We start from the raw sequence: 56,537 nt of genomic DNA, 5'->3' as shown, positions 1-56,537 counted from the left end.
CGACGCGGTCCTGGCGCTGTCCGAGGCGAAAGAGGTCTTCGCCGATGGCAACACCATAGAGGCGCGCGAGGCCGCGATCGAGGCGAACCGCCTCTCGCCCGACCTGATCCCCGCCGCCGTCATGGCCGCGCGCGGCTACATCGAGGACGGCAAGCCGAAATACGCCAGCCGCCTCGTCCTGAAAGCATGGGAGGCGCAGCCGCACCCCGAGCTTGCTACCGCCTTTGCCGAGATCGCGCCCGCCGAAAGCGCCGTCGACCGGCTCAAGCGGTTCAAGCAGCTGACCAGGTATCACCCGGACCACCCAGAGACGAAGATGCTGCTGGCCGAGTTGAACATCGCCGCCGAGGATTTCCCCGCCGCGCGCAAGGCGCTGGGCGATCTGGCGACCGAAAGCCCGACGGCGCGGTCGCTGACGATCATGGCCGCCATCGAGCGCGGCGCCGGATCGGATGACGCCGTCGTGCGCGGCTGGCTGGCCAAGGCGCTGACCTCCAGCCGGGGGCCGCAGTGGGTCTGTGACAACTGCAACACCGTCAACGCCGCCTGGGCGCCGACCTGCTGCAACTGCGGCGCGCTCGATACGCTGTCCTGGCGGGTGCCGTCCGAAGGCACGGCGTCGCTGCCCGGCGGGTCAGAGATGCTTCCGCTGATCGTCGGGCAAAGCGGCGGCGCGGGCCTGCCCGCCGCCATAACCCCCGAGGTCATCGCCGCCGAGGCCGACCCCGCCGCGCCCGATCCCGCCGATGATACGGTGGAAGAAGCCGAAATCGTGCAGGTGGCAGACGGCGAGATCGTGATGGACGCCGCGCCGCGAAAAGACTGATTTAGGGGCTGGATGCCCCGTGGCGCCGGTGCTAAAGACGCCGCCACCCGTGCCGCTGTAGCTCAGCTGGTAGAGCACGTCATTCGTAATGATGGGGTCGGGGGTTCGAGTCCCTTCAGCGGCACCACGGGTCTTTCTTCAGCCGACGAATTCGCGGATCGCCTCCACTTCGGGCGTGGCGATCTCGTGGCCGCCGGGGTGCCAGAGCATCTGCGTCTCGCTGCCTTGCGCCTCGAACCAGGCGATCAGGGCCTGTGTCATCGGCGCGGGGCAGATCGGGTCGCGCTGGCCTGCGGTGATGAGCACGCGCGCCGAAGCCAGTCCCGGCTGATCCCCGGGGGTCCAGGGAATGAGCGGGTGCATCAGGATCAGGTCCGAGAAGATCTGCGGATGCTCGAAGGCCACCGAGGCGAGGATGTTCGCGCCGTTGGAATAGCCAAGGCCGATGACGCGCGGGGCACCCACCGCTGCAACCTTGCCCTTCAGGAACGCCGCCATCGCATCGGTCCGCCGTGCGAGGTCGTCCATGTCGTAGACGCCTTCGCCGGTGCGGCGGAAATAGCGGTTCGCCCCCATCTCGGACACGTCCCCGCGCGGCGAGATCACATGCGCGCCGGGGATCAGTTGCTCGGCGAAGGTGTGGAACTGGGTCTCGTCGCCGCCGGTGCCGTGGAAGGTGACGATGAGGGGGCCGCCTTCGGCCCCCTTCGTCTCACGCGTGATGTAGCTCATGGGCGTCAGTCCCTGATTGGTTCGAGGTATTTCTGTTCCAGCACGTCGCGCAGATGCGCATGCTGGCGCGGCAGTTTCAGCGCCTCGCCCAGATGCGCGGTGTCCTCGTCGCGGTCAAAGCCGGGTTCGTTGGTCGCCACCTCGAACAGAACGCCGCCGGGCGTGCGGAAGTAGATCGCCCAGAAATAGTCGCGGTCGATCACGGGTGTCACCTGGTATCCGGTGTCGGACAGCGCCTTGCGCACCTCCAGTTGCTTCGCACGGTTCTCGACGGCAAAGGCGATGTGGTGCACTGATCCAGCTCCCTGATCCGCAGGCTTGGCGCCGGGCAGGGTTTCCACGTCGATCACGTCGGCGCCATTGCCGTCCGGCACGCCGAAGCGGGTGACGTTGCCGTCGCGCGCGCGTTCCTTGTAGCCCATGAACTTCAGCAATTCCGCCGTCGCGCCGTCGTCCTTGAGCCGCATGGAGGCCGAGTGGAACCCCCGGATTGCCTCGTCCGCGCCGACACCGCCGCCGGTCCAGGGCGCGCGGTCGTCCTCGGTCTCGATCAGCGCGAACTCGTCGCCATCGGGGCCGGTGAACTCCAGCCGCGTCTCACCAAAGGCGGATGTGTCCTTGACCGCGATGTCGAAGGTCGCCAGCCGTTCACGCCAGAAGGGCAGGGTGCCCTTGGGCACGGCATAGCCGGTGATCCCGACCTCGCCGGTGCCGTGACGGCCGCGCTTGGCGCCGGGGAAGGGGAAATACGTCATCACCGAGCCGGGCGTACCGACCTCATCGCCGTAGTACAGGTGATAGACGTGCGGTGCGTCGAAGTTGACGGTCTTCTTGACCCGCCGCAGCCCCAGCACCTTGGTGAAGAAGTCGTTGTTGGATTGCGCCGCGCTTGCCAGCGAAGTGACGTGGTGCAAGCCTTGGATGTCCTTGATCATCGCTCTGTCTCCTTGGACCCGTATCGGGCCATCCCGTTGGTCCCTTGCGTCTTGTATGGTGATGTCGTTCTTTCAAACGCGAATGAAACAGGCATGCTGGCACGCATTCTGTGCAAGGCTGCACCAAATGGGCGGGCGATACCTGCCGAAACGCACACGAGGGGGGAGCCATGGACGCCGACTATATCGTCGTGGGCGCGGGATCGGCGGGCTGTGTTCTGGCCAACCGCCTGTCGCAGAAGGGCAGCGTGATCCTTCTAGAAGCGGGGGGGCGCGACAATTACCACTGGGTGCATATCCCCATCGGGTATCTCTACTGCATCGGCAATCCACGCACTGACTGGGGCTTTCGCACGGCCGCCGAACCGGGGCTGAACGGCCGCTCGCTGCTGTATCCGCGCGGACGCATCCTTGGGGGGTGTTCGTCAATCAACGGGATGCTCTACCTGCGCGGGCAGGCGGCGGACTATGACCACTGGCGGCAATTGGGCAACGCGGGCTGGGGCTGGGACGACGTTTTGCCCTATTTCCTGAAGTCCGAGGATTACGTCGAAGGCACCAGCGACTGGCACGGATCGGGCGGCGAATGGCGGGTCGAGAACCAGCGCCTGCGCTGGGATATCCTTGATACCTGGATGGAGGCGGCGGTGCAGGCGGGCATTCCGCGCACCACCGATTTCAACACCGGCGACAACGAGGGTGTCGGCTATTTCCGCGTCAACCAGCGCAACGGCTGGCGGTGGAACACGTCAAAGGCGTTCCTGAGACCGGCGCTGGACCGGGTGCGCGTGGAAACCCATGCGCAGGCAGAGCGGCTGCTGTTCGATGGTGCAAGGGCTGTCGGTGTGCGCGTGCGCCAGAACGGCGCCGTGCGGGATTTTCGCGCCGGGCGCGAGGTGATCCTGTCGGCGGGCGCCATCGGCTCACCGCACTTGCTGCAACTGTCGGGCATCGGTGCGCCCGAACACCTGAGATCGCATGGCATCGACGTCGTCCATGCCCAACCGCAGATCGGCGAGAACCTGCAGGACCACCTGCAACTGCGCTGCGCCTACCGGGTCACCGGCACGCGCACGCTCAACACCATGACGCAGACATTGTTCGGCAAGGCGAAGATCGCGGCGGAATATGCGCTGCGGCGCACCGGCCCGATGTCGATGGCGCCGTCGCAACTAGGCGCCTTTGCGCGGTCCGGGCCGGACGTGGCGACGGCGGATCTGGAATACCACGTCCAGCCGCTGTCGCTTGAGGCGTTCGGAGGCGATCTGGATGCCTTCGACGCGATCACGGCCAGCGTGTGCAACCTGCGCCCCGAAAGCCGGGGCCATGTGCGGCTGACATCGAGCGATCCGCGCGCCCACCCCGAGATCAGCCCCAACTATCTGTCGGCCGAAAAGGACCGCCGCGTCGCCGCAGAGGCGATCCGCCTGACTCGCCGCATCATGGACCAGCCCGCGCTGGCGCCGCACCGCCCGGTCGAGGTCAAGCCCGGTCCCGACATCGAAAGCGACGAGGCGCTGATGCAGGCCGCAGGCGCGATCGGCACGACGATCTTCCATCCCGTCGGCACCGTGCGCATGGGAACGGACGAGACCGCGCCGCTGGACCCCCAGCTGCGCCTGCGGGGGATTGCCGGGCTGCGCGTCGCCGACGCCAGCGTCATGCCGACGATCACCAGCGGCAACACGAACTCTCCCACGATCATGATCGCGGAAAAGGCTGCCGACATGATCCTTGCCTCCCGGTAGCGCGGATTTGAGGGGTTAAGCCCGTGTTCACGCCGCAGTCCTAGAAAAGGTGCGGGGACTTGGGAACGAGGTGGTGGGATGTCCGCGCAATCGAACGCGCCGGTCATCATCAAACGCAAGAAGATCGTAGCAGGCGGCGGGCACCATGGCGGGGCCTGGAAAGTCGCCTATGCGGACTTCGTGACGGCGATGATGGCCTTCTTCATGTTGATGTGGCTGCTGAACGCCACGACCGAGAAGCAGCGCAAGGGCATCGCGGATTATTTCAATCCGACGATCCCGGTGAACCGCATCTCTGGCGGGGGCGAAGGGTCGTTCGGCGGCACGAACATCTTTTCCGAACAGGTGCTTGCGCAGAACGGCACCGGGGCAAGCCTCAACAAGCCGACCGAAGAGAACCAGGCGCGCGGGGCGATGGGCGTCGATGCGTCATCCGACCCAGAGACTGCCGCGGGCGAGACGGACGCAGCCATGATGGAACGGATCGACGCGGTGCTGACGGGTAAGGCAGGCGAAAGCATGGTCAGCCGGGACATGCAGCGCCACATCGTGACCCGCGTCACCGACGAAGGGCTGATCGTCGAGTTGTTCGACGTGCCCGGCGTGCCCCTGTTCACGGACCCCGGGGATGCGCCGGAACCGATGTTGGGTGCGGTCGTTACGGTGATCGCGGCTCTGTTCGCGTCCACCGCGAACCAGATTGCGGTCGAAGGGCACCTGCAGTCTGTGCCCATCGTCCGCGCCGCCCCCGACCGCTGGACGCGTTCTACCCAGAGGGCGGACACGGTGCGCCAACTGCTCGAGGCGGAAGGCACGCGCCCGGCACGCATCGCGCGTGTCACGGGTCATGCCGACCGTGCGCCGGTCGCTGCCAACGCCATGGCCGCGCGGAACAACCGGATCGAGATCATCCTGCTGCGCAGGAACCGCTCCTGACGGGAGAGGGGAGATTTTCACGCCAGGATCACTAGGGCAAGATCGCTAGGATTGTCGTCATTAGGCGCGCGTTAAGCGCGGCGCCGTAGCTCTGGGGAACTCGACCGGATTCTGCAGCAGAAAGGCGCAGCCATGACAATTTCCTCCTCGCTTGCCGCAGGGGTCGCGGGCCTGAATTCCAACGCGACCCGGCTGGCTACGATTTCCGACAACATCGCCAACTCCTCGACCTATGGTTACAAGCGGGCGCAGGCGGATTTTCATTCCCTCGTCATCGCAGGCGGCGGCGGATCGTCCTATTCCGCCGGGGGCGTGCGCGCCTCGACAATGCGGATGATCGACGACCGCGGCCCGCTGATTTCCACATCGAATCCCACCGATCTTGCCATAGGCGGGCGCGGCATGCTGCCGGTGACCACCGCTGTCGCCGTCAAGAACGCCAACGGAAACCTGCCGCTGCAATTGATGACCACCGGATCTTTCCGTCCCGATGACACCGGCATGTTGGTGAACGAAACCGGCCAGGTGCTTCTGGGCTGGCCTGCCAATGTCGACGGTTCGCTGCCGGTCTATCCGCGCGATACAATCGCCGGGCTGGAACCGGTGCGCGTCAGTGTGAACCAGTTTGCAGGCGATCCGACGACGCGGATGACGCTGGGCGTGAACCTGCCCGCGACCGAGACCGAGGCGGGCGCTTCGGGCAGCGCGCAGGGCCTGTCGATCGAATATTTCGGCAACATGGGCACTTCGGAAACGCTCGACATCTCTTTCACGCCGACGATCCCGCTGACGGGCAGCTCGAACCTGTGGACGATGACGGTCCGTGACAGCGCCGCGAATGACGCGGTGGTGGGTGAATTCACGCTGGAATTCGACGATGCACGCGGCTCGGGCGGGACGCTCAAGGATGTGCAGGTGATTTCGGGGGGGCCCTATGACGCGCTGACCGGCCAGATCACGCTGGCCGCCACCGGTGGCCCGATCGACCTGAGCATCGGCACCTACGGCGATCCCAACGGGCTGACCCAGCTGTCCGACAGCTTTGCCCCCGTCGCCATCGAAAAGAACGGCTCGCCCGTCGGCAACCTGACCTCGGTCGAGGTGGACGCGAACGGCTATCTGCACGCGATCTACGATGTCGGGTTCACCCGCACGATCTATCAGATCCCGCTGGTCGACGTGCCCAATCCCAACGGTCTGGTGGCGCTGAACAACCAGGCCTATGAGGTGTCGCCGGAAAGCGGTCCGTTCTTCCTGTGGGATGCGGGCGATGGCCCGACCGGCGAATTGATCGGCTTCTCGCGCGAGGAAAGTTCGACCGATGTCGCGGCGGAACTAACGCAGCTGATCCAGACGCAGCGCGCCTATTCGTCCAACGCCAAAGTGATCCAGACCGTCGCGTTGTCCTTGGCGGTGGCGATCGACTTGCCCGTCGAAATCTCGTTCTGGGTCTTAGACAGGTCGGTGTTGATCCCCTTGAGCGTTTGCAGGGCGACCATTGCGCTGGTGTTCGTCAGAATGCTGGACATGGGTGTTCCTTTCGTCCGTCAGCGGGTTCGACCGCCGCGTGTTGTTGCCCGGCTTGGGCGATCAGTCCGGTCCTTCTGACCCCGCGCGGCAATCCCGCGTGCCGCCCCTGTGGAGCGCCGGTGGAGAATTGCCGGGCCGCCCTAAGGATTTCCTAAGTGGCCCTGCCAAAACCCGGCTGATTTGAGGCGATTTGTCCTATGCCCTGCGGGCGAGGGTTCCGGGCGGGGCCGAAATCTCGCGCGCGGTGCCTGCCGCATCGTAGGTCCGCAGCGACGGCGGGCGCGACAGGGCGGCAAGCCGGGCGCGGGCGCGTGCAATCCCCGTCTGTGCCGCCCCCAGAAGCCGCGCGGAGTCTGCCGCCGCCTGCCGTGCCGCGTTCAGATCATCGGCCCCGGCCCCGGTAATCGCCGCCAGCGCAAGCTGCTTTTCGTTCGCCAGACGGTCCAGCGCGTCAAGCTGCCCGGCAAGGATCGCGCTGTGTTCGCGCGCGCAGATCTCGATGAAGCGCGCCGCGCTCATCCCGGCGGCTCTGCATTGCTGCGTGCGACGAGGCTGCGAAAGATGACTTCGGCCAAACCGATCCCGCCCGCCTGAACCAGCGTGTCCGCCTGGGCATTACGCAACAGAGAGGCGAACTGGTCTTCGCCCGCGCCGCCGCCAAAGGCTGAAGGCACCGCACCCAGACCGGCGTCCTTGAGCATGGCTGAAAGGAACTGCGATTCGACCTGCCTGGCGACATCCATCAGACGCGCCTCTTGCGCCGTGTGCGGGGTGGCCCGTGCGCCGGGTTCGGTTGAAGGTGAAATCATCAAGGTGTCCTCTCGAGGCCATCTTTGACGTGCGGCGGTAAAGATGTGGTAACGAGGGTCGGTCATGGTGCCGGCATGATCGCACCTGTCCCCGATACCCTTCTTGTCTTCGCGCCGCCCCAGGTTGCCGGGCCCGGCCCGGACGATGCCCCTCTGGACGGGGCCGAATCGTTTGCCGCGCTGATCGACATTGCGGGGCCGACGGGCGCACTGGCCGCGCAGATAGCGGCTGTCCTGCCCGCCTCGGCCTTGTTGCGCCGCGCTCCGTTTCCTTCGGAAGGCGCTATGCCAGAGGGCGACGTCTCTGCGCAGGGGGTGTATTCGCTCGAAGTCTCTGCGCCGGACATCCAATTCTCCGGAATCGACGTGCCCGGCCCTGTCGTCCCCTCGCACCCGGCCATCCCAACTGTGGAGAGTGTCGCCAGACCCGCCGTTTTCCCCGATGTGCCGCCCGTCGCGGACGCGATCGACAATCTCCGCCCCGCCACGACCGATAGGAATCTGGCTGAGCTGACGGCACCGCCATCGCCGGACAAGCGGGCGACCGAGAGCACGAACGTCATGGTGTCAGCTGAAATCCCTGCGGGCGATGTCCAGCATGTCGCAAGCGGTGCGGCTATCGCTCCGATCGCGGAACCCACCTTTCTAGGCGCCCACGAATCGAAACTCCTCCTGTCGCAGCAAACGCCGTCGCAGACGCCGCCCGAGGCTGGCGCCACTCGCGGGGCCACCGCGGAGGGTCCGGCTGCCCCCTTGCATGCCGAGAAGATCAGCTCGGGCGCGCCGCCCGCCCTCTCCTATGTCCCGCCATCACCGCTGCCTGTTGCGACGCGTCATTTGATCGAAGCCATCAGCGCCCCACTAAATCCAGCGCCGCCATGGTCGATGCTGTCCCCGCAGACCCTCGGCACATCAGGGCAGCCCGCCGTGGATGCCGTCACGCTGACAGGTCAATCGGGCGCCGCGCCCATGCCCACGATCGCGCCGCCACCCGCGACGGGCACGGCAGGGCCGCCCAAACCCTGGCGCGATGCCTCGCCGCTGGTCGCGCCGTCACAAGACGTGTTCCCATTGTCGAATGTTGGCCCAGCCCCGGTTGATGTGCCGAAGGGCGTGCCAATGGGCACATGGCCTTCGGATCACCTGCAGCCTCAGGACAGTCCGGTTGCACAGACGGTGAGGGCCGAGGGCATGCCCCTGCCGAGTTCCGGGGCCGGGCCGGTTCCGCTGGCGTCCAATGTGGCCCTGGGCGCACCTTCTGATGCCTTGCCCCAAGCCAATCCTGACGGCGTCCGGGGCGCCTTGCCGAACGCGGCGGTTCCTGCGCCGGGTAGGCCTGCAGCCGAGATTGTGGCCGTTTCCGCCGATCCCCGGCAGCACGGCATGTCCGCATACAGCCCGGCAGGCGCGACCTTTGTTGCCCCGCCTGCACAGTCCTCCGCCTCCGATCCGGCCCCTGCCGCCGAAATTGCCTTCCTTCCATCGGGCGCCGAATCGGGTGCTGCCGCCCTGCCGCCGCCAGCGGGCCCAGAGGTCAGTCGTGCCGCCCCCGCCCTTGCATCAGCCCCGCAGCAACCCCCCGCCGCGCCGCCGGTGCATCAGATTGTAGCGGCTGTTCTGGCCGATCCCGGCGCAGGCCGCATCGAAATTGCACTGCAGCCCGAGGAACTTGGCCGCATCGACATCGTCCTGCACCAGGCCGGGGACGAGTTGCGCGTTCACATCCAGGCCCAGCGCGACGACACCGCGTCTTTGTTGCGCCGCAACCAGTCAGAGCTTTTGGCGGACCTGCGACTGGCGGGATACGGCGACGTCTCTCTCAGCTTCGGCTCCGATCCGGCGCCCGACCGGCAGGCCGCGCGTCATGGTCCCACCGCCCATGCCGGGAACGACAGCACAGCCCAGGCGCATGCCGCGCCTGCAGAACAAAGGCGCGGCATGCCTGCGCCGGACCGACTCAACATTCGCCTTTAGGACCCATGAGATGACAGATATTGCGATTTCCCCGACCCCGACCACCGTAGCCTCGACCAGTGCGACCAGTGCGACCAGTACCGACCAGGCCGCCAGCCCTGCCATCACGTCAGATTTCGATACGTTCCTGAAGATGCTGACGGTCCAGATGCAGAACCAGGACCCGCTGAACCCGATCCAGTCAGAGGATTTCGCGGTGCAGCTTGCGACCTTTTCGGGGGTCGAGCAGCAAGTGCGCACCAACGATCTTTTGGCTGCGATGCAGACGGGGCTGGGCGGCGCAGGCGTCGCGGGATACGCCGACTGGATTGGGCGAGAGGCCCGCGTCGAGGGCACGGTTCAGCTGAACGGAACGCCCGTCACGCTGGAGGCCGATCCGCCCGCCGCCACAAGCCGCAGCGTTCTTGTCGCCCAGCTGGATGGACGAGACGTGGCACGGATCGAGCTTGGACGTATCGACGGGCCGTTCGAATGGTCCGGCACGGACGCTACCGGCGGTGCGCTGCTGCCAGGCGAGTATCAGATATCTGTGGAGCACTACGCAGGCGACGCGCTTTTGAACACCGCGCCCGTCGCAAGCTACCTGCGTATCGCCGAGGCGCGAAGCGGGACGAATGGCGTCACGCTGGTGACCGATTCCGGCCTGTCGCTTGCTCCATCCACGATCACGGGCTTGCGCGCAGAGCGTTGAGAGCCTTGCCAACCGCGGATGCAACGCGCATGGATTCGCGGATGAGCGCGCCCCAGTCCAGCCCCGAAACTCCGCTTCCTCCTTGGCTTGAACAGGCGCTTGCCCGCGCCGGTCTGGCCGCACGCGGCTGGACGCCGCTTGCGGGCGGGCGGGTCAACCGGTGCTGGCGGTCGGGCGAGGTTGTGGCAAAGCTCTTTGCCGCCGATGGCAAGACGCCGCTCTTTCGGAACGATCCCGATGCGGAATGGTTGGCGCTTGAACATTTCGCGCCGCTGGGGCTTGCACCCGAACCGCTTGCGCGCGGGCGCACGGCGGGGCGGTCCTGGATCGCGATGCGCGCCGTCGATGGACCCCCGGCAGAGGATCATGCGGCTATCGCCGTGCTGCGCCGCATCCATGACGCGCGCCCCGGCGCGCCCTGGCCGACGCTGACCCCCGACGTGCTGGAATCGCAATGCTACGCCATGCTGCGCGATCTTCCGGTGTCAGAGGCAGACCGCTTGCGGCAGGCGCGGCCTGACATGGCATTTCCGGACGGACCGGCCGCAACACTGCACGGCGATCCCGTCACCTCGAACATCCTTTCGGACCGGGCCGCGCCTGTCGCGATCGACTGGCAATGCCCGTGCTACGGCGATCCTTGCGTCGATCTGTCGGTGTTCCTGTCGCCCGCGATGCGCAGTCTCTACGGTGGCTCTGTCCCAAGGCCCGGCGATGTCGGCGACTGGATGGCGGCCTATGGCGTGTTGGAGACTGCGGCGCGGTATCGCAGGTTCGCGCCTGTCCTGCACTGGCGGCTTGCGATCTACTGCGCCTGGATGGGCGCGCGCGGCTGGACCGGCTATGCCGAAGCGGGCGCGCTGGAACGCGCGCCGATCACCGTGACCTAGATCAGGCTTCCGGCCCAGATCGACAGGCCGACGACCGCGCCGCCGGTCAGCATCCACCCCAGCGGCACCCATGGGCTGCGCCGGGGTGGTTCAGGGTTCGTGCCCTGCCGGATCAACGCCGCCTCGGCGAGGCGCGGCAGCTTGGGTCCGAACCGTGCCAGCACCCGCGCGGTGCGTGCCAGATCACGGGCAAGCGCGCGCGGGCCGATGTTTTCCTTGATGTAGTCCTCGACGATGGGCTGCGCGACCTTCCAGATGTTGATCTGCGGGTTGAGAGAGCGCGCGACGCCCTCGACCACCACCATGGTGCGCTGCAACAGGATCAATTCGGTGCGGGTTTCCATGCCGAAGCGTTCCGTCACCTCGAACAGGTAGCTCAGCAGCCGGGCCATCGACACCTGCGTCGCGTCCAGCCCGAAGATCGGCTCTCCCACGGCACGCAGGGCGCGGGCGAATTCGTCGATGTCGCGGTCTGCCGGAACATACCCGGCCTCGAAATGCACCTCGGCGACGCGGCGGTAATCCTTGCGGATGAACCCGAACAGGATCTCGGCGTAGACGCGCCGGGTGTATTCGTCGAGCCGCCCCATGATCCCGAAGTCCAGCGCGATGATGTCGCCGTTGCCTGCGATCTTGAGGTTGCCTTGGTGCATGTCGGCGTGGAAATAGCCGTCGCGCAGCGCGTGGTTCAGGAACAGTTGCAGCACCCGCTCGCCAAGGATGCGGCGGTCGTGCCCGGCGGCGTCGATGGCCGGAACGTCGCCCGCGTTGATTCCCTCGGCCCAGCCCAGCGTCATGACACGGCGCGAGGACAGGAACCATTCGACCTTTGGCACCTGGAACCCGGCGTCCTTGGCGGTGTTCGCGGCGAACTCGGCGGCGGCAGAGGCTTCGAGCCGAAGGTCAAGCTCGCCCGTGACGACGCCGTCGAAATGCTTGATGACATCGGACGGCCGAAGCCGCCGGGCCGAGGGGGCAAGCCACTCGATCAGCGTCGCGGCAAGATAGAAGGCGTCGACGTCCTTGCGAAACGCGCGCTCGATCTTCGGGCGCAGCACCTTGACGGCCACCTGCCGCCCGCTGTCCTTCAGCCGTGCCTTGTGCACCTGCGCGATCGAGGCGGCGGCGACGGGCTCGGACAACTCCGAGAACATCGTCTGCCACGGTTGGTCCAGCTCGCGCTCGATCATCCGCTTGGCCTCATCCAGCGGAAACGGCGGCAGTTTGTCCTGAAGCACGCGCAGCTGCATAGCCAGTTCCTCGCCCACCACATCGGGGCGGGTCGACAGGATCTGGCCGAACTTGATGTAGGCGGGGCCAAGCGCGGTCAGCGCCCGCGTCACCGGCGGCTGTGCGGGATCGCCCGGATAGCCCAGCCAGGCGAACGGCCAGCCGAGAATGCGCGCGGCGATGCGCAGCGACTTCGGCGCCTGGAAGGCATCCAGCACCACGCGCATGGCGCCGGTCCTCTCAAGCGTCGCGCCGGTCTGGACCAGCCGCCAGATGTTGTGCGGACCCCTCAAATCTTCCAGCCCGAGTGCAGCGCGGCGATGCCCATGGACAGGTTGCGATACTTCACCTGCTCAAAGCCGGCCTCCCGCACCATGCCCGCAAAGGTGTCCTGATCGGGAAACTGGCGGATCGATTCGACGAGGTATTGATAACTGTCGCGGTCGCCCGCGAAGGCCTGGCCCATGCGCGGGATCACGTTGTAGGAATAGCGGTCATAGGCCCATTGCATCGCGGGCACGGGAAGCTGGCTGAATTCCAGCACCATCAGGCGGCCGCCGGGCTTCAGAACGCGGAACGCCTCGTTCAGCGCCTCTTGCGGGCGGGTCACGTTCCGGATGCCGAAGCTGATCGTGTAGACGTCGAAGCTGGCGGCCTCGAAGGGCAGGGCCATCGCATCGCCGACGACCCAGTCCAGCCGGTCGGCCATGCTTTCGGCCTCGGCGCGCTTGCGGCCCGAGACCAGCATCGATTCGGTCATGTCGCAGACGACCGCGCTGGCGCCCGGCGCGCGCGTGAGGAAGCGAAAGGCGATGTCGCCGGTGCCGCCCGCCACGTCCAGCAGCCGCTGACCGGAACGCGGCGCAAGCCAGTCCATCATCGCGTCTTTCCACAGGCGGTGAATGCCGACCGACATCACGTCGTTCATCACGTCATAGCGGGATGCGACCGAGGTAAAGACGCCGTGGACCCGGCCCGCCTTTTCATCCTCGGGGATCGTCTGGTTCCCGAAATGCGTGGTTTTCTGGCTGTCGTCGGTCATCGGCCTCTTGCGCCCCTTCGAAACTCATCCTTCTTATAGGCGGCCCGGGACGGGTTACAATCGCGCCGCCCGGACAAGAGGGGTTCAAGTGCCTGAATTGCCGGAAGTCGAGACAGTCCGTCGCGGGCTGGTCCCCGTGATGGAGGGTCGCGTGATCGAACGGGCGGACGTGAATCGCCCCGATCTGCGCTGGCCCCTGCCCGAGCGGATGGCCGATCGGTTGACTGGCAGGCGGGTGCTGCGGCTGGGGCGGCGGTCGAAATACATCCTCGCCGATCTCGACAGTGGCGAGACGCTGATCGTGCATCTGGGCATGTCGGGGCGGATGCTGATTTCGGGCAATCGGGTCGGCGCCTTCCACCACGACCACCCGGCCGCGGCGAAACATGACCATGTGGTGTTTCACATGGCGGGCGGGGCGCGTGTCACCTTCAACGACGCCCGGCGCTTCGGTGCGATGGACCTTTGCCCCACAAGCCGCACCGAGGATCATTGGCTGATCGCCGGGATCGGGCCGGAACCCTTGGGCAACGGGTTCGACGAGGATTACCTCGCCGCCCGCCTGCAGGGCCGCAACACGCCGATCAAGGCGGCGCTTCTGGATCAGCGCATGATCGCGGGGCTGGGCAACATCTACGTCTGCGAGGCATTGTTCCGCGCGGGGATCTCGCCATTGCGCAAGGCGGGGCGCATCTCTGACAAGCGCGTGCGCACGCTGGTGCCGGTGATCCGCACGGTGCTGGCCGAAGCGATCGAGGCAGGCGGATCGTCGTTGCGCGATTACCGCCAGGCAGACGGCGAACTTGGTTATTTCCAGCACTCGTTCAGCGTCTATGGCCGTGAAGGCGGCCCTTGCGTCACCCCGGGCTGCACGCAGTCGATACGCCGCGTGGTGCAATCGGGACGCTCTTCGTTCTATTGCCCGGACTGCCAAAGATAACTTGAACACCGACCGCCGGGTGGTATGGACTCGGGCCTATTGGCAACCGAACAGGCAGTACCGATGGCCTACAAGACGATCATCGTCGAGATCGACGACCACGTCGCCCTGATCCGGCTCAACCGTCCCGACGCCCTGAACGCGCTGAACTCCGAGTTGCTCGGGGAACTGGCGCAGGCCCTGCGCGACGCCGACCAGAACGAAAAGGTGCGCTGCATCGTTCTTACCGGGTCGGAAAAGGCATTCGCCGCCGGGGCCGACATCTCGGAAATGGCGGGGAAAAGCTTTGTCGACATGTTCGGCCAGGATTTCTTTACCGCTGACAGCGAGGCGATCCTGCGCGTGCGCAAGCCGATCATCGCGGCAGTGTCCGGCTATGCGCTGGGCGGCGGGTGCGAGCTTGCGATGATGTGCGATTTCATCATCGCGTCGGAAAGCGCCAAGTTCGGCCAGCCCGAGATCAACCTTGGCGTCGTGGCCGGGATGGGCGGCAGCCAGCGGCTGACGCGCTTTGTCGGCAAGGCCAAGTCGATGGACATGAACCTGACCGGCCGCTTCATGGACGCCGAAGAGGCGGAACGATCGGGGCTGGTCAGCCGCGTCGTTCCCACCAAGAAGCTGATGGAAGAAACGATGGCGGCGGCGCAGAAGGTTGCCGAAAAGTCGATGCTGACCGTCATGGCCGTGAAGGAAGCGGTGAACCGCAGCTACGAGACCACGCTGCGCGAGGGCGTCCTGTTCGAGCGGCGACTGTTCCATTCGCTGTTCGCGACCGAGGACCAGAAGGAAGGCATGAGCGCCTTCCTCGACAAGCGCGAGGCGCAGTTCCGCGACAAGTGACGCGAAGGGGCGGGTATTCCGCCCTTTCCAAACCCTGCCGCCTGGTCTATAGGCCACGGCCATACATGCGCGTGAGGCCCGCCTTGGCCAGAGCAACCCGGTTCAGAACCCGGGGTCGGGTCTTCCCGCGTTCACCCTATTTGTGACGACCCGACAGACGAAAGAGAACGCACATGGCAAATACCCCCCAGTCCAAGAAACGCGCCCGCCAGAACGAGGCGCGCTATGCCGTCAACAAGGCGCGCCGGTCGCGCATCCGCACCTACCTGCGCAAGGTCGAAGAGGCGCTGGCCTCCGGCGACGCGGAAGCGGCAAAGACCGCCCTGCGCGATGCGCAGCCCGAACTGATGCGCGGCGTGACCAAGGGCATCGTCCACAAGAACACTGCGGCGCGGAAGATTTCCCGCCTGTCGTCGCGCGTCAAAGCGCTCGGCTGAACGAATCTCAACCTTTGTTGGGCTAGAGGGCGCGCCGCTTGCGGCGCGCTTTTGTCATCGGGGTGTTGCATTTCCGACGCTCTGGCTAGCCGGAACAAGGGATTACGCGAAGCCCCCACAGAAAGCGGCATCCAAGACGGTCCAGCCGCGTTGCGACTCGAGCGCGGAGATTGCTAGCTTTGTCTTCGCAATGAATCGCTTACTGGGGGGCAGAGGCCGACCGACGCCACACGGATGCCCGGACCCGTCAGGGACCGAGGGGGGGCGCACCGGAAGGCCACCGCGTTGCATGTCATGGCTGCCCATGACCCGCAGCGTATCCGACCGCATTTCCACGCGGGCCGGATCTGTCCAATGACACGGCGAGACGCGAAGACGACTGATCCGAAGTAGGGACACTTCGAGAGACTGCCAGCCGTTTTCCGCGTCTCCCAAGCAAACAAAAGCCGATCCGTCCGCCGTGTGCTTGGTGGAACCGGAACCCGTAACTTTTGTGTCCCCGTACGAGATTCTGCGCGCAGGTCGCTGGCCGTTTCGGCCGTAACGAAAACAGAATCGACGGGTCACGGACGCAAATGACGAACGACATCTGGGGGCAAGTTAAGAGTGAGCTGCAAGGCACCGTTGGAGAACACAACTACAAGAACTGGATCGCGCCGGTCGATTTTCTGACGACGGAAGACAACGTCGCGATCCTGTCGGTTCCCACCACGTTTCTCGGCAACTGGGTCGCGCGGAATTATTCCGACCGCATCCTGGAAGGCTTTCGCGCCCGCGGCGCCGACGTGACCCGCGTCGATTTCCGCCTTGGCGCCGATGTCGCCCCTGCCTCCGCCACCGAACTCGAGGCGCCCCGCTCGCGGACCATCCTGTCGCGCTCCGAACTGTCGTCCTACGACGAGGCGGACATGCCCGGCGCGCCGCTGGACCCGCGCTTTACCTTCGACAGCTTCGTCGTGGGCAAGCCGAACCAGCTGGCTCATGCGGCGGCCAAGCGCGTTGCCGAAGGCAACTCGGTCACGTTCAACCCGCTGTTCCTTTATGGCGGCGTGGGCCTTGGCAAGACGCACCTGATGCACGCCATCGCGCACGAGCTGCAGACGCGCCGCCCCGATCTGCGGGTCGTCTACATCTCTGCCGAGCGCTTCATGTACCAGTTCATCCAGGCGCTGCGCGACAAGAGCATGATGGATTTCAAGCAGCTGTTCCGCTCGGTGGACGTGCTGATGGTCGACGATGTCCAGTTCATCGCGGGCAAGGACAGCACGCAGGAAGAATTCTTCCACACGTTCAACACGCTGGTGGACCGTCACAAGCAGATCATCATTTCCGCCGACCGCGCGCCGGGCGAGATCAAGGACCTCGAAGACCGCATCAAGTCGCGGCTTCAGTGCGGCCTCGTGGTCGACCTGCACCCCACCGACTATGAACTGCGCCTCGGCATCCTGCAGCAGAAGGTCGACCAGTATCGCGCGCAGTATCCGGGTCTTGTGCTTCAGGACGGCGTTCTGGAATTCCTCGCCCACCGCATCTCGACCAACGTGCGGGTGCTGGAAGGCGCGCTGATGCGGCTTTTCGCCTTCGCCTCGCTCGTCGGGCGCGAGATCAACCTAGACCTGACGCAGGAATGCCTGACCGACATCCTGAAATCCTCGGACCGCAAGGTCACCGTCGAGGAAATCCAGCGCAAAGTGGCCGAGCATTTCAATATCCGGCTGTCCGATCTGGTCGGCCCCAAGCGGGTGCGCACCATCGCGCGGCCCCGGCAGATCGCCATGTGGCTGTGCAAGCGGCTGACCTCGCGGTCGCTGCCCGACATCGGGCGCCGGTTCGGCAACCGTGATCACACCACCGTCATGCACGGCGTCAAGAAGATCGAGGAACTCAAGTCCATCGACAGCCAGATCGCCGAAGACGTGGAACTTCTGCGCCGCGCTCTGGAAGCGTAACTCGGGCCTCCCCTTGACGCTATGGGGAAACCGACAGACAGTCCGGAAAATTCTTGTGCTGCCGGGTGGAACGGGTAAGTTTCATGCCCCGGCAGGGCGCAGGGGACGATTAGGGACAGGGTTATGAAAATCAGCATCGAGCGCAGCGCGCTTCTTCGTGCGGTTGGCCAGGCGCAATCGGTCGTCGAGCGTCGCAACACCATCCCGATCCTCGCCAACGTCCTGATCGAGGCGGATGGTGACAGCGCGAGTTTCCGGGCGACCGACCTCGACATCGAGGTGATCGACAAGATCAACGCGCAGGTGATCCGCGCGGGTGCCACCACGGTGTCGGCGGTGATGCTGCATGACATCGTGCGCAAGCTGCCCGACGGGGCGCTGGTGGAGCTCAGCGACGACGGCGCGTCGGGGCGGCTGACGGTGCAGGCCGGGCGGGCGCATTTCCAGCTGGCCACCCTGCCCAAGGAAGATTTCCCGGTGATGGCGTCGTCGGAATACGCGTCGAACTTCTCGGCGCCGGCGGGCATGCTGCGCCGCCTGTTCGACAAGTCGCGTTTTGCCATCTCGACCGAAGAGACGCGCTACTACCTCAACGGTGTCTACATGCACGTCTCGGACGCCGAGGGTGGCAAGGTGCTGCGCTGCGTCGCGACGGACGGTCACCGGCTGGCGCGGATCGACGCGGCGCTCCCCGTTGGCGCCGACGACATGCCGGGCGTGATCGTGCCGCGCAAGACCGTGACCGAGTTGCGCAAGCTTCTGGACGACGACGACGCCAAGATCGCTGTGTCGGTGTCCGAGACCAAGGTGCGGTTCGCCACGCCCGAGATCATGCTGACGTCAAAGGTGATCGACGGCACCTTCCCCGACTACACCCGCGTGATACCAACCGGAAACACCAAGAAGCTGGAAGTCGACGCGCAGGAATTCGCGCAGGCCGTGGACCGCGTGGCGACCGTGTCGTCCGAGCGCAGCCGCGCCGTGAAGATGCAGCTTGATGAAGACCGTCTGATCCTGTCGGTCAACGCCCCCGACAGCGGCAACGCGGAGGAAGAACTGGCCGTGGCCTATGGCGACGAGAAGCTGGAAATCGGGTTCAACGCGAAATACCTGCTGGAGATCGCCAGCCAGGTGGACCGCGAGAACGCGGTGTTCCTGTTCAACTCCTCCGGCGATCCCACGCTGATGCGCGAAGGCAACGACACCTCGGCGGTCTACGTCGTCATGCCCATGCGGGTGTGACGGTGCCAGGGGGCAAGGCCGGGGGGGCGCTGCCCCCCCGGACCCCCCCGGAGTACTTCCCGACCAAAGATGGACAAGGGGTGATGCGGCTTTCGATCACGTCCATGACCCTGTCGCATTTCCGGTCGCACCGGCGCGCGAGATTGTCGCTCGACGGGCGGCCCGTGGCGCTGTTCGGGCCCAATGGCGCGGGCAAGACCAACGTGCTGGAGGCGGTCTCGCTGTTGTCGCCGGGCCGGGGTTTGCGGCGCGCGGCGGCGGACGAGATGGCGCGGCGGCCCGAGGCGATCGGCTGGAAGCTGGTGGCCGAGGTGGAAAGCCACGGCCAGTCGCACGAGATCGAAAGCTGGGCAGAGCCCGGCGGCGCGCGTCAGGTGACGATCGACGGCAAACCGGCGGCGCAGGTCGCGCTGGGGCGGATCGTGCGGATGGTCTGGCTGGTCCCGTCGATGGACCGGCTTTGGATCGAGGGGGCTGACGGACGGCGGCGGTTTTTGGACCGCATGACGATGAGCTTTTTCCCTGAGCATGGCGACGAGACGCTGGCCTATGAAAAGGCGATGCGCGAGCGCAACCGGCTTTTGAAGGACATGGTGCGCGATGGCGCCTGGTATCGGGCCGTCGAGGCGCAGATGGCGAGTTCCGGCGCTGCGATCCACGCCGCGCGGGGCCGCGCGCTTGCCCGTCTGGCGGCGGCGCAGGCGGGGGCCGAGACGGCGTTCCCCGCGCCCGACCTGACGCTGGAGGCGCCCGCCGAGGCGCCGATGCCGAAGACTGCGGAGGACCTGGCCGACGCGCTGGCACACGGGCGCGGGCGTGACATGGCGGCGGGGCGCACGCTGACCGGGCCGCACCGCGCCGATCTGGGCGCGGTCTGGGCCGCAAAGGGCATCGAGGCGCGGCAGTGTTCCACCGGCGAGCAGAAGGCGCTGCTGATCTCGCTGATGTTGGCCAATGCCCGCGCGCTGGCCGAGGATTTCGGCGCGCCGCCGATCCTCTTGCTGGATGAGGTGGCGGCGCATCTTGACGCCGCCCGCCGCGCGGCGCTTTACGACGAGATCGCCGGGCTTGGCGCGCAGGCCTGGATGACCGGCACGGGGCCGGAGTTGTTCGAGGCGCTGGGCGACCGCGCGCAATACGTCGAAGTGACGGACGAGGCCGGTGCAAGCCGGATCGAGATGAAGGATGCACCATGACGATCTCGGCGTTGGAGCTTGCCGCCTATGCGGGCGCGCTGCTGATCCTGTTCCTGACCCCTGGCCCGGTCTGGGTGGCGCTGGTCGCCCGCGCGCTGTCGGGCGGGTTCCACGCGGCCTGGCCGCTGGCGCTGGGTGTCGTGGTCGGCGACATGCTTTGGCCGTTCCTCGCCATCCTTGGCGTCGCCTGGATCCTGACGGTGTTCTCGGGGTTCCTGGTCGCGCTGAAGTGGGTGGCGGCGGCGACCTTCCTTGTCATGGGCGTGCTGATCTGGCGCAACGCGGATGTCGAACTGTCGAAGGACAGCCGCCTGACGCGGCCCGGGATGCTGGCGGGATTTGCGGCGGGGCTGGCGGTCATCATCGGCAATCCCAAGGCGATCCTGTTCTACATGGGGATGCTGCCGGGGTTCTTCGACATCACCCGCGTCACCTGGATGGACATGGTGGTGATCTCGCTGATTTCGGCGATCGTGCCGCTGGCGGGCAATTTGGTGCTGGCGCTGTCCATCGACCGGGTGAAGCGGCTTTTGTCCTCGCCGCAGGCGGTGCGGCGCACCAACCGGACCGCCGGGGGACTGCTGATCGCGGTGGGTCTCGTGATCCCGTTCACGTGACTGCGCGCGATGCTGCAGGTGCTACCAAATCTTGTGTCCGGTGCGTGACAATCCCCCCATAAGCCCGTATAAAAACGGAAAAAGACGAAGGAAGGCACGGCATGGCCGACACCGTCCAGCCGCCGGAAGAATACGGCGCTGATTCAATCAAGGTTCTCAAAGGCTTGGAGGCGGTTCGCAAGCGCCCCGGCATGTATATCGGTGACACCGACGACGGGTCAGGTCTGCACCACATGGTGTACGAAGTCGTCGACAACGGCATCGACGAGGCGCTGGCCGGTCACGCCACCGAGGTGCGGGTGAAAATCCACGCCGACAACTCGGTTTCCGTGCGCGACAACGGCCGCGGAATCCCGGTGGGCATCCACGAGGGCGAAGGCGTTTCGGCGGCAGAGGTCATCATGACCCAGCTGCACGCGGGCGGGAAATTCGACCAGAATTCCTACAAGGTGTCGGGCGGTCTGCATGGTGTCGGCGTGTCGGTGGTGAATGCCCTGTCCGACTGGCTCGACCTGCGGATCTGGCGCGACGGGAAAGAGCATTACGCCCGCTTCGAACGCGGCGATACCGTCAAGCATCTTGAGGTCGTCGGCGACGCGCAGGGCCAGAAGGGCACCGAGGTGCGGTTCCTGGCCTCGACCACGACCTTTTCCAACCTCGAATACCAGTTCAAGACGCTGGAAAACCGCCTGCGCGAGCTGGCGTTCCTCAATTCCGGCGTCCGCATCGTGCTGGAGGACGAGCGTCCGGCGGAACCGGTCGAGTCTGTGCTGGAATACGAGGGCGGCGTGCGCGAGTTCGTCCGCTACGTCGACCGAAACAAGAGCCCGCTGATCGACCAGCCTATTTTCATCACCGGCGAACGCGACGGGATCACCGTCGAGGTCGCGATGTGGTGGAACGACAGCTACAACGAGATGGTGCTGCCGTTCACCAACAACATCCCGCAGCGCGACGGCGGCACGCACCTGGCGGGGTTTCGCGGCGCGTTGACCCGGACACTGAACATCTACGCGGGTCAGTCGGGCATTGCGAAGAAGGAAAAGATCAACTTTACCGGCGACGATGCCCGCGAAGGGCTGACCTGCATCCTGTCGGTCAAGGTGCCGGACCCCAAGTTCAGCTCTCAGACCAAGGACAAGCTGGTCTCGTCCGAGGTGCGCCCCGCCGTCGAGGGGTTGATGAACGAAAAGCTGACGGAATGGTTCGAAGAGAACCCCCAGACCGCCCGCATCATCGTCACCAAGATCGTCGAGGCCGCGCTGGCCCGCGAGGCGGCGCGCAAGGCGCGTGACCTGACGCGCAAGAAATCCGCGCTCGACATCGCGTCGCTGCCGGGCAAGCTGGCGGATTGCCAGGAAAAGAACCCCGAATTCCGCGAGCTGTTCCTTGTCGAGGGCGACAGCGCGGGCGGTTCGGCCAAACAGGGCCGGTCACGGCAGAACCAGGCCGTTCTGCCCCTGCGCGGCAAGATCCTGAACGTCGAACGTGCGCGGTTCGACCGGATGCTGTCCAGCCAGGAGATCGGCACGCTGATTACCGCGCTGGGCACCGGGATCGGACGCGACGAATTCGACCTCGGGAAGCTACGGTATCACAAGGTCATCATCATGACCGACGCCGACGTCGACGGCGCGCATATCCGCACGCTGCTGCTGACCTTCTTCTTCCGGCAGATGCCCCAGCTGATCGAGAACGGGCATCTCTTCATCGCGCAACCGCCGCTCTACAAGGTCGCGCGCGGGCGATCCGAGGTCTATCTCAAGGATCACCCGTCGCTCGAGGATTACCTGATCCAGATGGGCGTCGACGGCGCCGTTCTGCGTCTGGGCACGGGCGAGGACATCAGCGCGCAGGATCTGGCCCGCGTGGTCGAAGAGGCGCGTAACGTACGCCGCATCCTTCAGGCGTTCCCGACGCATTACTCGCACGCCATCCTGGAACAGTCCGCGATCGCGGGCGCCTTTGCCGTGGGGCAGATCGACACCGACCTGCAGGGCGTGGCGAACCGGGTGGCCGAACGGCTCGACCTGATCGCGCTGGAATACGAGAAGGGCTGGCAGGGGCGTCCGACGCAGGACAAGGGCCTGCGGCTGTGGCGTGTGCTGCGCGGGGTCGACGAGGTGCGCGTGCTTGACGGTGCCGTCCTGCGCTCGGGCGAGGCGCGGCGTCTGGGCGGGTTCACCGACATGCTGCGGGATGTCTACCGCGAACCGGCCAAGCTGATCCGCAAGGACAAGGAAATCAACATCTACGGCCCGCTCGATCTGCTGAACGCGATCCTTGAAGAGGGCGAGAAGGGCCTGAGCCTGCAACGCTACAAGGGTCTGGGCGAGATGAACCCCGGCCAACTGTGGGAAACCACGCTCGATCCCGAGGCGCGGACGCTGTTGCAGGTCCGGGTGGAGGATCTGGCGGAAGCAGATGACGTGTTCACCAAGCTGATGGGCGACGTGGTCGAGCCGCGCCGCGAATTCATCCAGCAGAACGCGCTGTCGGTGGAAAACCTCGACTTCTGATCCGGTGCCGGAACCGGCAAGATGGAACGGCCTCGCGCGTGCAGCGCGGGGCCGTTGTCGTTTCACGCCTTCCCACAAGATTTCAGAAAATACCGCGACGGAATTTCGCGTGGTTGCCGTATAGGCACCGCAACAGGTGAGTGAAGGATATTCCAGAATGATCGAAACACAGCATCGCCGCAGCGCCGGGCCACTGGTCGCCGCTCTTGCGGGGGCATGCCTTGCCGTCCCGGCGTACGCACATGACATGACGAACGAGATCCTGACGGATCGTTCGGCAAACTGCGCCGCCTACGTCGCCGACAACACGGCCCGGGCGACGGATGTTCAGAACAACCGCACCTTCGCGGCAAATGTCACCGTCACCGCGAACGGATCGACCTGCCGTGTGACGTCGAACGCGATCCCGAACCACGATTTCAACCGGACAGGTCGCTTCCATACGCCGGTACAAGAGGGCGCGCAGACCTACACGCTTCCGGCGGCGCCGCAGCGTGCGGCCCGGCCGACAGCCCTGAGCCTGACCTATGACAACGCCATCTTCCTGAACGGCGTGAAGCTGGACATGATGGCCGCCGGATGCTTCGGTGTCGGCAACGGGCGGATCGGCTGCAACGACATGTCGGCGCCCTACCGCTACGATCCCCTTGGCGCGGGCAACACCTTTGGCGCGGACGAGCACAACGCCCACACCCAGCCCGACGGAACCTACCATTACCACGGGAACCCGATGGCGCTGTTCCAGCAGACCGGGGCAACCGGTCCGTCCCCGGTGATCGGCTTTGCAGCTGACGGCTTTCCGATCTTTGGAAGCTACATTGTCGACGGTGGAACGCTGCGCAAGGCGCAGTCCAGCTATCGGCTCAAGTCCGGTACGCGGACGGGCGGGCCCGGCGGCACCTATGACGGCACGTTCATCGACGACTGGGTCTATGTCGCGGGCTCGGGCGATCTGGATGAGTGCAACGGCATGGTTCAGGACGGCGTCTATGGCTATGTCGTGACCGACACCTATCCCCATGTGATGGGCTGCTTTGCGGGCACGCCCGACGCGTCGTTCCGCAAGCGCAGGCCATAAGACGCATCGGCCCCGGCGCCTTGATCGCGCCGGGGCCGATGGCGGGCGGCATGGCGGCTTACCATCCGTAGCCAAAGGTCACGCCGGTGTTGCCGCGTCCCGATTGGGTGACGTGGGTGCTGGCGCCGCGCCCGAATTGGAAGATCCCGTGCGAATTGCGGCGCCCGGACTGCTCAAGCGACGCGTCGTGATCGCTTCCGTCCTGGTGGATAATGCCGGAATTGCCCCGTCCGGTCTGGGACAGCGCTGCGGCATTGCGGATGCCGTTCTGGGTGACGTGGCCGTTGGTCTGCACGTCCTGCACCAGCCCGTAGATGGCCAGCGCACCGCGAATGGCCCGCGCTTCGTCCGAGGTCTGCGCATTATAGCTGAAGTTGATGCTGCCCCCGGCCTGCGCGACGGGTGCGGTGCAGGCAAGGGCGAGGGCGGCGGCGGCGAGGGTCTGGCGGATCATGGCAGTGGTCCTTTCGGGGTACGGGGTCAGTCGGATTTCAGTCTTGGGTCAAAGGTCGACGGGCTGGTCGGCCTCGCCACAGCGGTAGGTCTTGCCGCCCAGCCGCAGCGTCAACGTGGCGTCGATGTCGGCGGCGCGGCCTGACATGCGGGCTTCGCCCAGCGTCTCGGTCCGGCCCGCGCGCAGATCGACATCACCGCTCTGGCGGATCGTGGCGCTGCCTGCGCGGCCGGACTGCTTGATGACCAGGTCGTAGTCGCCGGTCATGGGCGTGTCGGCGCGGGCGGTGGCAAAGACACGCAAGCCGCCGTTGTCGGGCAGGATATTGACGGCGCAGGCGATGGGCTTGCGGTCGTCCGGCGCGGCGTTGTCCGCCAGCGTCGTGCAGCCGATGCCCACAGCGCCGATCAGCGCCGAGACGGGCAGGATGTGCGAAAGAAGGGTCATGTCGGGTCTCCTGTTCAGGGGGAGGCGGGGCCGGATCTGGCCCCGCCGCCAAGGGGTCAGTCCTGGATGATGACGGCGACGTTGCCGTGGCCGACCTGGCGCGCATTGGCCGAGTTGCCGTTGCCGCCCTGGATCACGGCGACCGCGTTGCCCGACCCGTGCTGGTCGAGCGTGGCGCGGTTGTTTCGACCGAACTGCGCGATGCCCGAGATGTTGTCGTGGCCGGACTGGTCGACGTCGGCGGTATTGCGGCGGCCTTCCTGGCCGATGACGGTGCGGTTGTAGCCGCCGTTCTGCCGGATCGTCGCGCTGTTACGGCGCCCGTCCTGGTAGACCGTCGTGCGGTTGCGGTTGCCGTTCTGGTAGGCGCCGATGGCATGTCCGCCGCCGGTCTGCTCGAAATAGATGTACGAGCCGCCCGCCGCGACGGGTGCGGTGCCAAGCGTGAAGATCAGTGCGACGGATGCGGTGGTGCGGGTGAGGAAGGTCGAGAATGTCATGGGTCTGTCCTTTCGGGTCCTGGTTGGTCTCTGGCTCGGCCGACCCGGAATGTGCGGGGGCAGCGACCGATGAGACCAAGCTGGGGGCGACCCGTTTAGTCAGGCAATAACACGGCAAAGCTATCCGATGACCCGCCGGATGTTATCGGATAACGCGTTGTTTTAAATGTTGAAATGCGCGGCGACGTTTCAGTCGCCCAAGTGATCCTCGCCGCGCGCCCGCGCCAGAAGGATCTGCTTTTGCCGCTCGCGGAACCGGTCGCGGTCGGCCTCGGAGTAGTCGCCGACACAGTGATGACATTGCACGCCGGCTTCGTATTCGGGCCGTCCCTTGTCCTGCGGCAGAATCGGTCGGCGGCAAGCGTGGCACAACTCGTGCGGCCCCTCGCGCAGGCCATGCCCGACACTGACGCGCTGGTCGAAGACAAAACAGTCGCCGTGCCAGAGGCTGTCATCCTGCGGCACCTCTTCGAGGTATTTCAGGATGCCGCCCTTCAAGTGATAGACCTCGTCCACCCCCTCGCCGAGCAGGTAGTTGGTCGATTTCTCGCAGCGAATCCCGCCAGTGCAGAACATCGCGATCCGCTTGTTGTGGAAACGGTGCTTGTTCCTGGCCCACCACTCCGGGAACTCGCCGAAGCTTTTGGTCTGTGGGTCGATGGCGCCGTCAAAGCTGCCGATGGCGACCTCGTAGTCATTGCGGGTGTCGATCACCGCCACATCGGGTGCCGCGATCAGCGCATTCCAGTCCTTCGGCTCGACATAGTGGCCGACAGAGGCGGTCGGATCGACTTGCGGCTGGCCCATCGTGACGATCTCGCGCTTCAGCCGCACCTTGAGCCGGGCGAACGGCATGTCGGTTGCCGTGCTTTCCTTCCAGTCGAGATCAGCGCACCCCGGCAGCGACCGGATATGCGCCAGCACCGCGTCGATGCCCGCGCGCGGGCCTGCGATGGTGCCGTTGATCCCCTCATGCGCCAGCAGCAGCGTGCCGCGCACGCCATTCGCGCACCCAACCTCGGCCAGCGGCGCCTTGAGCGCGGCAGGGTCCGGGAACGGCGTGAACTTGTAGAGCGCGGCAACGATATACATGCGCGCGGAGATACGCAGGCCAGCGGGCCGGATCAAGCCGCCGTTGACGCGGGCGCCCCGCGATCCTACCCAAGGGCCAAAGCAGGAGGACCGCCATGCGACCCGCAAACGAAGCCCTGATCGTGATCGACGTGCAGAACGATTTCTGCCCCGGGGGCGCCTTGGCCGTCACGGGCGGCGACGAGATCGTGCCCGGCATCAACGCGCTTCTGGACGAATTTTCCGTCCGCGTGTTCACGCAGGACTGGCACCCGGCGGGGCATTCGTCCTTTGCGTCCCAGCACGCGGGCAAGTCTCCGTTCGACACCACCGAAATGCCCTATGGCACACAAGTGCTCTGGCCCGACCACTGCGTGCAGGGCACCCAAGGCGCGGCGTTCCACGAAGGGCTGAACCTCGAACCGGCGGACCTGATCCTCCGCAAGGGGTTTCGCCCCCAGATCGACAGTTATTCCGCGTTCTTCGAGAACGACCATGAAACCCCCACGGGGCTGGAAGGCTACCTGCGCACGCGCGGCGTCGACACGCTTACCATGGTCGGTCTGGCCACCGATTTCTGCGTGAACTTCTCGGCGGTGGATGCCGCAAGGCTGGGGTTTCACGTCACTGTCCGGCAGGACCTGTGCCGCGCCATCGACATGGACGGATCGCTCAAGGCCGCGCAGGCCGGGATGGCTGAGGTGGGTGTCCGGTTGGCGGGCTCCGACGCCACCTAGATTCGCAGCCAGGTTTCGCCCTGTTTTCCGGCCTGGTCGACGCCTTGGCCCGCACCGCTGCCGGCAGAGGTCAGCCGAAGCGCTTCGAGCTTCGCCGTCCAGTGGATCGCGAGATCAGCGAAATTCAACGTGACCCTTTCGAACACTTCTTCGGTCACAAGACGCAACTCTTGCGACAGCCAGAGCACGACCTGTGGCTCATCCGATGCGAGGCTGAACTGAGCGCCCTTGGTCTCAAGGCCAAGATGATTGAGCCGCATCAACTCTTCCAGAAGCGCGCTGTCGGCACCACCTGGGGTGTAGCGCCCAAGGTTGGCAATCCAGAACACGCGGTCTGATGCCTGTGGAACCTCGATGCGGAACACAAGCCCGCTGTCATCCTGAAGGATGCACTGCCCGTCTTCGTCAAGGGAAAGCCCACCTTGCGAGATGGATTGAAGATGCGCGTGGATGGTGTGCCGGTCGCCCATGTCAAAGCCTGTCATTGTTGGGATGTTCGAGCGAGGCAGGCCGACGGGCCGCCGTGTTCTCGCGGTCTGTCACAACGGTAAAGTTTCCTACATCGCCAGTGATCGAAATTGCAGGTATTTCAAGTGCCTGCGAGAAGCCGGGCATGCCGTTGTCAAGGCCGACATGGGTGTTGTTGTGCGCCGCGCCCGCGAGGATCACGAACTTCTCGCCTCCTTGAAGATTGTTCTCGAGATTGTGCTGGGCGAACATGTTCATGTTGCCCATCCGCACTTCCATCGAGTGAACCGGATCTTGCGATGCATTGAGGTTCACATCGTCGCCTCCGACGATCCGCATGTCACGTAGCTGTGGCGTGTCGTGCATCTTGGTCAGCAGCCCGGTGAAGCTTTCGGCCCCGACATGCCCACGGTCGATGGACTTCAGGATTACAGCAAGATCCTGTGACATTGGCGTGCCGATATCGGTCGCCATGTAGTCGCGGATCAGGTCGCCCGTCACGGATTCCTTGAGATGCTCGATCACGAGAACCCTGACGCCGGCATGATGAAGGTTTTCGAGGTTCGCGTGCAGGAATTGTTTCGATGCCGTATCGCTGTGCGCCTCGCTGATTGCGAACCCGTCCCGGCCTCCTTCGAAACCAAACAGAGCGTCGATCCTGTCGGAATCGCTTGGCGCAAGGTTCAGGGTATTGTCCAGGGCGTCGAGGTTGCCGGCCGCGAAATCCGTGTCGAAGGTACCGTAATCCATGGAGCCGTATTCGGTATGCATGGTCAGGACGGCGTCAAACCGACGGTCCTGCCGTTCTTCCATGGGGCCGGGCAATCCTGCGAACTCTTCAAGCGCGAGACCATTGTTGTTCCGTCCGAAGTCGGAAAGCTGCCCTTCGGCCCAGACCGCTGAAGTCAGCTCTGACTTGAATGTGAAATCCGGGAACCCGCCGCCCGTCAACACGATCTGCTCTTGGGGCACGTTCCGCGTGGCCAAGAGGTTCGATGCCTCGGCCAAGACATCCGAAAGTGCCTGATACTCCATCCCGATGGTCAAGGTGCGCGCGTCCTGATCCATCTGGACGTTTGGCAGAAAGCCAAAGCTCTGAAGCTTTGTGAGCGCCTCGAACATCTTGTCAAAGCGTTCGACGTTCTGGATTCTTGCATGAAAAACCGGCTCGAATCCAAGGATTGCCGCGCTCTTGGGTGGGGGGTGTCCCGACGGGGCCTTCAGATCCTGCATGAACTGGTCTTGCGACGATCTTTGCAGCATGTAGTCGGTCGCGCCCGCCCGCACCTCTCCACGCATTTCTTGGCCCGCAAGGGTCAGCACCTTGTCCGCAAGTCGTGGGTTCTCGAAGCTTTCGTCAAGAATTGCGTTGATCGTCGCGGGGCCCACTGCCGCATTCGGAAGTGTCGCACTCGTCATCATCTGCCGAAGGCCCTGGGCAAATACGGGATCCTGCAACGCGAGTTTGCCCATCTTCACCGTGGTCTGATCGGTCATTCCCAGGGGATTGATACCCGCCGACTGCAAGAGCCTCCGTGCAGCCTGAAGGTTGTTGTGCTGGATCGCCTGGCCCGGATCGGCGGCCTTGAGGGAATTCATCTGGCGCTTGGACACGCCCGAGGCGATGTGTTGATGCGAGACGGGATTGTAGACTGCGACCTGCGACTTCTTGGAGAAGAATTGCTTGAAGCGATCAAAGGTGCTCCCCGATCCCTCGGCGCGCCCTGTATCCATGGATTTCGCAACCATCACGGTTGCATTGGTGTCCCCGATCCGTGCCATGCGGCCCTCCCTCTATCCACCTTCATGCTAGAGAACGCTTAGGGTAGATTGGGTGCCGAACAATACGCGCCATTTCCTGAATACTTGACGGCCGACCTTGTGCATCCCCAACAGGGTTTGATCTAACATCGCGCAAGATACCGAAGGAAACCTGCAGATGGTCGACATCGCCACGCGCGTCTATAACCACAAGTGGAAGATCGACCCGATCGTCCGCTCGCTGATCGACACCGACTTCTACAAGCTGCTGATGTGCCAGTCGGTGTTCCGCAACAAGCCGGACACTCGCGTCACGTTCTCGCTCATCAATCGCTCGAAGGACGTGCGCCTTGCCGAGCTGGTGGACGAGGGCGAGTTGCGCGAACAGCTTGACCATATCCGGTCGCTGTCCCTGTCGCGCGGCGAATCCACCTGGATGCGCGGCAACACCTTTTACGGCAAGCGCCAGATGTTCACGCCCGAGTTCATGGACTGGTTCGAGGCGCTGCGCCTGCCGCCCTATCACCTCGAGGTGCGCGACGGGCAATACGAACTGACCTTCGAAGGCGCATGGCCCGAGGTGATGCTGTGGGAAATCCCGGCGCTGGCGGTCCTGATGGAGCTGCGCTCTCGCGCGGTGCTCGCCGGGATGGGCCGGTTCGAGCTTCAGGTGCTATATGCCCGCGCGATGACCAAGCTGTGGGAAAAGATCGGGCGCCTGCGGACGCTTCCGAACCTCAAGATCGCCGATTTCGGCACCCGGCGGCGGCACAGTTTCCTGTGGCAGGACTGGTGCGTGCAGGCGATGGAGGAAGGGCTGGGCAACGCCTTTGTCGGCACGTCCAACTGCCTGATCGCCATGCGCCGCGAGGTCGAGGCGATCGGCACCAACGCGCATGAATTGCCGATGGTGTATTCCGCGCTGGCGCAGACCGACGAAGAGCTTCTCGCCGCCCCCTACAAGGTTCTGTCCGATTGGCAGGACGAGCATGACGGCAACCTGCGCATCATCCTGCCCGACACCTATGGCACGCAAGGTTTCCTGCAGCGCGCGCCGGACTGGCTGGTCGGCTGGACGGGCATCCGCATCGACAGCGGCGATCCCGCGACCGGGGCGGAAACCGCGATCCGCTGGTGGCAAGAGCGTGGCGAGGACCCCAAGCAGAAGCTGGTGATCTTCTCGGACGGGCTGGATGTCGCCAAGATCGAGGAGCTGCACGCGCAGTTCTCGGGCCGGGTGAAGGTGTCGTTCGGCTGGGGCACGCTTCTGACCAACGATTTTCGCGGGCTGGTGCCGAACGAGGGCCTCGCGCCGTTCTCGCTGGTCTGCAAAGCGGTCGCGGCGGATGGGCGCCCCACCGTCAAGCTGTCGGACAACCCCAACAAGGCGATGGGTCCGGGGCTCGAGGTGGCGCGCTACAAGCGTGTCTTCGAGGTCGGTCACCAGAACGCGATGGAGGTCCTGGTCTGACCGCGCGTCCGCAGCCATGACAGACCCCGGCAGCCATTCCTGGCCCGCGATCCCGCCGCCACCGGGTGACGTGGAGGACCCCGTGCCGTCCGCCCGTGGCCAGCGCCTGAAATATGCCGCGACCCGGCCCTGGCGGCGCGGCCTGACGTATTCCGAGTGGCTATCCTTCGGTCTGGACACGCGCCCGACCCCCGAGGCCCGCGATTTCCTCGGCACGCTCGGCGCGGCGCGGCTGGCGCTGCGGATCAACCGGCTGTCCAATCGGCGCGGGCTGGTGGGCGACAAGCTGTTGTTCGACGCGATGCTGCGCGGGGCCGGGCTGGACACGCCAGACCTGCTCGCCGTCTTCGGTCGCCCCGCGCCCATCGGCACGACGCATCTGCGCAGCGAGGCGCAGTTGCGCGAATTGCTGTCGGGTCCCGCCGCGATGCCCCTGTTCGGCAAGCCCGCGTCCGCGCAGCGGTCCGAGGACGCCATCGCCGCGACCGCCTTTGACCCTGCATCCGACAGCCTGATCCTGCTCGACGGACGCAGCGTTCCGGTCGCCCGCGTCTGGCAGCAGCTTGACCGCCAGCACCGCCATTCGGGCTATCTGTTCCAGCGGTTTGTCCCGCAGCACCCCGACCTGACCGCCATCGTCGGGCCGACCGTCGCCACCGTCCGGGTCATCACCCTGTTCCACAAGGGGCGCTGCCACATCCTGCGCACCGGCTGGAAGGTGCCGCATCTGAACGCGCTGGCCGACACGCCCCAGCGCGGCAACCTGTTCACGGCGGTCGACCCTGAAACCGGCCGCATCGCCGCCGCCTTCTCGCAGCCGTCCGTGCATTCCCCGCGCCACGCCGTTCACCCCGGAACCGGCGCGCGGATCGAGGGGGCGATGGTGCCGCACTGGGACAAGCTGATCCGCAAGACCCGCCGCGCGGCGGGGCTGATCCACGTCCTGCCGCTGGTCGGCTGGGACGTGGCGGTGGGTGCGAACGGCCCGGTGTTCATCGAGGCCAACACCAACCCCTCGCTCGAAGCCTACCAGGTGTTCGAGGGGCAGGGAGCCATGGCCGGAGACCAGGGGCGCCTTCTGCGCGAGGCACTGGCCGAGGCCGACGCGGGCGAGGTGGCGCGGCGCCGGGCGAAATGGCGGCGGCGGTGGGAGTATGTGCGGAAGGGGTAGGGCCTTCGTTCGCGCCTCAGTCCACCTTCCCCCGCAGCGCCTTCACCTCTCCGCGCTTTTTCTTCGCCTCCACCCGCTTTCGCTTCTGGTTGAGGGACACCTTCGTCGGGACGCGCCGCTTCGGCACCACCGTCGCGGCGCGGATCAGTTCGGCCAGGCGGTCGCGGGCGATTTCGCGGTTGCGGGTCTGGCTGCGCTCGTCGGACACCTGCAGGACGATGGCGCCGTCCTTCGTCCAGCGCCGCCCCGCCAGCCGCTTCAGCCGCCGCTTGACCGGCTCGGGCAGGTTCGGCGAGCGTTCCGCCTCGAACCGCAGCTCCACGGCGGAAGACACCTTGTTGACGTTCTGCCCGCCGGGACCGCCCGCGCGGATGAACTGTTCGACAAGCTCCCAGTCCTCGATGGTAATGCGGTCGGTGATCTGAAGCATATGCGGACAATAGGCGATGCGCCGGAAACGAAAAGGGCCGCCGGAAATACGGCGGCCCTTCGAGTCATACGGAGATGGGCCAGTTAGGACCTGGAGCCCAATCAGGATTGGTCTGTCTCAGGGACTGCCCTCAGACGTTAGTCCCCCTGACTGTTCCGACACCTCTCTCCAACATCACTCTCGACACTGGACCACCTCCTTTCATTGCGTTTCCGATATTTGGAGGTTGGCACATATTTGGTGTTTGTCAAAAGATTTTACGCAACCTGTGTGGTCAGTCTGGACACGATGACGCGAAACGGCACCAGGGCGAGCAGGGCGATGGCCAGTTTCACCAGCCAGTCCGCCACCGCAAGCGTCACCCAGAGCGGCAGGGCGGGTCCGAAGTTGAGGAACGGCACGGCGTCCCACGCCCAGGACACCTGATCGTTGGCGGCTGCGCCGAACAGCGTGACGCTGGCCGAGAAGGCGAGTGTAAAGAAGATCGCGGTGTCGAGCGCCGAGCCGACCACCGTCGAGGCCAGCGGCGCGGTCCACCACTTGCCGCCGCGCAGCCGATCGAACACCGCCACGTCGACAAGTTGCGCGATCAGGAACGCCGACGCCGATGCGATGGCGACCCGCAGCGGCACGGCGGCATAGCTGAACCCGTCGCCTTGCAGCATGATCTGCGTGCCGATCAGCGAGCAGACGATGCCGGTGATGAAACCGGCCAGGATCACGCGGCGCGCCGGGCCGGGGCCATAGACGCGGTTCATCACGTCGGTGACGAGAAAGGCGAGCGGGTAGGTGAACGCGCCCCAGGTCAGCAGCCCGTCGAGGATCAGGAACTGAACGAGGATGTTCGAGGCCACGACGATGGCGGCCATGGCGAGAACGCCGGGAAGAATGCGGGTCATGTCTGGTTTTCCGTTTTGACAAGGTCGCGGAGACTTGGCCCCCTTATGGGGACGGCGCCGTCTACCCCCGCGAAGGCGGCGGATCAAGTCATTCCGTCAGGACGAACTCTACGATCTCGGTGGTCTGGAAGGCATTGAAGTTGTCGTCCGAGATCATCGTCAGCCTGATCTGCCCGGCATCGTCCTGCCAGACCGACAGCCCTTCCAGGTTGTCGAAGTCCGCGACCTGCGTGGTCAATTCGGTGCGCTCGTCGCCGAATCCCTTGGGCCCGAGCGCAAAACTGCGCACACGGGTGCGAAAGCCGAAGATGCCGACCAGTTCGCGCTCCAGCAAGTAGAACCGGCCATCCGGCCCGAAATCGGCACCGACCGGCAACAGCTTGTCCCGGCGCGGTATGCGGTGGGGCTGGGTCCAGGTGCCGTCTTCGAACCGCCAGACCGGAAACGGCCTCGTCCAGGCGCCAGAGCGTTCCGGCATCGTGTAAAGCGCGCCGCCCGGGCCCGAAGCCAGAGCCTCCATCGCGGAATTGCGCTGGAATGCGGCAAAGCCGTCCGGAATCGGCAAAGGCTTGGCCGTCGTCCCGGGTGCCGGGTAAGACAACACGCGGTGCTCGCCTTCGAAGGAGATGAACAGGCGGCCATCTGCGCTCTGCGCCAGCCCTTCCGCGTCGGTCAGGTAGCGGCCCAGCGGCGCGCCCTTGGTGTTCAGCAGCGGGGTCAGGGTCACATCTGACACCCCGGACAGAAGGCCATCGGGCGTGCGGTCCAGCGCAGCTTGCGCGATCATGCCGTCATCGGTGATCGCGATGAACCGCGCGCCGTCCTCACTGACCTCGATACCGGAAAATCCGCCAAAGCCCTCGGCATCCATCGACCATTCGAAGCGCGCCGAAAAACGCGCCTCGGCGGCGGCCGAGGTGACGCCCCCCAAGGCCAGCGAGATCGCCGCTACTGCGACGAGAGAACGGATGTGCATTGAGCGGGCAGGTCGGCGAGCACGATTTCTCGTTTGGGCGCGGGTGCAGGCGCGTCGGGATCGCGCGGCGCGGGCGGCGGCGGGTTGAGGATGTTGTTCACCCATTGCTGCGCGTCGTCGCAGCCGTCTCCGGGCGGCGGCGGAGCCTGATCGATACAGCCCGGCGCACCGGCAGGGCAGGCCAGCCGAACATGGAAATGATAGTGATGCCCCCACCACGGCCGGATCTTGGCCAGCCAGGAACGGTCGCCCTTTTCGTCGTTGCACATCTGCACCTTGGCGCCCGCAAAGACAAAGATGCGCGCGACCGCCGGATCGCTGGCGGCGGCCTTCAGGATCTCGTGGTGCTGCCGTGTCCAGCTGTCGCTCACATAGGCGCCGTTCGCCCGCTGCATCGAGATCGAGCCAAGGTTCTCGCGGTCGGCGCGGGTCAGTGCCAGGTTGTTCGCAGGTCGCATCCAGATATCCGCATCCAGCCCGATCTGGTGCGAGGCGTGCCCGGTCAGCATCGGCCCGCCGCGCGGCTGTGACATGTCGCCGATGTAAAGCCCATCCCAGCCCGGCTGCTGCGCGGCCTTTTGCGACAGCCTCTCAAGATAGGCGACAAGGTTCGGATGGCCCCAGTTGCGATTGCGCGACAGGCGCATTGCCTGCCAGGTCGGCCCCGTTTCGGGCAGTCGCGCGCCGCCCGCCAGGCACCCCTTGGCGTAACCTCCAAAGGACTCTGACCGCTGGTTCGAGGCTAGAGGTACCCGCCCGAACAGCTGCTTGGCGATGGCAGAGGCGTCCAGATCGGTTTCGGCGCGCGACACGGCGGCGGCACGGGGACGGGTATCGCCCGAGATGTCGACATCGCGCGCGCTGCCGCCACCACAGGCGGCCAGCGCGAGGGTCAGGCCAAGGAGGGCGAGTTTGCGTGCCATGTTGCGTCCCGTTCGCCGTTTGGATGCACCCAGCGTAGCAGAAACAAGGCGATGATAAACAGCACGATGACCGGAGACAGGCCAATTCGCGCGCTTTCGCTGAGATAGGTCACGATGCCGATCATCGCGGGCGCAAGGAACGCGGTCGCCTTGCCCGACAGCGCATACAGCCCGAATGCCTCGGTCGGGCGTGCGGGGTCGGTGTGGCGCACCATCATCGTGCGGGATGCCGCCTGAAGCGCACCGCCCGCCGCGCCGATCGCCGCGCCGAGAATGTAGAAGGTGATGTCGGGCAGCGCCGATCCCTCGGCCAGGGGCACACCGAAGAAATCGGCCCGCGACATGCCGACGATGACGATGCAGACGGCGATAAGCACCCAGACGGTGAACAGGATCACGGGTTTCGGCCCGTATCGGCCGTCCGCCCGTCCGCCGATCCAGGTAAAGATCGCGGCCGTGATCGCCCCGATGATGCCGAAGATCCCGACCATCGTGATCGACCAGTCCAGCACCAGCGTCGCATAGACCCCGCCGAAGCCATAAAGCGCGTTCAGCGCGTCCCGGTAAAGCATCGACGACGCCAGATAGGACGCAAGGCTACGCCGCCGGAGGACCGAACGCAGCGACGCGCCAAGCTCTTGCATGGCCTTGCTGAAACTGCCGCCGGGGGCGGGCGGGCTGTCATCGCGGACCCACAGGAAGAACGGGATCATGAAGACCATGAACCAGATCGCGGTGAACGGCCCGACAAAGCGCGTGCCCTCGCGCATCGCTGGGTCGAACCCGAACAGCGGCGCGATCCCGATCAGGGTCGTGCCGCCCTCGCTTTCGGCAAAGAGCAGCAGCATGATGAACAGCGACACCACGCCGCCCGCATAGCCCAGCGCATAGCCCGAGCCGGAAATGCGCCCGATGTCGCTGTCGTCCGTCGCGCTTCCGCCCAGCGACGGCAGCAGCGCGTTGACGAACACCAGCGCGAACTCCGCCCCGACCATGCCGATCCCGAAGGCCAGAAGGGCGATCCAGATGGTCGAGCCGTCGGGATAGGTCCACCACAGCGCCGCCGTGCCCAGAACATAAAGCACCGAGAAGGCGTAGATGTAGCGCATCCGCCGCCCCGTAGTGTCCGCGAAAGCGCCAAGGATCGGTGCGGTGAAGGCGATCAAAAGACCGGTGACGGTCTGCCCAAGCGACCACATCGACTGCGCCCGTGCGTCGGCGACGGTTTCGGCCAGGCCGCCCGACATGAAGGCATTGGTAGCGATTGCCGCGAAATAGGGTCCGAAGACGAAGGTGAGCAGCAGCGTGTAGAACGGCTGGCTTGCCCAGTCGAACATCATCCAGCCGACGATGCGTTTCCTTGCGTCCGTCATGGTGCGCGCCTTTTCCTGCCTGCCCGCATAAGAGGCAAAGGGGCGGGTGCGCGCAACAGCCGTCGTTCAGGCGGGCTCGGGCGGCCAGGGCCGTGTGGCATCGGCGTCGATCCACGCCTTGACCCAGACCGGAAGCTCCGGTGCGGGGCCATCATGCCCAAGCGCCTCCAGAACCCTGTCCGTGGTCACGATGCCGCCGCGATCTGTGACCGCCGAGCGATACAAAGCCTGCCCCGCGCATTCGCCGCTGGCCTTCCACATCGTCTGGTCAAGGTAGACGAACCTGTCGTCCCAGCCGATGCAGCGTGACCGCATCTCGATCTTCTCGAAGGCGCGGATGCGGCGACGGTACCGCACCGAAACCCCTGCCATTGTCAGCCCCCAGCGCTGCCGCATCAGCATCTTCGTCAGTCCGGCGCGCTTGGCCAGCGGGATACGCCCCAGATCATAGAGCGTCAGGGTGCGCCCGTTGTTCAACTCAAGCCACAGGTCGATGTCCCAGGGCCAGCAGCGATGATGCGAGACATGGGTGCCCAGCAGGTCAAGCGGCGGCTGATTACGGGACAGCCAGAGTTCAAGGGCCATACGGCCAAAGGGATACATGATGGCTCTCCTGCTTTGCGGGCGCGTGGCAGTCCTCGCAGCCCCACCAGCCGCGTCAACCGCTACGCTGCGGCACCGGCTTGCGCTGCGGCAGCTTGCCCCCTAAGTGACACCGGAGTTTCGGGAAAAGGGCTGCGCCATGACCTCCATTCTTCAGATCCTGCTGCTGATCCTCGACGTGGTGTGGTTCATCATGATCGCGCATATCATCATGTCGTGGCTGATCACGTTCCAGGTGCTGAACCTGCGCCAGCAGTTCGTCGCGCAGGTCTGGAACGGCCTGAACCGGCTGCTCGAACCGATCTACGGCCCGATCCGCCGCATCCTGCCCGACACCGGAGGCCTCGATCTTGCGCCACTGATCGCGCTGATCGCCGTCTACGCGCTGCGCATCATCCTGATCAACAACGCCGCCGCGTTCTACTGACGCCTGGCCTCTCGCGCAGTATTTCCCTGAAATCCTGATCCCAGACCCTCGCCGAGGGTCTGGTCGCAAAGCCTAGATGAGGCTTTGCCCGCTTGTCCCCCGATTCCTCCTGTGTGATTGTCAGCCTCAACCGAGCACACCAAGAACACAGGCCCCATGGACCGCGCGCGCGAGCTTCTGTCCACCATCTTCGGATTCGACTCCTTCCGCCCCGGTCAGGAAGAGATCGTCAGCGCCGTCTGCGCGGGCCGCAACGTGCTGGCCATCATGCCGACCGGCGGCGGCAAGTCGCTGTGTTTCCAGCTTCCCGCGCTCTGCCGCGACGGCCTGACCGTCGTCATCTCGCCGCTGATCGCATTGATGCGCGACCAGGTGCGCGCCTTGCGCGAAGAAGGCGTGGCGGCCGGTGCGCTGACCTCGGGCAACACCGAGGACGAAACGTCAGAGGTTTTCGCAGCCCTCGATCGGGGCGATCTGAAACTTCTCTACATGGCGCCCGAGCGGCTCGCCTCGGGCGGCACGATCAACCTTCTGCGCCGGGCGGGCGTGTCTTTGATCGCCGTGGACGAGGCGCATTGCGTCAGCCAGTGGGGGCATGATTTCCGCCCCGACTACCTGCGCATCGGAGAGTTGCGTCGCACCCTTGGCGTGCCGCTGGCCGCCTTCACCGCCACCGCCGATGCCGAAACCCGCGAGGAAATCGCGGCGCGGCTGTTCGACGGGGTTGCGCCCGAAACCTTCCTGCGCGGCTTCGACCGGCCCAACATCCACCTTGCCTTTGCCGTCAAGGACAGCCCGCGCACGCAGATCCTCGATTTCGCGGCCGCGCGCCGGGGGCAAGCGGGCATCGTCTATTGCGGCACCCGCGCCAAGACCGAAGCGCTGTCGCAGGCGCTGCGCACCGACCGGCATTCCGCCTGCCACTATCACGGCGGGATGGAGGCGCAGGCGCGCCGTGATGTCGAGGAACGCTTTCAGCGCGAGGACGGGCTGATCGTCGTCGCCACGGTTGCTTTCGGGATGGGCGTGGACAAGCCAGACATTCGCTGGGTGGCCCATGCCGACCTGCCAAAGTCGATCGAGGCGTATTATCAGGAGATCGGCCGCGCGGGGCGCGACGGTGCCGCAGCCGAGACGCTGACGCTTTACGGTCCCGACGACATCCGCCTGCGCCGCAGCCAGATCGACGAAGGGCTTGCGCCGAGTGACCGCAAGGCGGCGGACCATGCGCGGCTGAACGCGCTGCTGGGTCTGGCCGAGGCACTGACCTGCCGCCGCCAGAAGCTGTTGCGCTATTTCGGCGAGACGCCGGACCCCTGCGGAAACTGCGACATCTGCGACACGCCCGCGCAGACCTTTGACGGGACCGAGGCGGTGCGCAAGGCGCTGTCGGCGATCCTGCGCACCGGCGAGAGTTTCGGCGCGGGGCATCTGATTGACATCCTGACCGGCACGACCACCGACAAGGTGCGCCAGCGCGGCCATGACAAGCTGCCCACCTTCGGGGTCGGCAGTGAATTCGACCGGCGCGGTTGGCAGGCGGTGCTCCGGCAGATGATGGGCCTCGATCTGATCCGCCCCGATCCCGAGCGCCACGGCGCCTTGCGCATGACCGAAGCGGCTCGCCCGATCCTGCGCGACGAGGAAAAGATCGACCTGCGCCGCGACAGCGTCGAAGCCGCGCGGCGGCGCCCCGCACCAAAGACCATGGTCGGCGAGGAAGACGCGCCGCTTCTGTCCGCGCTGAAAGCCAAACGCCGCGCTCTGGCCGAAGCGGGGCGCGTGCCCGCCTATGTCATCTTTCCCGACCGCACCCTGGTCGAGATGGCCGAACGCCGCCCGCAGACGCTGGACGACATGGCCGGGATCAGCGGCGTCGGCGCGAAAAAGCTGGAACGCTACGGCGCCATGTTCCTTGGCGTGATTACCGGCGAAGCGGCGGTCGAAACCCACCCGGCGCGGCGCAAACTGGCCGGGTCCTCTGCCGGATCGGTCTATGACCGGCTGCTAGAAGTGCAGGCGGACCTGACGCGGGGCGAGACCGGGACGGACAAGCCGATCACCTGCTCTGCCGCGCAGCTGGCCAAGGTCGCCGCATCGCGCCCACGCGATCTGGGCGCGATCGAGACGCTGCTGGGCGACCGCCGCACCGAACGCTTCGGTCAGGCGTTTCTCGATGTGCTGCATGGTGCGTGAGCCTCTGGACCTTTGCGGCGCGCTGACTAGGTTGCGCCGGACCCCCACAGGAGGCGCCGGATGCTTGTCGTGATATCGCCCGCCAAACGGCTGGACATGGAGGATGTGCCGGGGGCGTCCCCGACCGAGCCGCGCTTTCTGCCCGAGGCGAACCGGCTCGCGGCCCATGCCCGGCAACTGACGCTTGGCAAGCTGCGCGACCTGATGGACATCTCGGACGATCTGGCGCGCCTGAACCGCGACCGGTTCCGTGCCTTTGCCGACGAGCCGGGCCCCGAGGCGACGCACCCCGCGATGTATGCCTTTGCGGGCGACACCTATCAGGGGCTCGAGGCGCGCAGCCTTGATCCCGATGCCGTCGCCTATGCGCAGGATCACCTGCGCATCCTGTCTGGCCTCTATGGTGTGCTGCGCCCGCTCGACGCGATCCAGCCCTACCGGCTGGAGATGGGCAGCCGCCTGAAGACCCGGCGCGGCGGCTCGCTGTACGACTTCTGGCGCGATCTGCCTGCCAAGGCGCTGAACGCGGACGCCGACGCCGTTGGCACCGACACGCTGATCAACTGCGCCAGCCAGGAATATTTCGGCGCGGTGGATCGCAAGGCGCTGAAATTGCGGGTGATCGAACCGGTCTTCATGGAGGAGAAGGGCGGCAGCGCGAAGATCGTCAGCTTCTTCGCCAAGAAGGCGCGCGGCGCGATGGCGCGCTTCGTGGTCGAGAACCGTATCGCCGACCCCGACGGCATCAAGGATTTCACAAGCGGCGGATACCGCTTTGTATCAGCCGAAAGCGATGGCGACCGCTGGGTGTTCATCCGCCCGGAGACGCAAGAGACGGAAGACTGATCCCGCCGCCGCGCGCTGCGTCGATCTCGGCGGCCAGCGCATCCTTGCGAAGCGGCTTGGTCAGGTAGGCATCCAGCCCCGCCGCAAGGATCGTGTCAGCGTCGCCGTCCATCGCGTGGGCGGTCAGCGCGACGATCCTAGTTCGGGGCAGGCCGCGTTCAGCCTCGATCCCGCGAATGCGCCGCGTCGCCTCTTTCCCGTCCATCTCGGGCATCGAGATGTCCATGAAGACCAGATCGGGCGGCGCGGCGGCAAAGGCATCGACGGCAAGACGGCCGTTCTCGACCATCGTCAGCTCGACGGCGGCCCCGGCCAGCATCTTGGACAGCACCAGACGGTTGGTGCGGTTGTCCTCTGCGGCCAGCACCCGCAGCGGACCCAAGGTTGCGGGCAGCGATGGAGCGGCGGGCGCAGGCGCGTCCTCGTCCAGCGCCAGCGGCAACGGCAGGCGCACCGTAAAGGTCGCACCGGCCCCTAGCGCAGAGGTCACGCCGATCTCGCCGCCCATCAGATCGACCAGCCGTTTCGTGATGGCAAGGCCAAGCCCGGTACCCTCGAACCTGCGATTGCGTTCATCCTCGACCTGATTGAACTCGCCAAAGATATGCTCGGCCATGTCGGGGGCGATGCCGATCCCGCTGTCGGCGACGCTGATCGAGACGCGGTCACCGCAGACGACGGTGATCGTCACGGCCCCCTCGGCAGTGAACTTGACCGCGTTGCCGATGAGGTTGGTCAGGATCTGCCCGACGCGCACCGGATCGCCGTCGAAAAGGCGCGGCGCGTCTGCGGGATACTCCAGCGCCAGCACGACCGGCTTGCCCTGCACGGCGGGCCGCATCAGCGTCAGCACCCGTTCGATTGTGTCGCGCAGATCGAAGGGGCGGGGATGCAGGACCATCCGCTCTGCCTCGATCTTGGAATAATCCAGCACGTCGTTGATGAGAGACAGCAGCGCCTCGCCCGAAGCGCGGATCGTCTCGACGAACAGGCGCTGATCCTCGTCCAGTGCCGTATCGGCCAGAAGCCCCGCCATGCCGACGACGCCGTTCATCGGCGTGCGGATCTCGTGGCTCATGTTGGCAAGGAAGGCGGATTTCGCGCGGTTGGCGGCATCGGCGCGTGCCCGCGCCTCGCGCAGGCGGGCGACCCGCCGGATCGAGGCGGTGACATCGAGGGCAAGGCACACGACATCGCCGTTCTCGCCGCGCCGCGCCAGCAGCCGCACCGTGCGGCCCGTCCACAGCCGCAGCTGCACCTCGTCGATCACCGGGGCGCGGACCCGCGCGATCATCCCGGCCACCCAAGCCGCCGGATCGCCGCCGCAATCGACGATCCCCTCGGACGCCGCGATGCGCCACAGTTCTTCCTGCGTGATTCCGGGGCCGACGCTGTCCAGCCCATCGAACGGCGCAAGGAACGGGCCGTTCGCCGCCACCATGACCTCGGACGCATCGAACACCGCAAAGCCGTCGCGGATCGTCTCGATGGATTGCCACAGCCGCTGCTCGGCGATCAGGACGCGGGCATTGGCCACCTGAAGCTCTGCCTGCGCCTCGGACGCGCGGAGTTCCAGCGCGGCACGCTCGGCGGGCGGAAGGCCCTGATCGGGCGCCGGGCTGCGGCCAAGTTCCGCCAGCTTGCGGCGCGTCGCCCGCAATTCATCGTCCCGCAGTTCCAGCATTCGTTCCGCGGCAAGCCGCGCGCGCCGCTCGCGGGCCAGCATGTCGGTCGCGTCCATCGCGTTCCCCGGCTTCCACCACGCCAGCCTGGGGCATTCGTTTCACCGTTTGGTTAACAGAGCCAGAATCATTGCCTGAACGGGGACCTCGTGCGACGGTTGAAGAGCCTCAGCCCCGGGAGAATTCGATGCGCCTGCTTGCCGCCCTCGCCCTTCTCAGCCTGTCATTGGGTTCCATCGCCGAGGCGCAGGGCACACCGCCCGTGCCGGAACGCAGGCTAGCGCTTACCCGAGACGTGGATTTCCCCGGCGCGGATCTGCAGTCGTTGTTCGACACCACGCTTAACGCATGTGAGGCCGCCTGCCTGTCCGACGACCGCTGCGTCGCCTTCACCTTCAACACTCGCTCGAACGCCTGTTTCACCAAAAGCGCGGTCGATGCGGAAGAGCCCTATGTCGGCGCGTTCAGTGCCACGGTGCTCGAAACCGCGCCCGCCGTGATGGCCGCCGCGCCGGACCGGGCGCGCGATCTGCGCGGGTTCCTCAACGATTATGACCTCGACAGCGCGCGCGAGCTGGCGCTTGACCTGACGAATGACCATGTGCCCGGCAACTGGACCGTCGCGGCGCTGCTGCAATCGGCGATTGATGCGCGGGCGAACGGCAATCCGCTGGCCGCCTATCGCTACACCGGCGCCGCCGTGGTGCTGAGCGACGCCGCCGACCAGTGGACCGAATACGCCCGCCTTGCGCTGGGCATCGAGACCGACAACCGTGCAGAGCAGCAAAGCTATCAGCGCCGCGCGATGTTGGCGTCGATCAACGCCTACCTGCGCGCCGATGCGGCCCCGGTGCGGGCGAACGCTCTGGTGACGCTCGCCGAAGCGCTGGAAGCGACCGGGCGCGGGCGCGAGATGATCCCGGCGCTGCGCCTTGCCCAGTCGCTGGCGCCGCGCGACGATACCGAGGCGCTGCTGGCCAATGCGGTGGGCAAATACGGCTTTCGGGTGGTCAGCAATACCGTCGAGGCCGACAGCGCCACGCCGCGCGTCTGCGCCGAATTCTCCGAGGAATTGGTGCAGGCGGGCGTCGACTATGCGCCCTTCGTCCAGTTCCCGTCGCAGGACCTCACAGTCGAGGCGTCGGGTCGCCAGCTTTGCGTCGAAGGCGTCACGCATGGCCAGCGCTATGAGTTGACCTTCCGCCAGGGCCTTCCCGCCGCGAACGGCGAGACGATGGCGCGCTCGGCCACCATCACCGCCTATGTGCGCGATCGTTCCCCGACCGTGCGCTTTCCGGGCCGCGCCTATGTCCTGCCTGCCGCCGGGGACATCGCGCTGCCGGTCGTGACGGTGAACACCGACGAGATCGGCCTGACCCTGCGCCGGGTCAGCGACCGCGCGATCCTGACCGCGATCCAGGAAGATTTCTTCGGCCGTCCGCTGTCCGCCTGGGACGAGGACCGCTTTGGCGACACCGTAGCGGAAACCGTCTGGACCGGCACCGGCGAGGTCGCATCGACGCTGAATGAGGATGTCACCACCCGCCTGCCGATGGCAGAGGTCGTCGGCAGGCTCGAGCCGGGGATCTACGCCCTGCGCGCCGTGGTTCCTGACGCCGATCTCTACGAGACACCGGCGGCGATGCAGTGGTTCGTGGTCAGCGACCTTGGCCTTGCCACGCTGGACGGCACCGACGGGCTGCATGTGTTCCTGCGCTCGCTTGCCTCTGCCGAGCCGCTGGAAGGCGTCCAAGTCACGCTTTTGTCGCGGGCGAACGCCGTGCTGGGCGAGGGCGCGACGGATGCCTCGGGTCATGCCCGCTTTGATCCCGGCCTGATGCGCGGCACCGGCGGCGCGGCGCCCGCGCTGGTCCTGGCCCGGCAGGGCGAGGGCGATCTGACCTTCCTGTCTCTGACCGACCCCGAGTTCGACCTGTCCGATCGCGGTGTCGAGGGGCGCGCGCCTGCTGGCCCCGTCGATGCCTTCCTGACCACCGATCGCGGCGCCTACCGAGCGGGCGAGACGATCAACGCCACCGTCCTGATGCGCGACGCCAAGGCCGAGGCGATTGCCGACCTGCCCGCCATCGCGGTCCTGTCCCGGCCCGACGGCGTGGAATACAGCCGAGAGATCAGCCAGGGCGGCAAGGCGGGCGGCCATGTCTTCAGCTTCGGAACCTCCGGCTCGGTGCCGCGCGGGGCGTGGCGGCTGGCGGTCTATGCCGACCCCGATGCCGCCGCGTTGGCTTCGACCACCGTGCTGGTCGAGGATTTCCTGCCCGAACGCATCGATTTCGACCTGTCCATGCCCGATGGCCTGATCGCGCTGACCGACCGGCCCGACCTGTCCATCGACGCGCGTTACCTGTTCGGTGCTCCCGGGGCCGACCTCCCTGTCGAGGGCGAGGTGCTGCTGCGCCCGACCCGCAACCTTGAGAACTGGCCGGGCTATGTCTTTGGCCGCCACGACGAAGACGCGTCCCCCCGCGTCGAGATCCTGCCCTCTGGCCTGCGCACCGATGACGCGGGCATGGTGAGCGTTCCCGTGACCTTCCCCGAGATCGACCAGACCTTCCGCCCGCTCGAGGCGGAACTGCGTGTGCGCGTGGCCGAAGGGTCGGGCCGCCCGGTGGAACGCACGCTGACGCGCGCCGTCGCGCCGGGCCGCCCCGTTCTGGGCATCAAGCCGAACTTCGACGGCACCCTGCCCGAAGGCGGCGAAGCGTCGTTCAACCTGATCGCGCTGGACGAGGCGCAAGCCGCAACGGACATGGACGTGCGTTGGACCATTTCCCGCGTCGAGCGCCGCTATCAATGGTACCAGCTTGATGGCTACTGGGAGTGGGAGCCGGTGACGACCCGCACGCAAGTCGCAAGTGGAGACGCGACGCTAGGCGCCGCGCCGCTGACCGTCACCGCGCCGGTGGACTGGGGCAGCTACGAGATCAGCGTCGAACGTCTGGGCGGCGAATACGTCGCCGCGTCGGATGAATTCTACGCAGGCTGGTATGGCGCGGCGGATGCCTCTGCCACGCCCGATGTGCTCGAGGTGTCGCTGGATGCCGAAAGCTACAAGCCGGGCGATACCGCCCGCCTGCGGATCGTGCCGCGCAATGCGGGCCGCGCGCTGATTACCGTGGTGTCCAACCGCCTGATCGACATGAAGGCGGTCAGCGTCAGCGCAGGCGAGAACGTGATCGACCTGCCCGTCACCGACGCCTGGGGCGCGGGCGCCTATGTCACCGCCACCGTGATCCGCCCGATGGACACCGAGTCGGACCGCAACCCGACCCGCGCGCTGGGCCTGTCCTACGCGCCGGTCGATCCGGGCAAGCACCAGTTGACCGCCGATTTCGAGGTCGACGCCGAGGCCGATCCGCGCGGCCCGCTGGAGGTGGCTCTGAAGGTGTCCGGCGTGACACCCGGAGAGACGGCTTATGCCACCATTGCCGCCGTCGACGTCGGCATCCTGAACCTCACCGGGTTCGAGACACCCGATCCGTCGGGGCACTACTTTGGCCAGCGCAAGCTGGGCGTCGGTATGCGCGACGTCTATGGCCGCCTGATCGACGGGATGACCGGAACGATGGGCGCCGTGCGCTCTGGCGGCGATGCGATGTCCAAGGTCAACGCCGATGCGCCGCCGCCTGCCGAGGAGTTGCTGGCCTATTTCTCGGGGCCGATCACCGTGGACGGCGATGGCTATGCGCGCGCCACCTTCGATCTGCCGTCGTTCAACGGCACGGTAAAGCTGATGGCGGTCGCCTGGTCGCGCATGGGCGTGGGCGAGGCCGAAGCCGAGGTGCTGGTGCGCGATCCTGTCGTCGTCACCGCCAGCCTGCCGCGATTCCTTGCGCCCGGTGACACCTCGCGCCTGCTGCTCGAGGTTGTCCACGCCAGTGGCCCGACCGGCCGGATGGGTCTTGATGTGACCGCAGACGGCGTGACGCTGGGCGGCGACGTTCCGTCCGGCATCGACCTTGCCGCAGGTGGCAAGGAAACCCTGTCGATCCCGATCAGCGCGGGTGATCCCGGCGTGCATTCCATCGCCGTGTCGCTGACCACGCCGGACGGAAAGGTGTTGACCAAGACGCTGTCCCTGCCGGTCGAGGCCAACGATCCCGAAGTCGCCGAGACGCGGCGGTTCGAGCTGGCGGCGGGTGACACCTTCAGCTTCACCGATGACGTGTTCGCCGATTTCCGCGCGGGCACGGGCACCGCCACGCTTGCCGCCGGGCCGCTGGCGCGGATGGATGCGCCGGGCCTCTTGCAGGCGCTGAACCGCTATCCCTACGGCTGCACCGAACAGACCACGTCGCGGGCGATGCCGCTGCTCTACCTGTCCGAAGTCGCAACCGCGATGAACCTCGACACGGCAGGGGATCTGCAAGACCGGATCGACGGCGCCGTCGAGCGTGTGCTGTCCAATCAGGACAGCAGCGGGTCCTTCGGGCTGTGGGGGCCGTCTTCGGGCGATTTCTGGCTTGATGCTTATGTCTCGGACTTCCTGTCGCGGGCGCGTGCGCGCGGCGTCACGGTGCCCGACAACGCCTTCCGCATGGCGATGGACAACCTGCGCAACCGGGTGAACTACGCCCCCGATTTCGACGAGGGCGGCGAGGATATCGCCTATGCGCTCTACGTCCTCGCGCGCGAAGGCGCGGCGGCCATAGGCGATCTGCGCTATTATGCCGACGTGAAGGCCGAGGGGTTGGCCACGCCGCTTGCCAAGGCGCAACTGGGCGCCGCCCTTGCCGCCTATGGCGATCCGACCCGCGCCGACCGTCTGTTCGCGCTGGCGCAGCGCCAGATCGACGGGCAGGACGGGACCGAGGGGCAGCTTTGGCGTGCCGACTACGGCACCCATCTGCGTGACCGCGCGGCGGTTCTGACCCTCGCGCTGGAGGCAGGCAGCTCTGCGGTGGATCAGAACGCGCTTCTGGACAGCATCGCGCCGGTGGGAGATCTGAACCAGTGGTCGACGCAGGAACAGGTGTGGTCGCTGCTCGCCGCGCGGGCGCTTCTGGGCCAGACGAGCGATCTGACCGTGAACGGGGCAAAGCCGCAGGGTCCGCTGGTCTATGTGCAGGAAGCGCAGACAGCCTTTGCCCCGCTGGAAATCCGCAACACCGGCGACGGGCCGGCCACGATCACGCTGACCCGCTTTGGCGTGCCGCAGGTGCCCGAGCCAAAGGGCGGCAACGGCTACGCCATCGACCGGACATACTTCACGCTCGACGGCCAACCCGCCGATCCCGCAGAGGTCGAGACCGGCACGCGGCTTCTGACCGTTCTGACCGTCCAGCCGCTGGGAGAGCGCGAGGCGAGGCTGATGGTCGACGATCCGCTGCCCGCCGGGTTCGAGATCGACAACCCCAACCTTCTGCGCGGCGGCGACATCCGCGCGCTCGACTGGCTGGATCTGACCACCGACACCCGGACGACCGAGTTCCGCCAAGACAGGTTCCTTGCTGCTGTCGACTGGCGGGGGGACCAGGCGTTCCGTCTTGGCTATATCGTTCGCGCCATCTCGCCCGGCACCTACCACCACCCGGCTGCCAGCGTCGAAGACATGTATCGCCCTGCCTTCCGCGCCCGGACTGAGGCAGGCGAGGTGACGATCACCGAATGACGCGCGCTGCGGTCTTCCTGCTGGCACTCGCCCTGTGGGGCGCGGCGATGGCGCGCGACCGGGTGGATGCGTGGATCGACGCGGCAGAGTTGCCGCCGCTGGTGGCCGAGACTTCGACCGAGGTGCTGGACAGGAACGGACAGCTCTTGCGTGCCTATACGGTGTCGGACGGGCGCTGGCGGCTGGCCGTGCCGCTGAATGGCGTGGATCCCGCCTATGTCGACATGCTGCTGGCCTACGAGGACAAGCGGTTCCGCGATCATGGCGGCGTCGATCTTGGGGCGGCTGTTCGGGCTGCGGTGCAGGCGGTGTGGAACGGGCGCATCGTGTCGGGTGGATCGACCCTGACGATGCAGGTCGCGCGCCTGCTCGAAGACGGGCCGACGGGAACGCTGGACGGCAAGCTGCGCCAGATCCGCGTGGCGCTTGCGCTGGAACGGCAGCTGACCAAGGACGACATCCTGACGCTGTATCTCAACCGCGCGCCCTTTGGCGGCAATCTCGAAGGCGTGCGTGCGGCAACGCGGGCGTATTTCGGCAAGGAGCCGCGCCGTTTGACGCCTGCCGAGGCCGCGCTGCTGGTGGCCCTGCCGCAATCGCCCGAGACCCGCCGCCCCGACCGCGACCCTGACGCCGCGCGCGCCGCACGCGACCGGGTTCTGGGCCGCATGGCGGACGCTGCCGTGATCCCGTCAGAGACCGCAGCCGCAGCGCGGCGCGATCCGGTGCCCAGGCTGCGCCGGGCCTTCCCCGCGCTCAGCCCCCACATGACCGACCGGGTGGCCGCCGCTGGCGGAGTGCAGCGCCTGACGCTTGACGCGCGGCTTCAGGCACAGATCGAGACCATTGCCGCGCGCACCGCCCGCGCTGCGGGGGATCGACTGTCTGTCGCGGTCGCGGTTGCCGATCACCGAACCGGCGAAATCCTCGCCTCGGTCGGATCGGCCGAGTATGCGGCGGACGGGCGGGCCGGTTTCGTCGACATGACGCGCGCGGTCCGCTCTCCCGGCTCGACGCTCAAGCCGCTGATCTACGGGCTGGCCTTCGATCAGGGGCTCGCGCATCCCGAAACGCTGATCGAGGACCGCGCCACCGACTTCGGCGGCTACGCGCCGCAGAACTTCGACGGGCAGTTCCGCGGCACCGTCCGGGTGCGCGACGCGCTGGCCTTGTCGCTGAACCTGCCGGTGGTCACGCTTCTGGACGCGATGGGGCCGCAGCGCCTGATCGCGCACCTGCGCCGCGCCGGGGTCCAGCCGGTGATTCCGGGCGGTCAGCCGGGGCTGGCCATCGCGTTGGGCGGGGTCGGCGTCACGCTCGAGGATCTGGTGCAGCTTTATGTCGGGCTGGCGAATGGCGGACAGGCGGTGACGCTGTCCGCGCTGCCCGATGTGGGAGGCGCGCGGGCCGAACGCATCCTGTCGCCCGAAGCCGCTTGGCAGGTGGCCGATATCCTGTCCGGCCTGCCGCCGCCGGCCGGCTCGGCGCCGCTGGGCATCGCCTACAAGACCGGCACCAGCTATGGCCATCGTGATGCCTGGGCCATCGGGTTCGACGGGCACCATGTCGTCGGTGTCTGGCTGGGGCGGCCCGACGGGACGCCGGTGCCCGGAGTCTTCGGCGGCGAGTTGGCCGCGCCGCTGCTGTTCGAGGCGTTCCAGCGGCTGAAGCCCGGGATCGACCCGCTGCCGCCGCCGCCGCCTTCCGCGCTGATCGTGACGAACGCCGAGCTGCCGCAACCGCTGCGCCGGTTCCGGGGCCGGGGCGCCGCCTTCGCCGATGCGGGGGGGCCGGAGGTGGCCTTTCCGCCCCACGGCGCGCGGCTGGCCGCAGGGGACGCGCTGGTCCTGAAGGTGCGCGACGGTCGGGCGCCCTTTACATGGCTCGCCGACGGGCGGCCCGTGGTGACCGGCAGTTTCGAGCGGCAGGCCTTCGTGCCCGTGCCGGGACGGGGCTTCGTCACGCTGTCGGTGATCGACGCCGAGGGCCGCGCGGCGCGCAGCACCGTGCGGCTGGACTAGTGGCAGAGGCTGGGGGGACGCTGTCCCCCCAGACCCCCCTGGAGTATTTCAGGACCAAAGATGAGGGGGAGCTGCGCCTACATCCGCTCGATGGCGAGCGCGATGCCCTGGCCGCCGCCGATGCACATGGTGATGATCGCGCGCTTGCCGCCGATCCGCTCAAGCTCGTAAAGCGCCTTGACGGTGATGAGCGCGCCAGTGGCGCCGACAGGGTGCCCAAGCGCGATGGCGCCGCCGTTGGGGTTCACCTTTTCGGGGTCGAGCCCAAGGGCGCGGTTGACCGCGATGGCCTGGGCGGCGAAGGCCTCGTTCGATTCGATCACGTCGAAGTCGGCGACGGTGAGACCGATCTTCTCCAGCAGTTTCTGCACCGCCGGGATCGGACCGATGCCCATGACATCGGGGCGCACGCCCGCGTGGGCATAGCCGAGAATGCGCGCGCGGGGCTTCAGCCCGGCCTTTTCGGCGGCCTCGGCGCGGGCGAGGACCAGCGCGGCGGCGCCGTCGTTGATGCCGCTGGCGTTGCCCGCCGTCACAGTGCCGTCCTTGCGGAAGGCGGGACGCAGACCGGCGAGGATTTCGGCGGTGGTCGACGGCTTGAGATGCTCATCGGTCACGAAAGGGACCATGTCGCGCTTCACACGCACCTCGACGGGCACGATCTGGTCGGCGAAGCGGCCTTCCTCGATGGCGCGTGCGGCGCGCTGCTGTGATTGCAGGGCGAACGCGTCCTGATCCTCGCGGCTGATCTGGTGTTCGTGCGAGACGTTCTCGGCGGTGATGCCCATGTGGCCGGTGCCGAAGGGGCAGTTCAGCGCGCCCAGCATCATGTCCTGTGCGCCCGTATCGCCCATCTTCTGGCCCCAGCGGGCCTGCGGCAGGATATAGGGCGAGCGGCTCATCGCCTCGGCGCCGCCCGCGACGCCGAAGTCCGCATCGCCCAACGCCAGCGACTGCATCACCGACACGATGGCCTGCGCGCCCGACCCGCACAGCCGGTTCACGTTCATCGCGGGCGTGGTTTCGGGCACGCCCGCCTCCATCGCGGCGACGCGGGACAGGTACATGTCGCGCGGTTCGGTGTTGATGACGTGGCCAAAGACGACATGGCCGATCTGCGCGCCCTCGACCCCGGCGCGGGACAGGGCGGCGCGGGTGGCGACGGCGGCGGTCTCGATCGGGGGCGTTCCGGCCAACGCGCCTCCGAAGGTTCCGATGGCGGTGCGCGCTCCGGACAGGATCACGATGTCGGTCATAGGTCGCTCCTCTCGATCACCGCCTGGCCGGCAACTCCGGACGTCAGGCGGATCAGGGTGATTTCAGGCGGCTGCATGATACGCAGCGGTATGTGCGTGTAGCCGAGGCCGCCCGAGACGATCAAGTGGCGGCCGTCCTCGACGACATGGCCATAGGCATAGCGATCCGCATATTCCGAGGGGGTAAAGGGGCGCCAGCCCCAGAAATTCGCTTGCCCGCCGTGGGTGTGGCCCGACACCTGCAACAGTGGCCGGTCGTCGCCGCAGACAAAATAATCGGGCTCGTGCGCCAGAAGGATCGACGCGGCGCCTTGCGGGACACCGGCGAAGGCGCGGTCGGGATCGTGGCGCGCGCCGCCGCCGTTCGGGGGCAGGTGGCCGCGCTGGCTGTCCATTCCGACAAGCCACAGGGCATGGCCCGCGATATCGAGGCAGCGCGATTCGTTCATCAGCGGGTTGAGGTTCACGTCGCGCAGCGCGCGCGCCACACTCGATTCGATGAAGCCGTTGGAACAGGCGGTGTCGTCGTCCGACCAGTCGTGGTTGCCCATGACGGTGTAGACACCATGCGCCGCCTCCAGGTCCGCCAGGGTGCCTGCCACTTCGGTCGGGGACATCCGGGTGCCGGGTGTGCTGCGCGCCGCGATGAAATCGCCCAGCACGAACACCAGGTCCAGCTGCATCCGGTTCATCCGCAGCACGATGTTGCGCAGCGCGCGCATCGGCGTCCACGGAGAGATCATGTGCAGGTCCGAGATCATGCCGATCGTCACGGGCGGCCCTGTCCAGCGGTGCGACGCGATGTCGTAGATCACCACCTCGGGATCGAGGCCGTAGGTGATCGTCCGCTTCACCCGCGAAAAGCGCTTCGCGTGTTCGTGGATCGGCACTGTCATCCGCTGGCTCCCCGTTCTGCGGCGCGGAGCTTCACGCATCCGGCCCGACACCACCGAACGAGGATGACCCCAGAAGGGTTCCGATGGCGGCGCGAAATGCTGCGCCGTCGGGGCCGAGGCGCTGCATCACCTCGGCCTCGAAGGCGCGCGCGATGGGGGTCAGTTCGGCCACCATCGCGCGGCCCTTCGGCGTCAGTTGCAGCGCGACAAGGCGACCATCCTCGGGGTGCGGGCGTTTCTGGACATATCCTGCGGCCTCAAGCCTGGTGGCGGCGCGGCTGACCTTGGATTTCTCCAGCGAAACGCGGCGGCAGATTTCGCCGACGCTGATGTGCGTGTCGGGGCGTTCCTGGCTGAGATGCGCCACCACACGCCATTCGGCGATCGAGATGCCGAACCGCTTGCGATAGCGGAGCGAGAAGTCGCGGCTGACCTGCTCGGCCAGAACGGCAAGCTGGTAGGGCAGGAAATCGTCGAGGATGAAATCAGTCAAGGGTCCGGTCCGAACAGGGTCGGGGCGATGGGACACGGCTTTGGCCGGGGGATCAACCCTGCGGGCGTGTGGATGGTCGCCGTGCCCTGCGCCCGCGCTAGGTTGGGTGCGAAGGATGTGGAGGGTACGGCATGGGAAAGTATGGACCGGGGCGCGGCGAGATCCTGTTTCGGTTGGTGTTCAGCCTGGCCGGGCTGGTGTTCATGGCGGTCGCCTTCGTCCTCGTCGGCCTGCCGCAGGGCCCCGCCTTTGCCGAGGTCGGGATCATCGCGGGTGGGTTCTTTCTGGGCACTGCGATCTGGTCGGCGCGGGCGCTGATGCGCGCTGCGCCAGATACGGGATCAGACGGGGGATCAGGCGCGACGCAGGCGCAGGGCAAGGACGATGGCGGCGGTGCCGCTCATCACGAGATCGACGCCAAGTAGCACGCCCAGCAGCGACGCAGCCGATCCGGGCAGCGTGGCCAGCACCAGAACGCCCAGCGCAACGGACACCGCGGCCGAAGCAAGCGCCCAGCCCCATCCCGAGCGGCCCCGCATCCGCAGGGCGATCACGCCGCGCAGCACGCCGAACACGATGAACAGAAGCCCGACAGTGAGCGTCAGCGAGACGAGGCCGGACAGCGGGTCCGCCAGAAGGACGACGCCGAGCACGACAAGCGCAAGGCCGAGAAGGCCATGCGCGGTGCGCATCCAGGCGTCGTCTTGCCGGTGGCTCCACCCGGCCCAGACCTGCATGATCCCGGCCAGCAGGAATGCAGCGCCTGCGATGGCGGTGACGGTCAGCGAGGCGAGGAACGGAAAGGCGAACGCCAACAGCCCGCCGACCAGCATCACCGCGCCAATGGCGATCATCCAGCGCCAGTCGAACGGAGGACGGCTCGCGGCGTCGGGCGCGCTGTAGGTATGCGGATCGAGTTGGTCAGTCATGGCGGGCCTTTCCTGTCTGTGTCAGGAAAACGGCCCTGGGTGGCTACAGGTTCCGCTGCCCGCGCGGTCAGGGAGCCAGGGGTTTGCGTCCGCCCGGCGTCAGGGCAAAGACGCCGCCGTCCTCGAACACCGCCGCTGTCAACGCGCGCCCGTAGCCTGCGCCGCTATCCAGGTTCACGCGGTTGCCGTGGTGGGCCGGAGCCTCGAGCGCAGTGTGGCCATGGACGATCAGCGCGCCGTGGTCGCGGGTGTCCGACAGGAACGGCTCGCGGATCCAGATCAGGTCATCCTCGGTCTGGTCCTTGAACGGCACACCGGGCAGGACGCCCGCATGAACGAACATCACAGATCCCGCGCGGTGCGTCAGCGGCAGCCCGTCAAGGAAGTCGATGTGCGCCTGCGGCACGGCGGCGCGCGCCTCGTCCTGCACGGCGTGGTAGCGGCTTTTCTCGTTCAGATGCACGCCGTATGAGGCCAGCGTCGTATCCCCGCCAAGCCGGTGGTGCAGCCAATCCATCCCGACCGGAAGCCGGGTTTCCACCAGCATCGGATCGGCCATGAAGCGGGTGAACATGCGGTCATGGTTGCCCTTGATTACCGTCCAGTTCCGCCCCGCCGCGCGTCCGGCAAGGATCGTCTCGATCACGCCACGGCTGTCGGGGCCCCGGTCGGTCAGGTCGCCAAGGAACACGACCTGCGCATCGGGTCCGCCGTCCCGGTCGATCCGGGCCAGCACATCCTCAAGCATCGTGCGCTGCCCGTGGATGTCGCCGATGGCGTAGATCGGTCCGGTCATGCTGTGTCCTCGTGTGGAAAGAGAAGGGGCCGGCGTGATCACCGGCCCCTCAATCGCTTGGTTCAGCCGATCTCGAACTCGAGCGGGCGCACCTGCTGGAACAGCCCGGTATCGCGCAGCTGTTTCAGAGTGGCTTCCGGCACCGCGTCATCGACATACAGCAGCGCGATGGCGTCCTTGCCACGGTCCGACCGGCCAAGGGTGAAGTTCGCGATGTTCACGCCGTTGTCGCCCAGCAGCCGACCCAGCGTGCCGATGATGCCGGGCACGTCGTTGTTGGTGGTATACAGCATGTGCTCGCCGATCTCGGCGTCGATGGTGATGCCCTTGATCTGGATGAACCGCGGCTTGCCGTCCGAGAACACGGTGCCAGCAATCGACCGCTCGCGCGTGTCGGTGACGACCGTCAGCTTGATGTAGGCGTCGAACACGCCGGTCTTGCCTTGCGTCGTGGTGGCGATGTCCACGCCGCGCTCTTTCGCCAGAACCGGGGCCGAGACCATGTTCACGTCGGGGTTCTGCGCCCGCATGATCCCCGCCACGGCAGCGGCGTTCAGCGCGGCGGTGTTCATCTGCGCGACATGGCCGTTGTAGAGGATGTTGATCGCCTTGATCGGCTCATCGGTCATCTGGCCGACAAAGGCACCAAGGTGCTGCGCCAGCTTGACCCAGGGCCCCATGACCTTGGCTTCTTCCGCCGTGACGGACGGCATGTTGAGCGCATTGGTGACGGCGCCGGTCAGCAGATAGTCCGACATCTGCTCGGCCACCTGAAGCGCGACGTTCTCCTGGGCCTCGGTCGTTGCGGCGCCCAGGTGCGGGGTGCAGACGACGTTCGGCAGGTCGAACAGCGGGTTCGCCTCGGCCGGTTCCTCGGCGAAGACGTCGAAGGCCGCGCCCGCGACGTGGCCCGATTTCAGCGCCTCGGCCAAGGCTTCCTCGTCCACAAGGCCGCCACGCGCGCAGTTGATGATCCGCACGCCCTTCTTCGTCTTGGCCAGCGCGTCCTTGGACAGGATGTTGCGGGTCTTGTCGGTCAGCGGAACGTGCATCGTGATGAAGTCGGACTTCGCCAGCAATTCGTCCAGTTCGACCTTGCGCACGCCAAGCTGGTCGGCGCGTTCCTCTGACAGGAAGGGGTCATAGGCGATGACCTTCATGTGCAGGCCCAGCGCGCGGTCGATGACGATCGAGCCGATGTTGCCCGCGCCGATCACGCCCAGCGTCTTGTTGAACAACTCGACGCCCATGAACTTGGACTTCTCCCACTTGCCCGCATGGGTGGATGCGTTGGCTTCGGGGATCTGCCGGGCGACGGCGAACATCATCGCAATGGCGTGTTCGGCGGTGGTGATCGAGTTGCCGAACGGCGTGTTCATCACGATCACGCCCTTCTTGGACGCGGCGGGAATGTCGACGTTGTCGACGCCGATCCCGGCGCGGCCGATCACCTTGAGGTTGGTCGCGGCGGCGAGGATCTTTTCGGTGACCTTGGTGGCCGAGCGGATGGCAAGGCCGTCATATTCGCCGATGACGGACAGAAGCTTGTCTTTGTCCTTGCCGATGGAGGGATCGAAGGTCACGTCGATGCCGCGATCCTTGAAGATCTGAACGGCGGCGTCGGACAGCTTGTCGGAAATGAGAACCTTGGGCATGTCTTTCATCCTTTTGGGGTGGCGGGGCCGGGCCCGCCTTGCGCTTGGGGCGGATCGCCCGCGCGGTGTCTGGATCGGGTGGGGCGGGATCAATCCCGCCCTACGAGGGATGGGGTATGGCGGGACAGGGCCCCCCCCCCCCCCCGGCCCCCTTTGCCCGCGCGTTGCGGTTCCCGCGGCACGCCCCCCTCCACCACGGCCGCAACAGCGCGATGTCCCCAGCCCCCGCTGCGGCGCCGCCCCCGAAGCGAAACCCGGCGGGG

Annotated in this window: 50 protein-coding genes and 1 tRNA gene (1 of these 51 running past the window's edge); 26 read left to right on the top strand and 25 right to left on the bottom strand. The window is 66.4% G+C overall.

Annotation, left to right across the window (positions count from 1 at the left end):
• Nucleotides 1-826, top strand: the 3' portion of a protein-coding gene (locus KTJ87_RS13730; protein ID WP_267139711.1) for a heme biosynthesis protein HemY. It extends 710 nt beyond the left edge of the window; only the last 826 of its 1,536 coding nucleotides appear in the window; its start codon lies beyond the left edge, outside the window; the stop codon is at nt 824-826.
• Nucleotides 827-877: 51 nt separating this feature from the next.
• Nucleotides 878-953: transfer RNA gene (locus tag KTJ87_RS13725), tRNA-Thr, on the top strand.
• Between the two features lie 11 nt (nt 954-964).
• On the opposite strand, the gene KTJ87_RS13720 is transcribed toward KTJ87_RS13725, so the two are convergent.
• Nucleotides 965-1,558 carry an alpha/beta hydrolase gene (locus KTJ87_RS13720; protein WP_267139710.1) on the bottom strand — a complete coding sequence of 198 codons (594 nt, stop codon included), beginning with the start codon at nt 1,556-1,558 and terminating at the stop codon, nt 965-967.
• Nucleotides 1,559-1,563: 5 nt separating this feature from the next.
• Entirely contained in the window at nt 1,564-2,493 is a 930-nt protein-coding gene (locus KTJ87_RS13715) for a VOC family protein (RefSeq protein ID WP_267139709.1), read from the bottom strand.
• A 170-nt stretch (nt 2,494-2,663) separates the two neighbouring features.
• On the opposite strand from KTJ87_RS13715, the gene KTJ87_RS13710 reads away from it, so the two are divergent.
• The 3 genes from KTJ87_RS13710 to KTJ87_RS13700 all read left to right on the top strand — a co-directional run bounded on the left by KTJ87_RS13710 (nt 2,664) and on the right by KTJ87_RS13700 (nt 6,785).
• On the top strand, nt 2,664-4,241 hold the full coding sequence (locus tag KTJ87_RS13710; RefSeq protein ID WP_267139708.1) for a GMC family oxidoreductase: 1,578 nt from the start codon (nt 2,664-2,666) through the stop codon (nt 4,239-4,241).
• Nucleotides 4,242-4,319: 78 nt separating this feature from the next.
• A complete protein-coding gene (locus KTJ87_RS13705) occupies nt 4,320-5,177 on the top strand; it encodes a flagellar motor protein MotB (protein ID WP_267139707.1) in 858 nt (285 codons plus the stop codon).
• 132 nt (nt 5,178-5,309) lie between these two features.
• Nucleotides 5,310-6,785 carry a flagellar hook protein FlgE gene (locus tag KTJ87_RS13700; protein WP_456061971.1) on the top strand — a complete coding sequence of 492 codons (1,476 nt, stop codon included), beginning with the start codon at nt 5,310-5,312 and terminating at the stop codon, nt 6,783-6,785.
• 117 nt (nt 6,786-6,902) lie between these two features.
• Here the strand turns inward: KTJ87_RS13700 and KTJ87_RS13690 are convergent, their stop codons facing one another.
• Together KTJ87_RS13690 and KTJ87_RS13685 are read right to left on the bottom strand one after the other, a co-directional pair.
• Nucleotides 6,903-7,226 (bottom strand): hypothetical protein, encoded by a 324-nt coding sequence (locus tag KTJ87_RS13690; RefSeq protein ID WP_267139706.1) that lies wholly within the window; start codon nt 7,224-7,226, stop codon nt 6,903-6,905.
• Entirely contained in the window at nt 7,223-7,516 is a 294-nt protein-coding gene (locus KTJ87_RS13685) for a rod-binding protein (RefSeq protein WP_267139705.1), read from the bottom strand. The genes KTJ87_RS13690 and KTJ87_RS13685 overlap by 4 nt, the downstream gene beginning before the upstream one ends.
• A gap of 24 nt (nt 7,517-7,540) precedes the next feature.
• Here KTJ87_RS13685 and KTJ87_RS13680 point away from each other — a divergent pair, with 24 nt between their 5' ends.
• The 3 genes from KTJ87_RS13680 to KTJ87_RS13670 are packed head-to-tail and all read left to right on the top strand — an operon-like array spanning nt 7,541 to nt 11,071.
• Nucleotides 7,541-9,490: a flagellar hook-length control protein FliK gene (locus KTJ87_RS13680; protein ID WP_267139704.1), complete on the top strand. Its 1,950-nt coding sequence runs from the start codon at nt 7,541-7,543 to the stop codon at nt 9,488-9,490.
• Nucleotides 9,491-9,500: 10 nt separating this feature from the next.
• The gene (locus KTJ87_RS13675; protein ID WP_267139703.1) at nt 9,501-10,181 is read left to right on the top strand and encodes a flagellar hook capping FlgD N-terminal domain-containing protein; all 681 of its coding nucleotides are present in this window, start codon (nt 9,501-9,503) and stop codon (nt 10,179-10,181) included.
• A gap of 41 nt (nt 10,182-10,222) precedes the next feature.
• Complete coding sequence (locus KTJ87_RS13670) at nt 10,223-11,071, top strand: phosphotransferase family protein (RefSeq protein ID WP_267139702.1); 849 nt, start codon at nt 10,223-10,225, stop codon at nt 11,069-11,071.
• Here KTJ87_RS13670 and ubiB read toward each other — a convergent pair.
• Together ubiB and ubiE are read right to left on the bottom strand one after the other, a co-directional pair.
• Nucleotides 11,068-12,594 carry a 2-polyprenylphenol 6-hydroxylase gene (gene ubiB, locus KTJ87_RS13665; RefSeq protein WP_267139701.1) on the bottom strand — a complete coding sequence of 509 codons (1,527 nt, stop codon included), beginning with the start codon at nt 12,592-12,594 and terminating at the stop codon, nt 11,068-11,070. The two genes, KTJ87_RS13670 and ubiB, sit on opposite strands and share 4 nt — an antisense overlap.
• Entirely contained in the window at nt 12,591-13,343 is a 753-nt protein-coding gene (ubiE, locus tag KTJ87_RS13660; protein ID WP_267139700.1) for a bifunctional demethylmenaquinone methyltransferase/2-methoxy-6-polyprenyl-1,4-benzoquinol methylase UbiE, read from the bottom strand. The genes ubiB and ubiE overlap by 4 nt, the downstream gene beginning before the upstream one ends.
• A gap of 88 nt (nt 13,344-13,431) precedes the next feature.
• Between ubiE and mutM the strand changes: the two genes are divergently transcribed.
• The 9 genes from mutM to KTJ87_RS13615 all read left to right on the top strand — a co-directional run bounded on the left by mutM (nt 13,432) and on the right by KTJ87_RS13615 (nt 24,161).
• Entirely contained in the window at nt 13,432-14,283 is an 852-nt protein-coding gene (gene mutM / locus KTJ87_RS13655) for a bifunctional DNA-formamidopyrimidine glycosylase/DNA-(apurinic or apyrimidinic site) lyase (RefSeq protein ID WP_267139699.1), read from the top strand.
• A gap of 63 nt (nt 14,284-14,346) precedes the next feature.
• A complete protein-coding gene (locus KTJ87_RS13650; RefSeq protein ID WP_267139698.1) occupies nt 14,347-15,123 on the top strand; it encodes an enoyl-CoA hydratase in 777 nt (258 codons plus the stop codon).
• 173 nt (nt 15,124-15,296) lie between these two features.
• Nucleotides 15,297-15,560 (top strand): 30S ribosomal protein S20, encoded by a 264-nt coding sequence (rpsT, locus tag KTJ87_RS13645; RefSeq protein ID WP_267139697.1) that lies wholly within the window; start codon nt 15,297-15,299, stop codon nt 15,558-15,560.
• A gap of 575 nt (nt 15,561-16,135) precedes the next feature.
• Entirely contained in the window at nt 16,136-17,509 is a 1,374-nt protein-coding gene (gene dnaA / locus KTJ87_RS13640) for a chromosomal replication initiator protein DnaA (RefSeq protein ID WP_267139696.1), read from the top strand.
• Between the two features lie 123 nt (nt 17,510-17,632).
• Nucleotides 17,633-18,751, top strand: a complete 1,119-nt coding sequence (gene dnaN, locus KTJ87_RS13635; RefSeq protein ID WP_267139695.1) for a DNA polymerase III subunit beta — start codon at nt 17,633-17,635, stop codon at nt 18,749-18,751.
• Between the two features lie 83 nt (nt 18,752-18,834).
• Nucleotides 18,835-19,947, top strand: coding sequence for a DNA replication/repair protein RecF (recF, locus tag KTJ87_RS13630; RefSeq protein WP_407650496.1), 1,113 nt, complete (start codon nt 18,835-18,837; stop codon nt 19,945-19,947).
• On the top strand, nt 19,944-20,564 hold the full coding sequence (locus tag KTJ87_RS13625; RefSeq protein WP_267139693.1) for a LysE family translocator: 621 nt from the start codon (nt 19,944-19,946) through the stop codon (nt 20,562-20,564). Before recF ends, KTJ87_RS13625 begins: the two co-directional genes overlap by 4 nt.
• A gap of 101 nt (nt 20,565-20,665) precedes the next feature.
• The gene (gene gyrB, locus KTJ87_RS13620) at nt 20,666-23,083 is read left to right on the top strand and encodes a DNA topoisomerase (ATP-hydrolyzing) subunit B (RefSeq protein ID WP_267139692.1); all 2,418 of its coding nucleotides are present in this window, start codon (nt 20,666-20,668) and stop codon (nt 23,081-23,083) included.
• 157 nt (nt 23,084-23,240) lie between these two features.
• Nucleotides 23,241-24,161, top strand: a complete 921-nt coding sequence (locus KTJ87_RS13615; RefSeq protein ID WP_267139691.1) for a YHYH protein — start codon at nt 23,241-23,243, stop codon at nt 24,159-24,161.
• A gap of 58 nt (nt 24,162-24,219) precedes the next feature.
• On the opposite strand, the gene KTJ87_RS13610 is transcribed toward KTJ87_RS13615, so the two are convergent.
• The 4 genes from KTJ87_RS13610 to trhO all read right to left on the bottom strand — a co-directional run bounded on the left by KTJ87_RS13610 (nt 24,220) and on the right by trhO (nt 26,654).
• A complete protein-coding gene (locus tag KTJ87_RS13610) occupies nt 24,220-24,615 on the bottom strand; it encodes a hypothetical protein (protein WP_267139690.1) in 396 nt (131 codons plus the stop codon).
• Nucleotides 24,616-24,663: 48 nt separating this feature from the next.
• The gene (csgH, locus tag KTJ87_RS13605; protein ID WP_267139689.1) at nt 24,664-25,062 is read right to left on the bottom strand and encodes a curli-like amyloid fiber formation chaperone CsgH; all 399 of its coding nucleotides are present in this window, start codon (nt 25,060-25,062) and stop codon (nt 24,664-24,666) included.
• 56 nt (nt 25,063-25,118) lie between these two features.
• A complete protein-coding gene (locus KTJ87_RS13600; RefSeq protein WP_267139688.1) occupies nt 25,119-25,562 on the bottom strand; it encodes a hypothetical protein in 444 nt (147 codons plus the stop codon).
• Nucleotides 25,563-25,751: 189 nt separating this feature from the next.
• On the bottom strand, nt 25,752-26,654 hold the full coding sequence (trhO, locus tag KTJ87_RS13595; protein WP_267140016.1) for an oxygen-dependent tRNA uridine(34) hydroxylase TrhO: 903 nt from the start codon (nt 26,652-26,654) through the stop codon (nt 25,752-25,754).
• Between the two features lie 95 nt (nt 26,655-26,749).
• Here trhO and pncA point away from each other — a divergent pair, with 95 nt between their 5' ends.
• Nucleotides 26,750-27,370 (top strand): bifunctional nicotinamidase/pyrazinamidase, encoded by a 621-nt coding sequence (gene pncA, locus KTJ87_RS13590; RefSeq protein ID WP_267139687.1) that lies wholly within the window; start codon nt 26,750-26,752, stop codon nt 27,368-27,370.
• Here pncA and KTJ87_RS13585 read toward each other — a convergent pair.
• On the bottom strand, nt 27,367-27,855 hold the full coding sequence (locus KTJ87_RS13585) for a type III secretion system chaperone (RefSeq protein ID WP_267139686.1): 489 nt from the start codon (nt 27,853-27,855) through the stop codon (nt 27,367-27,369). The genes pncA and KTJ87_RS13585 overlap by 4 nt on opposite strands.
• Nucleotides 27,842-29,620 carry a TraB/GumN family protein gene (locus tag KTJ87_RS13580; protein WP_267139685.1) on the bottom strand — a complete coding sequence of 593 codons (1,779 nt, stop codon included), beginning with the start codon at nt 29,618-29,620 and terminating at the stop codon, nt 27,842-27,844. The genes KTJ87_RS13585 and KTJ87_RS13580 overlap by 14 nt, the downstream gene beginning before the upstream one ends.
• Before the next feature lie 157 nt (nt 29,621-29,777).
• Here KTJ87_RS13580 and pncB point away from each other — a divergent pair, with 157 nt between their 5' ends.
• Complete coding sequence (pncB, locus tag KTJ87_RS13575; protein ID WP_267139684.1) at nt 29,778-31,070, top strand: nicotinate phosphoribosyltransferase; 1,293 nt, start codon at nt 29,778-29,780, stop codon at nt 31,068-31,070.
• 16 nt (nt 31,071-31,086) lie between these two features.
• Nucleotides 31,087-32,241, top strand: a complete 1,155-nt coding sequence (locus tag KTJ87_RS13570) for a sugar-transfer associated ATP-grasp domain-containing protein (protein ID WP_267139683.1) — start codon at nt 31,087-31,089, stop codon at nt 32,239-32,241.
• 16 nt (nt 32,242-32,257) lie between these two features.
• Here the strand turns inward: KTJ87_RS13570 and arfB are convergent, their stop codons facing one another.
• The 6 genes from arfB to KTJ87_RS13540 all read right to left on the bottom strand — a co-directional run bounded on the left by arfB (nt 32,258) and on the right by KTJ87_RS13540 (nt 37,445).
• Nucleotides 32,258-32,671, bottom strand: coding sequence for an alternative ribosome rescue aminoacyl-tRNA hydrolase ArfB (arfB, locus tag KTJ87_RS13565; RefSeq protein WP_267139682.1), 414 nt, complete (start codon nt 32,669-32,671; stop codon nt 32,258-32,260).
• A 257-nt stretch (nt 32,672-32,928) separates the two neighbouring features.
• Nucleotides 32,929-33,570 (bottom strand): queuosine precursor transporter, encoded by a 642-nt coding sequence (locus KTJ87_RS13560; RefSeq protein ID WP_267139681.1) that lies wholly within the window; start codon nt 33,568-33,570, stop codon nt 32,929-32,931.
• An 88-nt stretch (nt 33,571-33,658) separates the two neighbouring features.
• Nucleotides 33,659-34,546 (bottom strand): esterase-like activity of phytase family protein, encoded by an 888-nt coding sequence (locus KTJ87_RS13555; RefSeq protein ID WP_267139680.1) that lies wholly within the window; start codon nt 34,544-34,546, stop codon nt 33,659-33,661.
• Nucleotides 34,519-35,469, bottom strand: coding sequence for a penicillin-insensitive murein endopeptidase (gene mepA, locus KTJ87_RS13550; RefSeq protein ID WP_267139679.1), 951 nt, complete (start codon nt 35,467-35,469; stop codon nt 34,519-34,521). The genes KTJ87_RS13555 and mepA overlap by 28 nt, the downstream gene beginning before the upstream one ends.
• Entirely contained in the window at nt 35,439-36,842 is a 1,404-nt protein-coding gene (locus KTJ87_RS13545; RefSeq protein ID WP_267139678.1) for an MFS transporter, read from the bottom strand. The genes mepA and KTJ87_RS13545 overlap by 31 nt, the downstream gene beginning before the upstream one ends.
• A gap of 66 nt (nt 36,843-36,908) precedes the next feature.
• Nucleotides 36,909-37,445: an acyl-CoA thioesterase gene (locus KTJ87_RS13540; RefSeq protein ID WP_267139677.1), complete on the bottom strand. Its 537-nt coding sequence runs from the start codon at nt 37,443-37,445 to the stop codon at nt 36,909-36,911.
• Between the two features lie 139 nt (nt 37,446-37,584).
• On the opposite strand from KTJ87_RS13540, the gene KTJ87_RS13535 reads away from it, so the two are divergent.
• The 3 genes from KTJ87_RS13535 (at nt 37,585) to yaaA (ending at nt 40,914) form a co-directional block, all read left to right on the top strand.
• Complete coding sequence (locus KTJ87_RS13535; protein ID WP_267139676.1) at nt 37,585-37,872, top strand: YggT family protein; 288 nt, start codon at nt 37,585-37,587, stop codon at nt 37,870-37,872.
• A 156-nt stretch (nt 37,873-38,028) separates the two neighbouring features.
• Entirely contained in the window at nt 38,029-40,068 is a 2,040-nt protein-coding gene (gene recQ / locus KTJ87_RS13530) for a DNA helicase RecQ (RefSeq protein WP_267139675.1), read from the top strand.
• 60 nt (nt 40,069-40,128) lie between these two features.
• A complete protein-coding gene (yaaA, locus tag KTJ87_RS13525; RefSeq protein WP_267139674.1) occupies nt 40,129-40,914 on the top strand; it encodes a peroxide stress protein YaaA in 786 nt (261 codons plus the stop codon).
• Here the strand turns inward: yaaA and KTJ87_RS13520 are convergent.
• Nucleotides 40,880-42,655 carry an ATP-binding protein gene (locus KTJ87_RS13520; RefSeq protein ID WP_267139673.1) on the bottom strand — a complete coding sequence of 592 codons (1,776 nt, stop codon included), beginning with the start codon at nt 42,653-42,655 and terminating at the stop codon, nt 40,880-40,882. The two genes, yaaA and KTJ87_RS13520, sit on opposite strands and share 35 nt — an antisense overlap.
• 128 nt (nt 42,656-42,783) lie before the next feature.
• Here KTJ87_RS13520 and KTJ87_RS13515 point away from each other — a divergent pair, with 128 nt between their 5' ends.
• Both KTJ87_RS13515 and pbpC read left to right on the top strand, forming a co-directional pair.
• Complete coding sequence (locus KTJ87_RS13515; protein ID WP_267139672.1) at nt 42,784-48,228, top strand: alpha-2-macroglobulin family protein; 5,445 nt, start codon at nt 42,784-42,786, stop codon at nt 48,226-48,228.
• On the top strand, nt 48,225-50,249 hold the full coding sequence (gene pbpC / locus KTJ87_RS13510) for a penicillin-binding protein 1C (RefSeq protein WP_267139671.1): 2,025 nt from the start codon (nt 48,225-48,227) through the stop codon (nt 50,247-50,249). The genes KTJ87_RS13515 and pbpC overlap by 4 nt, the downstream gene beginning before the upstream one ends.
• Nucleotides 50,250-50,326: 77 nt before the next feature.
• Here the strand turns inward: pbpC and KTJ87_RS13505 are convergent, their stop codons facing one another.
• From KTJ87_RS13505 to KTJ87_RS13495, 3 genes are read right to left on the bottom strand one after another with little or no spacing between them, the layout of a single operon-like run.
• A complete protein-coding gene (locus KTJ87_RS13505; RefSeq protein WP_267139670.1) occupies nt 50,327-51,505 on the bottom strand; it encodes an acetyl-CoA C-acyltransferase family protein in 1,179 nt (392 codons plus the stop codon).
• Nucleotides 51,502-52,401, bottom strand: coding sequence for a metallophosphoesterase (locus KTJ87_RS13500; RefSeq protein ID WP_267139669.1), 900 nt, complete (start codon nt 52,399-52,401; stop codon nt 51,502-51,504). The genes KTJ87_RS13505 and KTJ87_RS13500 overlap by 4 nt, the downstream gene beginning before the upstream one ends.
• A 31-nt stretch (nt 52,402-52,432) precedes the next feature.
• A complete protein-coding gene (locus KTJ87_RS13495; RefSeq protein ID WP_267139668.1) occupies nt 52,433-52,894 on the bottom strand; it encodes a MarR family winged helix-turn-helix transcriptional regulator in 462 nt (153 codons plus the stop codon).
• Nucleotides 52,895-53,025: 131 nt separating this feature from the next.
• On the opposite strand from KTJ87_RS13495, the gene KTJ87_RS13490 reads away from it, so the two are divergent.
• Nucleotides 53,026-53,319: a hypothetical protein gene (locus KTJ87_RS13490; RefSeq protein ID WP_267139667.1), complete on the top strand. Its 294-nt coding sequence runs from the start codon at nt 53,026-53,028 to the stop codon at nt 53,317-53,319.
• Here KTJ87_RS13490 and KTJ87_RS13485 read toward each other — a convergent pair.
• The 3 genes from KTJ87_RS13485 to serA form a co-directional block, all read right to left on the bottom strand.
• Complete coding sequence (locus KTJ87_RS13485; protein WP_267139666.1) at nt 53,248-53,823, bottom strand: HdeD family acid-resistance protein; 576 nt, start codon at nt 53,821-53,823, stop codon at nt 53,248-53,250. The genes KTJ87_RS13490 and KTJ87_RS13485 overlap by 72 nt on opposite strands.
• 67 nt (nt 53,824-53,890) lie before the next feature.
• The gene (locus KTJ87_RS13480; protein ID WP_267139665.1) at nt 53,891-54,619 is read right to left on the bottom strand and encodes a metallophosphoesterase family protein; all 729 of its coding nucleotides are present in this window, start codon (nt 54,617-54,619) and stop codon (nt 53,891-53,893) included.
• A gap of 62 nt (nt 54,620-54,681) precedes the next feature.
• A complete protein-coding gene (gene serA / locus KTJ87_RS13475) occupies nt 54,682-56,274 on the bottom strand; it encodes a phosphoglycerate dehydrogenase (protein ID WP_267139664.1) in 1,593 nt (530 codons plus the stop codon).
• Nucleotides 56,275-56,537 lie beyond the last annotated feature (263 nt).

It is taken from the genome of Anianabacter salinae (assembly GCF_019061145.1).
GTDB lineage: Bacteria > Pseudomonadota > Alphaproteobacteria > Rhodobacterales > Rhodobacteraceae > Anianibacter > Anianibacter salinarum.
The sequence above is the reverse complement of the archived record's forward strand: the minus strand, read 5'-3'. Positions and strand labels throughout refer to the sequence as shown.

Bases quoted from the DNA above. Each gene is read 5' to 3' on its own strand.
- KTJ87_RS13720 (WP_267139710.1), bottom strand. From the start codon at position 1,558: ATGAGCTACATCACGCGTGAGACGAAGGGGGCCGAAGGCGGCCCCCTC.
- KTJ87_RS13715 (WP_267139709.1), bottom strand. From the start codon at position 2,493: ATGATCAAGGACATCCAAGGCTTGCACCACGTCACTTCGCTGGCAAGC.
- KTJ87_RS13710 (WP_267139708.1), top strand. From the start codon at position 2,664: ATGGACGCCGACTATATCGTCGTGGGCGCGGGATCGGCGGGCTGTGTT.
- KTJ87_RS13705 (WP_267139707.1), top strand. From the start codon at position 4,320: ATGTCCGCGCAATCGAACGCGCCGGTCATCATCAAACGCAAGAAGATC.
- KTJ87_RS13700 (WP_456061971.1), top strand. From the start codon at position 5,310: ATGACAATTTCCTCCTCGCTTGCCGCAGGGGTCGCGGGCCTGAATTCC.
- KTJ87_RS13690 (WP_267139706.1), bottom strand. From the start codon at position 7,226: ATGAGCGCGGCGCGCTTCATCGAGATCTGCGCGCGCGAACACAGCGCG.
- KTJ87_RS13685 (WP_267139705.1), bottom strand. From the start codon at position 7,516: ATGATTTCACCTTCAACCGAACCCGGCGCACGGGCCACCCCGCACACG.
- KTJ87_RS13675 (WP_267139703.1), top strand. From the start codon at position 9,501: ATGACAGATATTGCGATTTCCCCGACCCCGACCACCGTAGCCTCGACC.
- KTJ87_RS13670 (WP_267139702.1), top strand. From the start codon at position 10,223: ATGAGCGCGCCCCAGTCCAGCCCCGAAACTCCGCTTCCTCCTTGGCTT.
- ubiE (WP_267139700.1), bottom strand. From the start codon at position 13,343: ATGACCGACGACAGCCAGAAAACCACGCATTTCGGGAACCAGACGATC.
- KTJ87_RS13650 (WP_267139698.1), top strand. From the start codon at position 14,347: ATGGCCTACAAGACGATCATCGTCGAGATCGACGACCACGTCGCCCTG.
- rpsT (WP_267139697.1), top strand. From the start codon at position 15,297: ATGGCAAATACCCCCCAGTCCAAGAAACGCGCCCGCCAGAACGAGGCG.
- dnaA (WP_267139696.1), top strand. From the start codon at position 16,136: ATGACGAACGACATCTGGGGGCAAGTTAAGAGTGAGCTGCAAGGCACC.
- dnaN (WP_267139695.1), top strand. From the start codon at position 17,633: ATGAAAATCAGCATCGAGCGCAGCGCGCTTCTTCGTGCGGTTGGCCAG.
- recF (WP_407650496.1), top strand. From the start codon at position 18,835: ATGCGGCTTTCGATCACGTCCATGACCCTGTCGCATTTCCGGTCGCAC.
- KTJ87_RS13625 (WP_267139693.1), top strand. From the start codon at position 19,944: ATGACGATCTCGGCGTTGGAGCTTGCCGCCTATGCGGGCGCGCTGCTG.
- gyrB (WP_267139692.1), top strand. From the start codon at position 20,666: ATGGCCGACACCGTCCAGCCGCCGGAAGAATACGGCGCTGATTCAATC.
- KTJ87_RS13615 (WP_267139691.1), top strand. From the start codon at position 23,241: ATGATCGAAACACAGCATCGCCGCAGCGCCGGGCCACTGGTCGCCGCT.
- KTJ87_RS13610 (WP_267139690.1), bottom strand. From the start codon at position 24,615: ATGATCCGCCAGACCCTCGCCGCCGCCGCCCTCGCCCTTGCCTGCACC.
- csgH (WP_267139689.1), bottom strand. From the start codon at position 25,062: ATGACCCTTCTTTCGCACATCCTGCCCGTCTCGGCGCTGATCGGCGCT.
- KTJ87_RS13600 (WP_267139688.1), bottom strand. From the start codon at position 25,562: ATGACATTCTCGACCTTCCTCACCCGCACCACCGCATCCGTCGCACTG.
- trhO (WP_267140016.1), bottom strand. From the start codon at position 26,654: ATGTATATCGTTGCCGCGCTCTACAAGTTCACGCCGTTCCCGGACCCT.
- pncA (WP_267139687.1), top strand. From the start codon at position 26,750: ATGCGACCCGCAAACGAAGCCCTGATCGTGATCGACGTGCAGAACGAT.
- KTJ87_RS13585 (WP_267139686.1), bottom strand. From the start codon at position 27,855: ATGACAGGCTTTGACATGGGCGACCGGCACACCATCCACGCGCATCTT.
- KTJ87_RS13580 (WP_267139685.1), bottom strand. From the start codon at position 29,620: ATGGCACGGATCGGGGACACCAATGCAACCGTGATGGTTGCGAAATCC.
- pncB (WP_267139684.1), top strand. From the start codon at position 29,778: ATGGTCGACATCGCCACGCGCGTCTATAACCACAAGTGGAAGATCGAC.
- KTJ87_RS13570 (WP_267139683.1), top strand. From the start codon at position 31,087: ATGACAGACCCCGGCAGCCATTCCTGGCCCGCGATCCCGCCGCCACCG.
- arfB (WP_267139682.1), bottom strand. From the start codon at position 32,671: ATGCTTCAGATCACCGACCGCATTACCATCGAGGACTGGGAGCTTGTC.
- KTJ87_RS13560 (WP_267139681.1), bottom strand. From the start codon at position 33,570: ATGACCCGCATTCTTCCCGGCGTTCTCGCCATGGCCGCCATCGTCGTG.
- KTJ87_RS13555 (WP_267139680.1), bottom strand. From the start codon at position 34,546: ATGCACATCCGTTCTCTCGTCGCAGTAGCGGCGATCTCGCTGGCCTTG.
- mepA (WP_267139679.1), bottom strand. From the start codon at position 35,469: ATGGCACGCAAACTCGCCCTCCTTGGCCTGACCCTCGCGCTGGCCGCC.
- KTJ87_RS13545 (WP_267139678.1), bottom strand. From the start codon at position 36,842: ATGACGGACGCAAGGAAACGCATCGTCGGCTGGATGATGTTCGACTGG.
- KTJ87_RS13540 (WP_267139677.1), bottom strand. From the start codon at position 37,445: ATGTATCCCTTTGGCCGTATGGCCCTTGAACTCTGGCTGTCCCGTAAT.
- KTJ87_RS13535 (WP_267139676.1), top strand. From the start codon at position 37,585: ATGACCTCCATTCTTCAGATCCTGCTGCTGATCCTCGACGTGGTGTGG.
- recQ (WP_267139675.1), top strand. From the start codon at position 38,029: ATGGACCGCGCGCGCGAGCTTCTGTCCACCATCTTCGGATTCGACTCC.
- yaaA (WP_267139674.1), top strand. From the start codon at position 40,129: ATGCTTGTCGTGATATCGCCCGCCAAACGGCTGGACATGGAGGATGTG.
- KTJ87_RS13520 (WP_267139673.1), bottom strand. From the start codon at position 42,655: ATGGACGCGACCGACATGCTGGCCCGCGAGCGGCGCGCGCGGCTTGCC.
- KTJ87_RS13515 (WP_267139672.1), top strand. From the start codon at position 42,784: ATGCGCCTGCTTGCCGCCCTCGCCCTTCTCAGCCTGTCATTGGGTTCC.
- pbpC (WP_267139671.1), top strand. From the start codon at position 48,225: ATGACGCGCGCTGCGGTCTTCCTGCTGGCACTCGCCCTGTGGGGCGCG.
- KTJ87_RS13505 (WP_267139670.1), bottom strand. From the start codon at position 51,505: ATGACCGACATCGTGATCCTGTCCGGAGCGCGCACCGCCATCGGAACC.
- KTJ87_RS13500 (WP_267139669.1), bottom strand. From the start codon at position 52,401: ATGACAGTGCCGATCCACGAACACGCGAAGCGCTTTTCGCGGGTGAAG.
- KTJ87_RS13490 (WP_267139667.1), top strand. From the start codon at position 53,026: ATGGGAAAGTATGGACCGGGGCGCGGCGAGATCCTGTTTCGGTTGGTG.
- KTJ87_RS13485 (WP_267139666.1), bottom strand. From the start codon at position 53,823: ATGACTGACCAACTCGATCCGCATACCTACAGCGCGCCCGACGCCGCG.
- KTJ87_RS13480 (WP_267139665.1), bottom strand. From the start codon at position 54,619: ATGACCGGACCGATCTACGCCATCGGCGACATCCACGGGCAGCGCACG.
- serA (WP_267139664.1), bottom strand. From the start codon at position 56,274: ATGCCCAAGGTTCTCATTTCCGACAAGCTGTCCGACGCCGCCGTTCAG.